Annotated in this window: 34 protein-coding genes and 3 pseudogenes; 26 read left to right on the plus strand and 11 right to left on the minus strand. The window is 69.5% G+C overall.

What is annotated here, in order from left to right; genetic code table 11:
* Window positions 1-86: 86 nt before the first annotated feature.
* Together Manayef4_RS26085 and Manayef4_RS15930 are read right to left on the minus strand one after the other, a co-directional pair.
* Window positions 87-254 (minus strand): annotated as a pseudogene (locus Manayef4_RS26085) (MFS transporter); the annotation flags it as partial.
* A 68-nt stretch (window positions 255-322) separates the two neighbouring features.
* The gene (locus Manayef4_RS15930; protein ID WP_070132108.1) at window positions 323-2,329 is read right to left on the minus strand and encodes a hypothetical protein; all 2,007 of its coding nucleotides are present in this window, start codon (window positions 2,327-2,329) and stop codon (window positions 323-325) included.
* Window positions 2,330-2,742: 413 nt separating this feature from the next.
* On the opposite strand from Manayef4_RS15930, the gene Manayef4_RS25410 reads away from it, so the two are divergent.
* From Manayef4_RS25410 to Manayef4_RS15945, 3 genes and pseudogenes are all read left to right on the plus strand, one after another.
* The gene (locus Manayef4_RS25410; RefSeq protein WP_217494126.1) at window positions 2,743-3,729 is read left to right on the plus strand and encodes a radical SAM protein; all 987 of its coding nucleotides are present in this window, start codon (window positions 2,743-2,745) and stop codon (window positions 3,727-3,729) included.
* Complete coding sequence (locus Manayef4_RS15940) at window positions 3,723-4,874, plus strand: epoxide hydrolase family protein (RefSeq protein WP_070132110.1); 1,152 nt, start codon at window positions 3,723-3,725, stop codon at window positions 4,872-4,874. Before Manayef4_RS25410 ends, Manayef4_RS15940 begins: the two co-directional genes overlap by 7 nt.
* A 568-nt stretch (window positions 4,875-5,442) precedes the next feature.
* Window positions 5,443-6,605 (plus strand): annotated as a pseudogene (locus Manayef4_RS15945) (benzoate/H(+) symporter BenE family transporter).
* Between the two features lie 117 nt (window positions 6,606-6,722).
* Here Manayef4_RS15945 and Manayef4_RS26725 read toward each other — a convergent pair.
* From Manayef4_RS26725 to Manayef4_RS15980, 6 genes and pseudogenes are all read right to left on the minus strand, one after another.
* A pseudogene (locus Manayef4_RS26725) lies at window positions 6,723-7,401 on the minus strand (uracil-DNA glycosylase).
* A 39-nt stretch (window positions 7,402-7,440) separates the two neighbouring features.
* Window positions 7,441-8,514: a zinc-binding dehydrogenase gene (locus Manayef4_RS15955; RefSeq protein ID WP_070132111.1), complete on the minus strand. Its 1,074-nt coding sequence runs from the start codon at window positions 8,512-8,514 to the stop codon at window positions 7,441-7,443.
* Between the two features lie 79 nt (window positions 8,515-8,593).
* Window positions 8,594-9,214, minus strand: a complete 621-nt coding sequence (locus Manayef4_RS15960; RefSeq protein WP_254665686.1) for a Uma2 family endonuclease — start codon at window positions 9,212-9,214, stop codon at window positions 8,594-8,596.
* 992 nt (window positions 9,215-10,206) lie between these two features.
* Window positions 10,207-11,643: an ATP-binding protein gene (locus Manayef4_RS15965; protein WP_070132113.1), complete on the minus strand. Its 1,437-nt coding sequence runs from the start codon at window positions 11,641-11,643 to the stop codon at window positions 10,207-10,209.
* 507 nt (window positions 11,644-12,150) lie between these two features.
* A complete protein-coding gene (locus Manayef4_RS15975; RefSeq protein ID WP_070132115.1) occupies window positions 12,151-13,059 on the minus strand; it encodes an NAD(P)-binding domain-containing protein in 909 nt (302 codons plus the stop codon).
* Complete coding sequence (locus Manayef4_RS15980; protein ID WP_011437678.1) at window positions 13,056-13,451, minus strand: NAD(P)-binding domain-containing protein; 396 nt, start codon at window positions 13,449-13,451, stop codon at window positions 13,056-13,058. The genes Manayef4_RS15975 and Manayef4_RS15980 overlap by 4 nt, the downstream gene beginning before the upstream one ends.
* 143 nt (window positions 13,452-13,594) lie before the next feature.
* Here Manayef4_RS15980 and Manayef4_RS15985 point away from each other — a divergent pair, with 143 nt between their 5' ends.
* The gene (locus Manayef4_RS15985) at window positions 13,595-13,954 is read left to right on the plus strand and encodes a helix-turn-helix domain-containing protein (protein WP_011437677.1); all 360 of its coding nucleotides are present in this window, start codon (window positions 13,595-13,597) and stop codon (window positions 13,952-13,954) included.
* Window positions 13,955-14,351: 397 nt separating this feature from the next.
* Here the strand turns inward: Manayef4_RS15985 and Manayef4_RS15990 are convergent, their stop codons facing one another.
* Entirely contained in the window at window positions 14,352-14,759 is a 408-nt protein-coding gene (locus Manayef4_RS15990) for a type II toxin-antitoxin system VapC family toxin (RefSeq protein WP_011437676.1), read from the minus strand.
* Window positions 14,756-14,992 carry an AbrB/MazE/SpoVT family DNA-binding domain-containing protein gene (locus Manayef4_RS15995; protein WP_035733247.1) on the minus strand — a complete coding sequence of 79 codons (237 nt, stop codon included), beginning with the start codon at window positions 14,990-14,992 and terminating at the stop codon, window positions 14,756-14,758. Before Manayef4_RS15995 ends, Manayef4_RS15990 begins: the two co-directional genes overlap by 4 nt.
* Before the next feature lie 1,038 nt (window positions 14,993-16,030).
* Here Manayef4_RS15995 and Manayef4_RS16005 point away from each other — a divergent pair.
* The 7 genes from Manayef4_RS16005 (at window position 16,031) to Manayef4_RS16035 (ending at window position 23,938) form a co-directional block, all read left to right on the plus strand.
* Window positions 16,031-16,882, plus strand: a complete 852-nt coding sequence (locus tag Manayef4_RS16005; RefSeq protein WP_011437673.1) for a DUF72 domain-containing protein — start codon at window positions 16,031-16,033, stop codon at window positions 16,880-16,882.
* A gap of 96 nt (window positions 16,883-16,978) precedes the next feature.
* Entirely contained in the window at window positions 16,979-17,731 is a 753-nt protein-coding gene (locus Manayef4_RS16010) for a response regulator transcription factor (protein WP_035958678.1), read from the plus strand.
* A gap of 486 nt (window positions 17,732-18,217) precedes the next feature.
* Window positions 18,218-18,307 (plus strand): K(+)-transporting ATPase subunit F, encoded by a 90-nt coding sequence (gene kdpF / locus Manayef4_RS16015; RefSeq protein ID WP_023840421.1) that lies wholly within the window; start codon window positions 18,218-18,220, stop codon window positions 18,305-18,307.
* Window positions 18,308-19,969 carry a potassium-transporting ATPase subunit KdpA gene (gene kdpA / locus Manayef4_RS16020; protein WP_070132116.1) on the plus strand — a complete coding sequence of 554 codons (1,662 nt, stop codon included), beginning with the start codon at window positions 18,308-18,310 and terminating at the stop codon, window positions 19,967-19,969. It begins immediately after the preceding gene.
* Window positions 19,970-22,132, plus strand: a complete 2,163-nt coding sequence (gene kdpB / locus Manayef4_RS16025) for a potassium-transporting ATPase subunit KdpB (RefSeq protein WP_070132117.1) — start codon at window positions 19,970-19,972, stop codon at window positions 22,130-22,132. It begins immediately after the preceding gene.
* 2 nt (window positions 22,133-22,134) lie between these two features.
* Entirely contained in the window at window positions 22,135-23,031 is an 897-nt protein-coding gene (locus Manayef4_RS16030) for a potassium-transporting ATPase subunit C (RefSeq protein ID WP_011437669.1), read from the plus strand.
* Window positions 23,032-23,239: 208 nt separating this feature from the next.
* Window positions 23,240-23,938 (plus strand): response regulator, encoded by a 699-nt coding sequence (locus tag Manayef4_RS16035; RefSeq protein WP_011437668.1) that lies wholly within the window; start codon window positions 23,240-23,242, stop codon window positions 23,936-23,938.
* 86 nt (window positions 23,939-24,024) lie between these two features.
* Here Manayef4_RS16035 and Manayef4_RS16040 read toward each other — a convergent pair whose 3' ends face one another.
* The gene (locus tag Manayef4_RS16040) at window positions 24,025-26,589 is read right to left on the minus strand and encodes an ATP-binding protein (protein ID WP_070132118.1); all 2,565 of its coding nucleotides are present in this window, start codon (window positions 26,587-26,589) and stop codon (window positions 24,025-24,027) included.
* A gap of 563 nt (window positions 26,590-27,152) precedes the next feature.
* Here Manayef4_RS16040 and Manayef4_RS16045 point away from each other — a divergent pair.
* From Manayef4_RS16045 to Manayef4_RS23235, 15 genes are all read left to right on the plus strand, one after another.
* A complete protein-coding gene (locus Manayef4_RS16045; RefSeq protein WP_070132119.1) occupies window positions 27,153-28,757 on the plus strand; it encodes an AMP-binding protein in 1,605 nt (534 codons plus the stop codon).
* The gene (locus tag Manayef4_RS16050; protein WP_070132120.1) at window positions 28,754-28,993 is read left to right on the plus strand and encodes a hypothetical protein; all 240 of its coding nucleotides are present in this window, start codon (window positions 28,754-28,756) and stop codon (window positions 28,991-28,993) included. The genes Manayef4_RS16045 and Manayef4_RS16050 overlap by 4 nt, the downstream gene beginning before the upstream one ends.
* Entirely contained in the window at window positions 28,990-29,931 is a 942-nt protein-coding gene (locus tag Manayef4_RS16055) for a transglutaminase (protein WP_070132121.1), read from the plus strand. The genes Manayef4_RS16050 and Manayef4_RS16055 overlap by 4 nt, the downstream gene beginning before the upstream one ends.
* 31 nt (window positions 29,932-29,962) lie before the next feature.
* Complete coding sequence (locus Manayef4_RS16060) at window positions 29,963-31,081, plus strand: ferritin-like domain-containing protein (protein ID WP_070132122.1); 1,119 nt, start codon at window positions 29,963-29,965, stop codon at window positions 31,079-31,081.
* Window positions 31,078-31,767, plus strand: coding sequence for an SGNH/GDSL hydrolase family protein (locus tag Manayef4_RS16065; RefSeq protein ID WP_011437662.1), 690 nt, complete (start codon window positions 31,078-31,080; stop codon window positions 31,765-31,767). Before Manayef4_RS16060 ends, Manayef4_RS16065 begins: the two co-directional genes overlap by 4 nt.
* Complete coding sequence (locus Manayef4_RS16070) at window positions 31,764-33,956, plus strand: iron-containing redox enzyme family protein (RefSeq protein ID WP_070132123.1); 2,193 nt, start codon at window positions 31,764-31,766, stop codon at window positions 33,954-33,956. Before Manayef4_RS16065 ends, Manayef4_RS16070 begins: the two co-directional genes overlap by 4 nt.
* Window positions 33,953-35,101, plus strand: a complete 1,149-nt coding sequence (locus Manayef4_RS16075) for an acyl-CoA dehydrogenase family protein (protein ID WP_011437660.1) — start codon at window positions 33,953-33,955, stop codon at window positions 35,099-35,101. The genes Manayef4_RS16070 and Manayef4_RS16075 overlap by 4 nt, the downstream gene beginning before the upstream one ends.
* Before the next feature lie 36 nt (window positions 35,102-35,137).
* A complete protein-coding gene (locus Manayef4_RS16080) occupies window positions 35,138-36,430 on the plus strand; it encodes a SidA/IucD/PvdA family monooxygenase (RefSeq protein ID WP_011437659.1) in 1,293 nt (430 codons plus the stop codon).
* 221 nt (window positions 36,431-36,651) lie between these two features.
* Complete coding sequence (locus Manayef4_RS16085; protein ID WP_035909436.1) at window positions 36,652-37,647, plus strand: FAD-dependent oxidoreductase; 996 nt, start codon at window positions 36,652-36,654, stop codon at window positions 37,645-37,647.
* A complete protein-coding gene (locus Manayef4_RS16090; RefSeq protein ID WP_070132124.1) occupies window positions 37,644-39,632 on the plus strand; it encodes a class I tRNA ligase family protein in 1,989 nt (662 codons plus the stop codon). Before Manayef4_RS16085 ends, Manayef4_RS16090 begins: the two co-directional genes overlap by 4 nt.
* Window positions 39,629-41,143 carry an AMP-binding protein gene (locus Manayef4_RS16095; RefSeq protein ID WP_070132125.1) on the plus strand — a complete coding sequence of 505 codons (1,515 nt, stop codon included), beginning with the start codon at window positions 39,629-39,631 and terminating at the stop codon, window positions 41,141-41,143. The genes Manayef4_RS16090 and Manayef4_RS16095 overlap by 4 nt, the downstream gene beginning before the upstream one ends.
* A complete protein-coding gene (locus tag Manayef4_RS16100) occupies window positions 41,133-41,426 on the plus strand; it encodes a hypothetical protein (protein WP_083282501.1) in 294 nt (97 codons plus the stop codon). The genes Manayef4_RS16095 and Manayef4_RS16100 overlap by 11 nt, the downstream gene beginning before the upstream one ends.
* Before the next feature lie 3 nt (window positions 41,427-41,429).
* On the plus strand, window positions 41,430-42,029 hold the full coding sequence (locus Manayef4_RS16105; RefSeq protein ID WP_070132126.1) for a GNAT family protein: 600 nt from the start codon (window positions 41,430-41,432) through the stop codon (window positions 42,027-42,029).
* Window positions 42,026-43,042, plus strand: coding sequence for a C45 family peptidase (locus tag Manayef4_RS16110; protein WP_023840425.1), 1,017 nt, complete (start codon window positions 42,026-42,028; stop codon window positions 43,040-43,042). The genes Manayef4_RS16105 and Manayef4_RS16110 overlap by 4 nt, the downstream gene beginning before the upstream one ends.
* Window positions 43,043-43,130: 88 nt before the next feature.
* The coding region (locus Manayef4_RS23235) for a helix-turn-helix domain-containing protein (RefSeq protein WP_175443407.1) at window positions 43,131-43,281 on the plus strand (151 nt) is incomplete at its 3' end.

Genomic DNA, 43,281 nt, shown 5'->3' on the forward strand with positions numbered 1-43,281 from the left:
CTCGCCCCAGGCTGACGCGGAAGCCTGCTTGCAGGTGCAAGCGGGATGAACGTGCAGATCAGGCGTTGCTACGACGTACTACTTGCGTAGGCGTTCACCACCCACGAGAGCCCGGCGGCGGAGAACCCCAGGTCCTGGCCGATGGAGGGCAGGGCCACGTTCACGATGGAGGTGTCGATCACGATGGCGAGGGCGCCGGTGCAGAGCACCAGCAGGGCCCACTGCYGTTCACGCAGGCTGCRGTAGCGGCTCACGATCAGGCGCCGCGACTGGACGGTCTCGTTCAGGCTCCCGAACGAGTCGCCCTTCGGCTGGAAGATGCTCACTGAGCTGCCACCTCGGCCATCGCACCGTCCATCCCGCCCATGGCACCGCCCGGCTGGACCATGCAACCGCCCATCCCGGCCCCCATCCCGGCCGTAGCACCGTCCTGCTGGGCGTCGGCAGGATCAGGCAGCCCACCACCGCCGCGCACGACCGGGTGGGTCATCGGGATCGGGGGCAGGGCCAGGGCGTGCATCCGCCCGCTGCGCACCAGCAACCGGCGCCAGTCCGACGGGTCGAGCGGCACCAGGGTGTGCCGGTGACGGCGGGTGGCGTCGATCGTGGTCGCCCGGGCGGACGACCGGTGTCCGCCGGCCGCCTCGATCGTGGCGATCCGTTCGGAGCCGAAGTTGATCGGCAGGGCGGTGCTGAACTCCTGCGCGCTCACCGCGAACCAGTCGTCGGTGTCCTGCTTGATGYCGTCGGCCAGGCCGCGTATGGCCTGCTCGTGGGGCACTCCGGCGTCCCGGGCCTCCCAGTACAGCTTGACGCGGTGCCCGTGACCGATCATGCCCGTGATGGCGCCGCCGCTGGTGAGGAAATGGCCGTTGCCGAAGGTGTCCCCGGCGACGACCCCGTTGGCCGCGACCTGGGCGTCCACCCCGGCCCGCTCGACCAGGCTGAACAGCTTCGGACCRTACGGCATCTGGATCCTCTCCAGTTCCGACACYGGCATCTCGCAGATCTGCGAGACCTGGTCCAGGTAGAACTCCCGCATCAGGTGCTGGACGCCGGCCCGGTACTGCTTGGACTTGCGGTAGGTACCGGGCGGCACCAGGCCGGACAGGATCGGGTCGAACGTCTTGTAGTCGGGAACCTGCACCAGGATCCAGCCGACCTCGGCGTCGTCCTCATGCCCCACCGCGATCTGCCGCACCCAGTACTCGTTGCCCTCCTTGTCGAAGTCGGAGGCGATCCTGCGCCGCAGCCGGCCGTCGACCAGCACCTCCAGCAGGCCGGCGAGGTAGTCGGCCTGCGCCACGACCGGCCCGCGGCCGTCGTGGTGGTCCACCAGCACGTCCTCCTGCCTGAAGCCTAGGCGGTCGGCGTCGGTGCTGTTGAAACCCTGCGCGATCATGAACAGCTCGGGAATCCCGATGTCGATCACCTTGCTGCCCGGCACCCGCACGCGGTGGAACCTGCCGTTGTAGTCCAGCTCCCTTACCTGCTCGATGCGGATGGACTTGCGACCGCCGGAGGCGTCCCCGAATCCCTCCTCGCGGCGCAGCCACTTCAGATAGCCCGCGTCGCTCCCGGTCCCGGTGGTGACCACCCGGTGGGACAGGAACAACCGCACCCGCGGCGTGACGCCCCGGGCCAGGTCCATCCGCTCGACCCCTTCGAGGTAGCGGCGCATCAGCACCATCACCTCGGAGGCCGCGCTCTGGAACGTGGAGGGCCCCTCCAGCGCCTCGAGGGTGCTGCGCCCCACCCGGGTGGGGTCGGGCCGGCGCGGGGGCTCCGGCGGCGTCAGCACGGTCACCGTGCGGTGYGGCTTCCCGTCCTTCCAACGGTCGTCGATGAACTCGGTGTGGAAGATCCGGCCGCCGATCCGCGCGGGCTCGCCGACCAGYGCGTCCAGGAATCCGCTGACCACCTCGTCGGCCGTGACGGCGCCGGCGGGCGTGTCCGGCCGGTAGAAGCACTCGGCCAGGATGAACAGGCTCCCGTCGCCCCGGCGGGGGATACCCGCCTCGCCGTAGCGCTCGAGCATCATCTGGTCGATCAGGCCGAGGTGGTGGTAAAGGTCCTCGCGAATGTTCCAGTGCACGCCCAGCGAGGGGTCACCCCGCAGCTCGACGCCCACCACCCGCCGGCCCAGGGCCAGCGACCAGAGCATTCCCATCATGTTGGTGGCGCCCAGGCCGAGGGCCAGGAAGTCGGGATTGAGGACTCCGGTGGTGTCATCGGCCAGGCCCGTGTCCTGGACGGTCTCGTCCAGCCGGGCCCAGGCCTGCCGCCGGGGAACAAAAGAGTTCAGGACACGACGAACGTCCACGCCCATAATTCCTCCATGACAATCTGCCAGATCGAGGTTCAAGAGCGCGGAGCGCGCCTCCACGGACGGCCGACAGCCAGAAGGTCCGTGGAGCGTTTACCGCCAACCGGTCCGCCCCAGCCAACTTGGTCCCGACGGTACCTACGCCTCGAATCGAACGTCAAGGGCGCCGTCTTCTACGCGACACCGGGACCCTACCGATCCCGCCCGCCCACCAGGCTCTTTCAGCCGACGTTCGGGCCGGTGCCACCATGATGCCCGAGCGCATCAGTCCCGACCCGAGATGGTTGCAGGAGAAAAAATGGTGGACGTTTCGCTCCCCGCTGGCTACCGTGCCAAAGGAGAAGGACGTGCTTCGGGTGGACCGACGTGGGGGGGCAATGACACGGAGCGCCAATGACACGGGGGCCAAGAATGACGTGGGGGCCGATGTGGCCGGCGGCATCGCGATCTGGGACCGTTTCCCCCCGACCCAGAGAATGGTCATCAACTACACTCTGACCTGCAATCTTGCGTGCGATCACTGCATTGTGGAGTCGAATCCGACCCGCCGGGAGCGGCTGACCCTCGACGAGGTCCGGTCCGTACTCGAGCAGGGGCAGCGCACCGGGAAGCGACACGTCACCTTCAGCGGGGGCGAGGTCTTCCTCTACCCACAGGTCATGTGCCAGGYCATCGCCCACGGCGTCCGGCTCGGCTATGTCGTCGACGTGGAGTCCAACGCCTTCTGGGCCCGCAACCCCGCCCAGGCCGAGGCCAGACTGCGGCCCTTCGTCGAGGCCGGCATCCACGGCCTGTCCCTCAGCGCGGACGTCCACCACATGCGGTACTTCCCCGTGGAGCGACCGATCAACGCCGCCCGGGCGGCCCGGGCCAGCGGCCTGGCCACCGAGATCCAGTTCTGCACCTCGGCCGACGAACAGGCCGACGAGCAGATCAGGGCGGCCCTGATCGCGGCCGGCGAGCCGTTCGTGGTGCTCGAGCTGCTCGATCGGGGCCGCGCCCGGGAGATGCACCGGATCTGGCGGGGACGTCCGGTCACCGAGCTGCCCGACTGCGACGATCTGACCACCACCGTGCACGCCACCGGTGACGCCTATGCATGCTGCCAGCTCGACATCGGCGTCGACGACATGAAGCGGACGCCGGTGTTCCTGGGGCCCGTGCGCGGCCCGGGATCGGACCCGGCGGAGCAGGCCCGGCGGGAACGGCTCGTGCACGCCTTCCACGACCCGCAGTCCCCAGCCTACTTCCGGACCATGGTCGCCGAGGATCCGCAGTTCCAGGACCTCGCCGACGCGCGGTTCACCAACATCTGCGATTTCTGCCTGCGGGCCCTGAGCGACCCGGCCCGGGTGGCGGCCCTGGAACGGGTGCTCGCCCGGGCCGGACGGACCGCGTGCTGATCACACCGTCCCGGATCCGGGTGCCCGAGGACGTCCTGACCGGACTGCGGCAGCGGATCGCGCGGGTGCGCTGGCCGCAACCGGCCCCCGGCCCGGCCTGGTCCCAGGGCACCGACCTGGCGTTCCTCCAGGGAATGCTCGCCGACTGGGCCACCTTCGACTGGCGTGCGGCCGAGGAGAGAATCAACGGCGGGTACGACCAGTTCGTCGCCGAGGTGTCCGGGCTGCGGGTGCACTACGTCCATCATCGGGTGCCGGGGGCCGACGGTCCGCCGGTCATCCTGACCCACGGCTGGCCGAGCAGCTTCGTGGAGATGCTCCCGCTCGTCGACCGCCTGCGCGACCCCGCGGCGTACGGCATCGACGCTCCCGCGCGGGATGTCGTCGCCGTGTCCCTGCCCGGGTATCCCTTCTCCGAGCGTCCGGCCGGGGAACACACGCTGCGGGACACCGCGCGTGTCTGGCACGACCTGATGACCGGGCTCGGCTATCCCCGGTACCTGGCCGCGGGCAGCGACTTCGGTTCCGGGGTCAGCACCTTCCTGGCACTCGACCATCCCGACACGGTGGCCGGGCTGTACCTGACCGATCTCGAACTCGACCCCGTCCTGGACCCGGCCGTCGACCCGACACCGCTGYCCCCGGCCGAGCGTGCGTATCTGGACGCCGGCGAACGGTGGTCGCTGACCGAAGGCGGCTATCACGCGATCGCGTCCACCCGGCCCCAGACCCTCGCGTACGGGCTGACCGACTCGCCCGCCGGGCTGGCCGCATGGCTGCTGGAGAAGTGGCGTGCCTGGTCGGACTGCRCCGAAGGCCGGGTGCCCCGAGTGTCCCGGGAGTTCCTGCTGACCACGCTCACGCTCTACTGGGCCACCGGTTGCGTCGGGAGCACGCTGCGCGACTTCCACGACAACCGCCAGGTCCAGGAGGGCATGACGGTCGGTGACCGGGTCCTCGCCCCCACCGCGTTCGGGCGTTTCGGGAACGGCCTGGATGACCTTCGCCCGCCCCCGCCCGAGTTCGTCGGACGGCTGTGCCGCGTGGTGCGCTCCACGGTGCACGACGAGGGCGGGCACTTCCCCGCGGTGGAGGTTCCCGACCGGCTCGCCGCCGACATGCTCGCCTTCTTCGCCGAATGCTGACCCTCGGATCCCGCGCGGGGATGACCGGATGGCCCGGCCCGGCGGCCCGGCGCACCACCTTCCCGCGTCCGGACCGCGGCATCCTCCCACTACAGGCCGTGCAGTGACAGGACGTGCAGTGACAGGACGTGCAGCGCCTCCCGGCGGGCCTGGGCATCGGAGGGGTGGGGACGCCCGGTCGTGACGCTGTCCGGCGAACGTCCGTCGGGCAGCACCTTCCAGGGCGCCAGGTTGTGGAGACGGGAACTTCGTGTGAGCGGACGATCCCGCCGCCCCACACCCCCACCGCTCGCGCCCCGGGAGAGCCCGGGGCCGGGYTGGTCACCCGCGGCCGGGTGCCKGTGGCGGCCGTGGCCTCGTGACGGGTGCCGTATCCGCGGTCCGTTTTCATGGTCCGCCGCCGAACGGCCGACAGTAGTGTTCCGGGGATGGAACAGCGCGATCGTGACCTTCCGGACCTACCGTCGGCGCCGATCCCGCTGTCACCGTGAGCGACGGCGGTTCAGGCCGGTCGGATCCGCCGGATCCCGCGGACGGCGAGGCGGCTTCGGGGGTTCGGGGCACCCATCTGGTCAGCGCAGGCGCCGTCACGGCGCTGGTCGGGTTCGCGAGCACGGCCGTCGTGGTGCTGGCCGGGCTGCGGGCGGTCGGGGCGGACCCCGCGCAGGCAGCCTCGGGCCTGCTTGCCGTCACCGTCACCCAGGCGCTCGGGACGCTGTGGCTCAGCCGCCGGCACCGGATGCCGATCCTGCTCGCCTGGTCGACGCCGGGCGCGGCGCTACTCGCCTCGACCGGCGCGGTCGACGGTGGCTGGGCGGCGGCGGTCGGGGCCTTCGCGGTCTCGGCGGCCTGATCCTGCTGACCGCGCTGTGGCCCCGCCTCGGGACGCTCATCGCCGCGATCCCAGCGCCGATCGCGCAGGCGATGCTCGCCGGTGTCCTGCTCTCGCTGTGCCTCGTGCCCGTCCACGGGCTGGTGGACCATCCGGCGCTCGTCGCGCCGGAGGTCGTGGTGTGGCTGGTGCTGCTGCGGGTCGCGCCGCGCTGGGCGGTGCCGGCGGCGTTCGCCGCCGCGGTGGTGGCGGTCGGGATCTGGTTCGGCCGGCACGGCGGGCCCGACAGGCCGCTGCTGCCCCGGGTCGCGCTGACGGCACCGACGCTGAACTGGGCGTCGATGCTCTCGCTCGCGGTTCCGCTCTACGTCGTCACGATGGCCTCGCAGAACGTGCCGGGTGTCGCGGTGCTGTCCTCCTACGGGTATGCGGTCCCCTGGCGGGAGGCGATGACGGTGACCGGGGTCGGCACCGTTCTCGGCGCGTTCGCCGGCGGCCACGCGATCAACCTGGCCGCGATCACCGCGGCGCTCGCCGCGAGCCCCGACGCGCACCCCGACCCGCGACGACGCTGGGTCGTCGCCCACCTCGCCGCCTGGACCTTCCTCGCCCTCGCCCTGCTGTCCACGCTCCTGGTGACGGTCGCGGCCGCCGCCCCCACCGGCGTCACCACGGCCCTCGCGGGCCTCGCCCTCGTCGGCACACTCGCCTCGGCGCTGACGTCGGCCCTGGCCGACCCGGCCGAGCGGCAGGCCGCGGTCGTCACCTTCGTCGTCGCGGCCAGCGGCGTCACCCTCGCCCGCGTCGGCGCCGCCTTCTGGGCCCTCGCCGCCGGCCTCCTCGTCCGCGCCGCCCTGCGCCGCGGCCCCACCCCCGCCGGTGCCCCCGCGCAACGCTGACCGGCACCCTCCCGGACCGCAGCCCGCGGGGCAGGGCATCTCACGTCTGCCGGGGCGCCGGTGTCGGCCACGGTCAGGCGCCGTGTCCCGGAGCTTCCGGGCCGAGCGGCGGGCGGGTCAYGGGAGGCTCCAGTCGACCGGCTCGGCACCCTGGCGGCGCGGGAGGTCGTTGGCCCGGCTGAACGGCCGGGACCCGAAGAAGCCCCGGTCGGCCGACCGCGGTGACGGGTGGGCGGACTCGATGGTYGCGGCACCGTCCAGGAACGGCCGCAGGCTGCGGGCCTCGGCACCCCACAGGATCGCGACCAGCGGCCTGCCCCGCCCGGCCAGCGCCCGGATGGCCTGTTCGGTGACCGGCTCCCAGCCTTTGCCCCGGTGCGAGCCCGGGCTGGCGCGGCGCCGTCGTCAGCGCCCGGTTCAGCAGCAGCACCCCCTGGCGCGTCCAGCCGGTCAGGTCGCCGGTCGAGGGCCTCGGCACGCCGACGTCCGCGCACAGCTCCTGGAAGATGTTCAGCAGACTGCCCGRCAGCCGGCGCACCTCGGGTGCCACCGCAAAGCTGTAGCCGATGGCCATTCCCGGGGTCGGGTAGGGATCCTGTCCGACGATCAGCACCCGCACGTCGTCGAACGGCTGCTGGAAGGCCCGCAGGACATGCGGGCCGGCCGGCAGGTAGCCGCGCCCGGCGGCGATCTCCGCCCGCAGGAAGTCGCCCATGGCGCTGATCTGCCCCGCCACCGGTTCGAGGGCATGCGCCCAGCCTGGCTCGACAAGGTCCCGCAGTGGTTGCGCCGGCATGGCCGGCCATGCCTACTGCGCACCACCGACCGCCCCTGCCTACGCCCCACCGCGGCCGAACTTCCAGCCGGGAATGTCGCCGATGGCCGATGGCCGATGGCGTGGTGGCGTGGTGGCCGGTGGCGTGGTGGCCGATGAGGCGGCGGGTGTCCCGTGCTGTCCCGGGGCCCGGGGAGGCCCGCTGCGCCGTCGGCCGGGTGGCGCCGTCGGGCGTGGTGGCGCTCGGCGGTGCCGGCTGTCCCCGCGGGGGCCGGGTCGCAGAGGCCGGGTCGCAGAGGCCGGGTCGCAGAGGCCGGGTCGCAGAGGCCGGGTCCGCGGGGGCCGGGTCGCAAAGGCCGGGTCCTCGACGTGGGCGCGTTTCCCGCCGCCGGCCGTCAGGCCGGTTTCGACGCGACACCCTCGTAGGCGAAGCCGACCAGGGCAGTTCCGGCCATCGGGTATGTCCTGGCCGACTCCAGGGTCAGCCCGGACCGCCCAGCGCACCTTCGCCACCCAGCCGGGCGTCGTGTAGTCGACGACGGCATCGGCCCCGAACTCGACCGCGACGTCCRCCTTCGCGGGACTGCCCACGGCAGCAATCACGGTCGCGGCCCCGGCAGCCTTGGCCCGCTGCACCAGAAGCGAGCCGATCCTGCCCGCCGCCGCAGTGATCAGAGCGGACTCGTCGGGCCGGACCTGGATGGCCGACACCAGGCCGACGGCGATGGCGCCGGCCTGGAACACCGCCACAGCGGACCCGAGGGTGAGCCCCTCGGGCACCTCGTAGACGCTGTCGGCCTCGGCCAGGGCCAGCTCCGCGTACCCGCCGGTCATCCCAGCCGTGCTCGCCACCACCCGCTTGCCGGTCAGCGACGAATCGACGTCCGGTCCGACGGCGGCGACCYGGCCGCCAACCTCCAGGCCCGGGATGTACGGCTTCGGAAACGGATACCGGCCGGACCGCACGATGACGTCGCCGTAGCCGACCCCGGCCACCTCGACAGCGACCAGCACCTCGCCGACCGACGGCTTGGGATCCTCGATTTCCTCGACCCGCGGGACCCCCGGCGGGCCGAACTCCCGCACCCCCGGGACGAGTGAAGCGATGGCGCCACGCTGATCCGCGACATCCAACCGTGCCAAGATCGTCTCGCACGGCTTGTAACAAATGACTGGGAGGGCCAAAATTGGTCCTGTCGACCTGTCGGGACGCTCAGAAAGCCAGGTCATCCCAGGTGATGGTGATCGGGATGGGGTTGGTGATTTCCGGTGGTCCGCCGGCCTCGTCTTTCATGAGGGTGCCGAGGTGTTTGTAGAGCATGCTGGCGCGGTCGAGGGCGTAGCGTTCGATGCTGGTGACGCCGTCGTTGTCGAGTCGGATGATCCAGTAGTGCTGGATGCCGGCGCGGGCGTATTCGCCGAGCTTGTCGGTGGTGTCCTGGGTCTCTGAGCCGGGCGAGACGATCTCGATGACGAGCAGGGCGTGTTCGGCGCGGAGCCGTTCGCCGCGGTCACGATCGAGGCAGCGGTAAAGGATGACGTCGGGCCGGCGGTTGAGCAGGGGGATGTCGCGGAGCCGCAGGTCGACGTCGTTGTTGACCGTCAGGCAGCCGTACCGGCCTGACTTCAYGGCGTTCCGGGCGTGCCGCTCCAGCAGGTTGGCGAGCCGCCGTCCCGCGGTCTGGTGGTCCGGGGCGGGAGCCTCACAGAAGATGATGTAACCGTCGACGATCTCGATCGACCGGGCGATCTCCTCCGACAGCGCCTCGTACTCGGCTGCCGTCACGCGCGCGGGCTGCGGGCGCAGGTCGCGCAGCCAGCTGTCCTCTGGCAAGGCCGTCGTCACCATCGCCTCCCGRGCGGATGAGTCGTCACGCGTCCAAGACGTCGGTGGGACGCGACCATCCGATCCCAGCGTAGATCCTGGGCTCGCGTGGACGCGCATCGCAAGGCAACGCGACCGCGTCGAAGCCGCAGCCGCCGTCGGGGCGCCCCTCCGCGGCAGGGCCGTGCCCCGGACCGGCCACGGCCGCGCCGGTCTGTGACCACCGCTGGGTGGTGTGATCTCCTCGACAGGATTGCAACCAGACGGATCTCTGTACAGAGGAGTATTCGACGTTCACGGTCGCGCGTGACGTGCGTCGATGCAGCTCAGCACACCGCATAGCCGGATAGTCCTCATAATCCTCCGGTCGTGGGTTCGAGCCCCACCAATTTTTTGATCATTCCTCCGACCTGGGTGGATGCGGTTTACGATCTATCCCTTTGAGATCCAGGGCTGTGGAACGATCCTGGTCAGGACCTCGACAGGTGGTCCGAGYCCCGCCTGGACGACCAAACCCGCAGGTAGATGCCCAGATCTAGGGCCGCCGGGGCTTCTGTCGAGCAAGGTCATCCCGCGCCGCCGCGCCCGCACTCGAGACCGGGAAGTGGATCCCTCCGTCAAGGTCACCCGCCGTCCAAGGTCGGCGCGGGGATCACGGAGCGTGCCCGTGCAGGGTCGTCAGATGCCTGCGGCAGGCCATGAACCCACTCATCCTCTGATGACTCTGCGTGTACATCGGCGTCCACGAGTTCCGTCGCTGTGGCTCGACTGATCGCGCGGCCACACCACGCGGAGTGCAGGCCGTTTCGCCCCATGCGTGGCTTTCGGGGCACATCAAAGGACCACGCATGGGGCGCCGATGCTTCTCACCGTGACCAGCGGCGGTGACGTGATTCATCTGGCTCGCGCGGTGGACTCGGCGTCATCTGGCCGGGTGGAACATGGGGATGGGCCAGGCATGGTCCAGGGCGTGTAGTGGTTGGCGGGTAAGGATCGATCGGCTATGAGTCCGTCCGCTGGTAGGTGGTGGCCCTGCCTCTGCCGCCGAGTTGAAGGATCAGCCCGCGGCCGCGCAGGTTTCGCAGGGCCTTGCGGATGTTCGGAGCGGACAGCCCGAGCTCTTCGGCGAGGTCGCTGACTGTTCGTCCCTGACGGGTCAGGGCCTGGTAGACGCGACGCTCCGTGGCGCCCAGCGGGGGCTCGGCGGTTGCCACGGGCGTGGCGGTCGCGAACTGGTGGAGGATGACGGTGAACCGGATGCCGCTGTCCACGTAGTGGGCTGACGGCAGGCCACAGTCGGCGAGAGCCTCGGTGACGGTGGGAATCCCGCTGGCGAGGGCTTCGATAACCCGAGCTCCGGTCTGCGCAGAGCGGACGTGCTGGCAGATCGCGACCAGGCTGGCGTTGCGGGCGGAGGTCACCGCGTCGCGTCCGAGCCGGTCGACGGTGATGCCGTACAGGCCGCCGGGATTGGTCACTACCAGGCGGTCCCGCAGAAGCCGCACTTCGACGGCCAGCCCGGCGGACCAGTGATCGAGGTCGCGGTGGATCAGCGCGTTGGCGACCAGCTCACGGAAGGCGACGAGTGGGTAGATCGGACGGTCACGAACGCTGCCGTCCATCTCGGCGACGATGGCGGTGTCGAAGGTATGTCGGGCCCAGAGCAGCGCCGCGTCGAGCATCCGCGGGACCGGTCCGCTGATGGTGACCTGGTTGCGGGCCCGCGTTGCGGCGGAGCCGGTGGGCAAGGGCTGCGCGGCGGCTTGGATGACGTAGCGAGGGAACCACTGTTGGGGATGGACCCCGAGAGCGAGCAGTCCCGCGACAGTTGGCTGCCCGCCATCCATCGTGACCCCAGCCCRGCGTAGGAGCTCGGTGTCGTCGGGAAAACGGCCGAGCCCGGCCGGGTCGCGTTCGCGGACAGCGAGTAGARAAGCATCGACGAGTTCGGTGTCCAGCTCGTCGATGGTGGCGTCCTCGACAGGTGAACGGTCGAACAGCGGTGGCTGGCGAGCGGCCAGGAACCCCTGTTCCTCCACGTCAGACAGGGCGTAGTCGCCGTCGTAGCCACGTAGGTACGCCCTGCCGGTCGCGGTGACGCGACAGGGCTTGGTCGACCGGTCGCACTCCTGGACCTGCGCAACCACGACCGCGGCCCCGTCAACCTCCCCGTCTTCGATCGTGAGACGGACCGGCGGTGTGAATGCCCGGGCCCTGGCAGCCAGGCCCTGCTTGAGTACCTGCGGGTCGCTGAGCTCGACGGGGCGGAACCCGGCCCGCTCGTCGAGTCCCAGGATGATGGTCCCGCCCCCGGGCTGATTCGCCAGCGCGCTCAGCGTAGAGGTCAACGAGGCGGGTAACCCGCCGGCGGCAGACTTGACCTCCACCTCGGTGGTGTCGCCTCCCGCCGCGCGCAGGAAGGCGATCGTCTGGCTCACGTCACGTGGCACACCCAAATGTAACCACGACGGAGTTACATTTGGCGTGTGGCGGTTACATTTGGCGGTTGTGRCTCGCGCCCCAAGATCGGAGAACATGGAAGATCGACGGCGGGACGGTCGACACTGRCTGCGAGGGGTACCGACCGGCCGCCCTCCCCTCGATCGCAGGAAGGTCGACGCGACCACGACGCCCAGCGGTCACGATCATCGGGCGGTCTGGAAACGGGCGGAACCGCCCGGCGTAGACGAGGAAGAGCTTGTCCGGGATCCGGGCCGGTGGGAGCCGCACGCCCCTTGCCGGATTGCGGATGATCCGGGTACGTCGGGCGGCCGGTTGACTCCACGACTCGTGACGCTATCCGATCATCACCCACCGGCCCGCGAACGCCACACGATCACCAAACAAGATCTACAAGGCCGCCGCGCAACCGACGTGAACAGCTACCCTGTGCCAGGTACGCAGCTTGCGTGGCCCGGTGGTAGGACCGTGGTTCTGGTCGTTCCTCAGTCGCAGCCTTTGAGCATCTCGTAGAGAACGGTCCAGTTCTCGGTGCCGCGGCCCGCGGTGACGGCCTGGTCGTAGTGCGCCTTGACGGCTTTGGGCAGCTRTGTGTCGATGCCGGCCTTCTCACTCGTCCACACGATGTGGTTCGCTGTGGCGCCCATCATCCGTGCCGTGCTGAGGTCGCCGGGGTGTTCGCCGGCCTCCAGGCGCCGGGCCAGGTCCCATCCGTCTCCGATCATCGTCGGGATGTCGGTGAGGGTGTTCAGCGCGCCGGGTAGGAAGTCGGCGGCYGGGACACCGGCGGCGGTGACGAGCGCGGTGGCGTGGAGCAGGCTTGACAGGGCGGTGAGGAAGACGTCGAGGTGCGCCTGGTAAAAGAGCTGGGCCAGGCCTGGGTCCTCCCCGAGGTACCGGGGCTCGCCGATCAGTCTGAGCGTCGGTTCGTGTATGTCGAATACCGCGCGGGGCCCRCTGTAGAACACATGTGCCCCTGGACCGCCGACGGCGGGAGCGGGCACCATGACGCCTCCTGTCACGAAGCTCGCTCCGTGTCTGGCCGCCCATCCCGCCGCATCCCGGGAGGCATCGGGGGTGTCCGAACTGAGGTTGACCAGGACCTTGCCGGCAAGGACAGCGGAGGGTCGCGAACTTTCGGCGACCGGGTCGAGGATGTCGTACATCGCCTGGTAGTCGGTGAGGCTGAGGATGGTCAGCTCGCTGGCGGCGACCGCGGCTGTCGCTGTGGGTGCCAGCGTGGCGCCCCTGACGATGAGGTCGTCGGCGCGCCCCTCGGTGCGGTTCCACACTGTCACCGGATGGCCGGACCGCAACAGGGACGCGGCCATTGCCCGACCCATCGGGCCAAGGCCGACGACCGTCACAGGAGACAGACCGCCCTCGCCGCTCATCGGGAGCTCCTGAGCTCTTCGAAGATGCGGGCGGTGCCCTGCTGGCCGTATCCGGCGGTAATCTGCCGGCGCACGATGTCGTGGACGGGCCGCAGCACCTCGACATTGACGCCCTGGTCCAGGCTGGCCGTCACCAGCGATTCCAGCGCGGCTTCGGTGAACTCGACCACAGAGTGCACCGACCGATGGTCAAGCAGGCAGGCGACGACCACCCCGCCGCCGATGATCGCCTCCTCGACGGTCTCGGCGACGGTGGCGCCACGATCGCCGAGAGCCCGTGCTCTGCCTGGAGTGTGGTTCCACACCACGGTTGGTCGGCCGGCGTCGAGAGTCGCGGCGGCGAGCGCGCTGCCCATCGCGCCCAAGCCCAGGAAGGTCGTACAGGTCGTCATGGATTGCCCTCGCTCCGCTCGGTGGTCTGACTGGCGTGCCGTCCCGACTCTCCGCCCGAACCTTCCCCACCGGCAAGTACCTACAATTTTGTTCAATACTTACCAGGAAGTAAGTGGCCAGCTGAGGCGAGGTTGAGGGTCTGATGGCGACGAGCGCGAGGCGCGGTCCCTACGTCTGCGGCATAGACGCCGGTATGGACGTGGTGTCAGGGAAGTGGAAGTCGCTGATCCTCTGGGAGCTGAACAACCACGGAACCCGGCGGTTCGGAGAGCTGCGGCGCGGCCTTCCCGGCGTCAGCGAGAAGATGCTCATCCAGCACCTGCGCGAGATGGAGGAGGACGCCCTGGTCCATCGCGAGGTGTATCGCCAGGTCCCGCCCCGGGTCGAGTACTCCCTCACCGAGCATGGCATCTCACTCAACGAGGCCCTCCGCCCGCTAGGCGAATGGGGGAAACGACGTTGCGAGCGCCTCGCCGTCGAGGACGCGCTCGAATCCGCGTAACCGGCCGCGCCTCGATCACCACGATCCCCACGATCATGGTGACGAGGCGGACCGGAGCCGCCGGAACCACCAGGTTTGCGGAACGCACGTTCGACTCGGATACGGATGGTGCCGGCTGGGCGGTCATCGGGCACCGCCGCTGGTCGGCGCCCGGGTCCCGACGGGCGAATGATGATTTCAGGACCCATCTGGGCGGCGTCCCTGCTGACCCCGCGGACCGCTCCGGTCGTGTCGCTGTCGCCATGGGCGTAGAGGGTGTATGGACGGCCGATCGTAGCTTCCAAGATCGAATAGTAGAMGACGTCGCGGAACTACCGGAAAGTCGGATCCATCAATTGATTACGCGGCGCGTCCGCGAGGATCGGGAAGTGAAACGTACTCGGAGTCGCGAGCCACCTCAAGCGACAACAATGACCTTGACTCCAAGCGCGTCATAGGTCCCGCGTGCGCGAGCATCCCTCGTCGCGAGGGCCAGGCCGTGCTCCTTGGCAGCCAAAGCCACCAGCCCATCGTAGACGGCGCCCCCAACAATACCGACGCGACTCAACGTCGCGTGAACCTTCCGCGCATGCGGTCCGCTCAACGTTAACGGTGCAGTGAAGCGCACGTCGAGCAGACGCGCGGCGTCCGGCCCGGACAGTCTCGCGTCGCCGGGCATTCTGGTGAGTACCGAATAGGTCTCCACCAGCGCATACCCACTCAGCGCAAGCTCCCGCCCGCCCCACCATTGCACCACATCCGCGTGGTGCGTGTGCGAACGTACCAGGAGCGGAACCGCGACACTCGTGTCGACCGCAATGGTCACCTGCGGCCTGCGTCAATGAGGCCGAACAGGATGTCGTCGTCGACGGGCGTATCGCCGGCTGACACGAGCACACCATCCTCCTCGACGAGGCGCGCGGTCCTGCCGGCAGGCACGATCTGGACACCGGCGCCATAGGGCGAGATGTCCACCTTCGTTCCCGGGAACAGGCCCAGCGCCTCGCGGAGGAGCTTGGGCAACACGATCCGGCCCGCCTGATCGACAACGGCTTCCATGGGAAAACGATACCATTGTGATCCCATCGCCGGAGGCCTCGCCAGCCAGGGCGCGATGTTCCTCCGGGTCTGGAACCTCGCCCCCCACAAGGCCGGGCGAGATGATCGCGACTCCGGCGTCCGCATCCCCGCGTCGGTGGATGCGGCGGATCATTGTCGTGCGGTCGGCAAGAAGCGTGACATGAGCGGCGCGGTGTCCGGCGATGCGGTGTCCGGCGGCGCGGTGTCCGGCGGCGCGGGTCGAGGCCGTCAGCTCGGCGAGCAGGTCGGAATCGAGGATGGTCATCGGCGCGATCACCGGGTCCTCGGGACCCTGGAGAGCAAGACGGAGCATCTCGCTGACCGCCTGGCGCCACAGGGGGACGTCGCGGAAGTCCCGCCGAAGAATAGTCAGGTTCAGCCAGACCAGCATCGCCCAGCACCCACACACCACGATCGAGGCCCGCGGTTGACGAACGGCCCCCGGGGTCCGACCAGTCTGTGTGGCCCTCATGCGGTGGCGGTCTCCACGCACCGCCGCACGAACAGGCCGCCGTTCCCCAAGGCCGCCGATCCCCAAGACGTCGTCGAGCAGTCGCCGCATACGCTCGGTCTCTCGTCGGCGGTGCAACCGCGGATGTCAGCGGATGTCATCCGAAGCCGCCGTTGCCCAGTACCTCGGCGAACCGTCTCCGGTCAGGGCGTTTGAGGCGGGTCGGTGATGGTGCCGACGCCTGGACCCGGTCACAGGAACGCTGTCGCGCTCGGAGAAGCCCAGCAGCCCGGCGGTATCAGTTCTCTCGTCCAAGTTGCCGGATCCGTGGCTGCGGGCCCTCCAGCTCCGGAGCTTGAAGGGCTCCAGATCCGTAGGTCAACTAGACTTCGCCAGTACGGAAAGGATAGTGGATCGCTGGAGCGCGGGCTGTCGGCCCGCGGCGCACCGGACGCCGGGGGCGGACTCGACGCCCGGACTACAGTACCTGTGGCACGGTCGCGACTTGGCGGGCGAACTCGGTTCCGGCTGCCTCGGGAGCAGTTTGTTCATGGAGGGCTTGGGTCATGCGTCTTCATGTGGGGTGCGCGATGTGGGCTCACAAGTCATGGCAAGGGCGCTTTCTGGCGCATCCGCTCCCGCCTCACGAACGCCTGCGAAACTACGCCAGCTGGTGCAACGCGGTCGAAGGGAATGCAACGTTCTATGCGACTCCGGCCAGGAGCGCCGTGGCCTCGTGGGCGCAGCAGACCGACGCCGACTTCCGATTCGTGATCAAGCTGCCAAAAACCATCACGCACGAACGCCGCCTGACGGGCGTCGACGAAGCGTTACACGCCTTCCTGGAAGCGATCGAGCCACTCGGCCCACGGGCCCATGCCCTCTGGATACAGCTACCAGGATCGTTCACCCCGGCCGACGTCCCCGTGCTTGCCCGCTTTCTGCGCCGGCTCACCAGGTCCCACCGGTACGCTGTGGAGGTCCGCCACCCCGCATTCTTCAACGACCCTCGCGCAGCGCGACTTCTCGAAGGAGTCCTTGCCGCCGCGACCGCCGAATGGATTCCATTCGACACCACCACATTCTTTCAAAGCCCGCCAGGCAGCGATGCCGAACGAGAAGCCTGGACCAGGAAACCGCGCGTRCCGCTCCGATCGCTCGCGTTGACCGACCGGCCGATCGTCCGCTACCTCGGCCGCGACGCCTCCACGCAGACGATCAAAGGCTGGCAGCGTTGGATTGACACTGCCATCGAGTGGCTGCGCGAGGGTCGATCACCCACCGTGTTTATTCACACCCCGGACAACGCCGACGCGCTACTACTCGCCCGCTGCTTCCACGATGACGTACGGGTACGGGTGCCTGAGCTCGATGCACTGCCTCAGCCGATACCGACCGAGCCCCTGACCCTCTTCTGATCCGGACGGGCGAAGGCGCAGGGGGCGAGGATGAGGGATGATGCCAGGTTAGGAGGCGCCGCCGGTCCGGAGGTGGCTGGAGGGGACGGGGCGGATATGACCCGTCTTCTGTTCGTGGAGGACGAACCRCAGCTGCTGCGGGCCATGCGAATCACCCTGCGCGCTCGGGGGTTCGAGGTACGCACAGCGCTGGACGGCCGGCACGCGCTGTCGGAGGCGGCGTCGTGCCCACCCGACCTGGTCATTCTGGATCTTGGCTTGCCCGACATGGACGGCGTTGAGGTCATCCAGGGGCTACGGGCTTGGACCGGGGTTCCCATCATCGTGTTGTCCGGTCGCGCCTCGGGCCACGACAAGGTGGCCGCGCTCGACGCCGGCGCCGACGACTACGTCACGAAGCCGTTCTCGATCGACGAGTTGCTGGCCCGGGTCCGGGCCGTGACCCGCCGCGCCACCAGCGCGGAATCGGTGACCGTTGTCGACCTCGGCCGGTACCGGATCGACCTCGGCGAAAAGCGAATCAGCTCACGAGACAGCGCCGACGCCGACGCCGACGCCGACGCGGGCAGCGGTCATGAGGATCCATCCGCGACCGGTGGAGAGGACAAGCCGGACGGTCCACGCCTCACCCCGACGGAATGGCGGCTGCTGGAAGCACTGGTACGCCACCCCGGCAAGCTCGTCAGCCATCAGCAGCTGATCAGCCAGGTCTGGGGTCCCGGCGTGGCGGACGACAGCTCCTCGCTCCGCCTCTACATCAACAAACTGCGTCGCAAACTCGAACCCGACCCGACCCGACCCCGCTACCTGACCACCGAACCGGGCCTGGGCTACCGCTACCAGCCGTAACCACCACGCCTCATTGGCACTCACGGTGGCGTCCGGACACCCCGGCGTCCGGACACCCCGGCGTCCGGACACCCTTCGCGGGGATCACCTGGACAGGGCAGGGCGGACCGGCCTGGTCCCCGCCCGGGCGGCTGTCCGTGGACCACCGAGAGGTGTTCTGCGTCTCATCCGGGTTGTGCACACCGAGTTTTACGCGGGTGCGGATCTCGTCCGGGTCGGATGCCGTGTGAGCGCCGTGTTGAATTTTCGGGATTGGGCGTCATTGGACCGTTAGCTTCGCTGGTCCGCTGGCGGCAAGGGCTCGATACTGGCACCTGCCATCAGGCCAGGACACCGGCCAAGGCGGCGACATTTGTTCCGATCTCATCCAGATCCGATCTCATCCAAAGTAGAAGGCAGGAGTTCCGTGCGTGACGTTGTCTTCGTACTGCTGACCCTTGCGGTGTTCGCGGTACTCGGGCTAACCCTCAAGGCGGTGGAGAAGCTGTGAGYGTGGAGAACATCGCCGGCCTGATCCTTGCCGTAGCTCTCACGATCTTCCTCGTGGCGGCTCTGCTGTCCCCGGAGCGGTTCTAGATGGGCACGAACGCCGCAGGCGTCATCTTCATCGTCTCGATGGTGCTGGCTCTTGCCCTGACTTACCGGCCATTTGGCGACTATATGGCCCGGGTGTATATGAGCGGGAAGCACCTGCGGGTGGAACGCGGTATCTACCGGCTGGTCGGGGTGGATCCGGACGCCGAGCAGCGCTGGTCGGTGTATGCACGCAGCGTGCTGGCGTTCTCGCTCGTATCGGTGCTGTTCCTGTACCTGTTCCAGCGGGTGCAGAACCACCTGTGGCTGGCRCTGGGCCTGCCGGCGGTCAAGCCGGACCTGGCGTGGAACACGGCGGTCAGTTTCACCACGAACACGAACTGGCAGGCCTATTCGGGTGAGTCGACGATGGGCCATCTGGTCCAGATGTCCGGTCTGGCGGTGCAGAACTTCGTGTCCGCCGCGGTAGGCATCGCGGTGGCGATCGCGGTGGTGCGCGGCTTCGCCCGGAAGAAGACCGACCAGCTGGGAAACTTCTGGGTGGACCTGGTCCGCACCGTCGTGCGGATCCTGCTGCCGGTCTGCGCGCTCGCGGCGATCGTGCTGATCGTCGGCGGCGCGATCCAGAACTTCCACGGGAACACCACGGTCCCCACCCTGGCCGGGGGGGAGCAGGCGGTCACCGGGGGTCCGGTCGCCAGCCAGGAGGCCATCAAGGACTTCGGCACCAACGGCGGCGGCTTCTACAACGCCAACTCCTCGCATCCCTTCGAGAACCCGACCTCCTGGACGAACTGGTTCGAGATCTACCTGCTGCTGTCGATCGGGTTCGCGTTGCCGCGGACGTTCGGCAAGATGGTCGGCAGCACCCGGCAGGGGCTGGCGATCGTCGCGGTGATGGCGGTGCTGGCGCTGGGCAGTCTGGGAGCCAACGAGGTGTTCCAGGCGATCCACCACGGCACGGTGCCGACAGCGGTCGGGGCGGCCCGCGAGGCTACGGAGACCCGGTTCGGTGTGCCRGATTCGGCGCTGTTCGCCACGGGGACGACGCTGACGTCAACCGGGTCCGTCGACTCGTTCCATGACTCGTACACCAGCCTGGGTGGCGCGACGCTGCTGTTCAACATGATGCTCGGCGAGGTCGCGCCCGGCGGCACCGGATYGGGACTCTACGGCATCCTGGTCCTTGCAGTGATCACGGTGTTCGTCGCGGGTTTGATGATCGGACGAACGCCGGAGTACCTGGGCAAGAAGATCGGTAGTCGAGAGATCAAGTTCGCCTCGCTGTATTTCCTCACGATGCCGGTCATCGTGCTGGTCGGCACCGGCCTGGCGATGGCGCTGCCGGGGGAACGGGCGGGGATGCTCAACAGCGGGCCGCACGGCCTGTCCGAGGTGCTCTACGCCTTCACCTCGGYGGCGAACAACAACGGCTCGGCGTTCGCCGGCATCACGGTGAACACCGACTGGTACAACACCGCGCTCGGCCTCGCGATGGCGTTCGGGCGGTTCCTGCCGATGGTCTTCGTGTTGGGGCTGGCCGGATCGTTGGCGAAACAGCAGCCGGTGCCGGAAACCGCGGGAACACTACCGACGCATCGCCCGCAGTTCGTCGGCATGCTAACCGGCGTCACCGTGATCATCGTCGCTCTGACCTTCTTCCCGGCGCTCGCGCTCGGGCCGCTTGCGGAGGGTTTGCACTAGATGTCCACCTCGACCATTGCGGGTACGCCGGTTCCGGCGCCCGCGCCGACCCCGCCGCCGGCTCCCCGGCGAGTGCAGGGGGGGCTGCTCGACCCGACGATGCTCCTGCGGTCGACGCCGGGCGCGCTGCGCAAGCTCGACCCGCGCACGCTGTGGCGCAACCCGGTGATGTTCATCGTGGAGATCGGCGCGGTGTTCACCACCGTCCTGGCGATTCGGGACGAGACCGCGTTCAGCTGGCTGATCACGGTCTGGCTCTGGCTGACCGTGCTGTTCGCCAACCTCGCCGAAGCGGTTGCGGAGGGCCGCGGCAGGGCCCAGGCGGACGCGCTACGCCGCACCAAGACTGACACGATCGCCCACCGGCTGCGCGACGACGGCCGGCTTGAGGAGGTGCCCGCGCCGCGGCTGCGGCAGGGCGACACCGTCGTCGTCGAGGCCGGTCAGTTCATCCCCGGGGACGGCGACGTCATCGAGGGGATTGCCAGCGTTGACGAGTCGGCCATCACCGGTGAGTCCGCGCCGGTGATCCGGGAGTCCGGCGGTGATCGCAGTTCGGTGACCGGCGGCACCCGGGTGCTGTCGGACCGGRTCGTCGTGCGGATCACTCAGAAACCGGGCGAGAGCTTCATCGACCGGATGATTGCGCTGGTGGAGGGGGCGAATCGGCAGAAGACCCCGAACGAGATCGCGCTGAACATCCTGCTGGCCGCCCTGACGCTCACCTTTCTGCTCGCTGTCGCGACCCTGCAGCCGTTGGCGATCTTCTCGAAGGCGCAGCTGCCGGGCGTGCCGGACACCGGTGCGCTGAACGGCGACGGCCTGTCCGGGATCGTGATGGTGTCACTGCTGGTCTRCCTGATTCCGACGACAATCGGCGCGTTGCTGTCCGCGATCGGCATCGCCGGCATGGACCGGCTGGTCCAACGCAACGTGCTGGCCATGTCCGGCCGGGCCGTCGAGGCCGCCGGCGATGTCAATACCCTCCTGCTCGACAAGACCGGGACGATCACCATTGGCAACCGGGAGGCACGGGCCTTCGTCCCGGTCGGCGGCACATCGGAGAATGACCTGGCCAGCGCGGCCCAGCTGTCCTCGCTCGCGGACGAGACCCCCGAGGGCCGCTCCATCGTCGTGCACGCGAAGAACACCTACGGCCTGCGGGAGCGCGGTCCCGGCGAGCTCAGCCACGCCCGGTTCGTGGCGTTCACCGCCCAGACCCGGATGTCCGGGGTCGACCTCGATGCGATCGACGGGGGGGCGAACCGGCAGGTGCGCAAGGGAGCGGCCAGCGCGGTGATCACCTGGGTGCGCGATCTTGGTGGCGCCGTGCCCGCGGAGACCGGGGAGATCGTGGACGGCATCTCCGCTTCCGGTGGCACCCCGCTGGTCGTCGCCGAGGCCACCGATGGCGGCCTGGCCCGCGTCCTGGGCGTGATCCAGCTCAAGGACGTCGTCAAGCAGGGCATGCGTGAGCGGTTCGACGAGATGCGCCGGATGGGCATCCGCACCATTATGATCACCGGTGACAATCCGCTGACCGCCCGGTCGATCGCCGAGGAGGCGGGCGTCGACGACTTCCTCGCCGAGGCCACGCCCGAAGACAAGATGGCCCTGATCAAACGAGAGCAGGCCGGCGGCAAGCTCGTCGCAATGACCGGCGACGGCACCAACGACGCCCCTGCGCTCGCCCAGGCCGATGTCGGCGTGGCGATGAACACCGGCACGTCGGCCGCCAAGGAGGCCGGCAACATGGTCGACCTCGACTCCAACCCGACGAAGCTGATCGAGATCGTCGAGATCGGGAAGCAGCTGCTCATCACCCGCGGGGCGCTGACCACCTTCTCGATCGCCAACGACATCGCCAAGTACTTCGCGATCATCCCGGCGATGTTCGCGGCGATCTACCCCGGGCTGGACGCGCTCAACCTCATGCGGCTGCACAGCCCGCAGTCGGCGATCCTCTCCGCCGTCATCTTCAACGCGCTCGTCATCGTCGCCCTGATCCCGCTGGCGCTGCGCGGCGTCCGTTACACCCCGTCCAGCGCGTCGGCGATGCTGCGTCGCAACCTCTACATCTACGGCGTCGGCGGTCTGATCATCCCGTTCGTCGGGATCAAACTCATCGACCTTGTCATCCAGTTCATCCCGGGAGCCCGGTAACCATGCCTGCGACCCGACTTCCCTCCTTCGTGCGGCAGCACCTCGCCGCCTTCCGCGCACTGCTCGTGCTGACCGTGCTGACCGGCATCGCCTATCCGCTGGTCATCACGGCCATCGCGCAGCTTCCCGGGCTGAAGGATAAGGCGAACGGCTCGTTCGTCACGAACGCCAGCGGCCAGATCGTCGGCTCAGCCGAGATCGGCCAACTGTTCACCGACGACAAGGGCAACCCGATTCCCAAATACTTCCAGTCCCGCCCCTCGGCGGCCGGCGACGGGTACGACCCGACGTCGACGTCCGCGTCCAACCTCGGCCCGGAAAACATCGTCGACAGTTTCGACGACCCGGCCACCAAGGACGAGGACGAAAGCAGCCAGAGCCTGCTCACCCAGGTCTGCGCCCGCAGCAAGGCCATCGGTGACCTGGAAGGGGTTGACGGCCGGCGTCCCTTCTGCACCGCGAACGGCGTCGGCGCGGTCCTGTCGGTGTTCCGGACCGGCGGCACCACCGGACCGGTCACCCGGGTCGTCAGCATCAACGAGGAGTGCCCGGCCGCGCCCTTCGTCGCCACGTACCAAGGCGTCAAGGTCGAGTGCGCCAGGTTCGGCGAGGACTACTCGGCCGGCGTCACTGCGCCGGTCAAGGGGCCGGGTAAGGGCACGGACAACCCGGTCCCGCCGGACGCGGTCACCGCTTCCGGCAGCGGCCTCGACCCCGACATCTCCCCGGCCTACGCCTACCTGCAGGTGAACCGGGTCGCGAAGGAACGCGGTCTCGACCCGGCCACGGTCCACGCGCTGGTCCACGACCACGAAGACGGTCGGGCGCTGGGCTTCATGGGCGAACCCACGGTCAACGTCCTCACCCTGAACCTGGCCCTCGACAGGACGACCAGGTAGCTGGACTGGCCCGGGTGACGCTGGCCCGGGGGCGGTGCGCAGGACCCGTCCCGCGCACCGCCCACTGCGGCCGGGGCACTTTCCCAGACAAACTCCCGGGTCGAAGCTATGGACGGAACGCTCAGCCCCGAGGACACCCCGGCGGAGGCCTCACGATGGTTCGCACCCTGCCCGCCGTACCGCTCGGTTCACTGCCGGGAGACGACGCGTGACCAGCGTACTCGTGGTGGACGACGACCCACGGCTGCTCCGCGCGCTACACATCACCCTGCGCGCCCGCGGCTACCAGGTCACCGTCGCCGCGGACGGAAGCCGCGCGCTCGCCGCCGCCGCCGAACACGAACCCGATATCATCCTGCTCGACCTCGGGCTTCCCGACCTCGACGGCGTTGACGTCATCCACGCCCTGCGCGGCTGGACCGCCGCCCCGGTCATCGTGCTCTCCGGACGCGCCGGCAGCAGCGATAAGATCGCAGCGTTGGACGCCGGTGCCGACGACTACGTCACCAAGCCCTTCCGGGTCGACGAACTGCTCGCCCGGCTGCGCGCCGTCGTCCGGCGCACCCCGCCGCCCACCGAACCGCTCACCGTCGCCCTGGGCGACTATCTGATCGACCTCGACGCACGGCGCGTCACCCGCAAACCCGACAGCGCCCGCCCGGACGGCCCCGCCGAGGTCCGGCTCACCCCCACGGAATGGCACCTGCTCGACGTCCTGGTCCGCCACCCCGAAAAGCTACTGACCTACCGGGATCTGCTGCCCCGGGCCGGYGGGCCCGCACCCAAGGAGCAGAGCCACTACCTGCGCCAGTACATCGGCCGGCTGCGCCACAAACTTGAACTCAACCCGGCACAGCCCCGCCACCTCATCACCGAGCCAGGCATGGGCTACCGGTTCCAACCATGACCTTGTTATCCAGTCATGACCTTGTTGTCCAGTTATGACCTTGTTGTCAAACTATGACCTCGTTGTCTGTTGACCGTCCCGCGATCTCAGGCCGCACYGTCCGCCGGCTGGGTAGAATCGCCGACCGTCGCGACCGGCAGCGCTACCACCATGGTCAGGCCCCCGCCGGGGGTGTCCTCCGGTGTCAGGGTGCCGCCCATCGCCTCCGTCAGGCCTCGGGAGAGCGCGAGGCCCAGCCCGATGCCGCTGGCGTTGTCGGTGTCGCCCAGCCGCTGGAACGGCGTGAACGCCTGGTCACGGTCCTCCGCGGGCAGTCCAGGCCCGCGGTCGATGACCCGCAGCTGGATCCGGTCGTGCAACGCACTGGCGGTGATCAGCGGGGGCTGGCCCGGGGGTGAGTAGCGGGCCGCGTTGGACAGCAGGTTGGCGATCACCCGTTCCAGCAGCGCCGGGTCGGCGTAGGCCAGCGGAAGGTCGTCCGGGACCGTCACAGCCACGTCGCGAGCCGCCGGGCCCAGGTCGCGCAGCACGCCGGGAATCACGTCGTCGAGCCCGACCGGGGCGGGGAACACGCTCAGGCGTCCAGCCTGCAACCGGCTCATGTCGAGCAGGTTCTCCACCAGCCGGGCCAGGTGGTCCAACGCTTCCTCAGCGGTGGCGAGCAGTTCCGCCTGCTCCTCGGCGCTCCACTCGACCTCGTTGCCGCGCAGGTTCGCGACTGCCGCCGAGGCCGTGGCGAGCGGGCTGCGCAGGTCGTGGCTGACGGCAGTGAGCAGGGCGCGGCGGGTGCGGTCCGCTTCGGCGAGTGGCCCGGCTTCCGCTGCCACCTGGGCCAGCCGTCGCTGTTCGAGGGCGACCGCGGCCTGCGCGGCGAAGGCGGTGAGTACCCGGCGGTCCGCCGCGGGCAGYGGCCGGCCCCGCAGGACCAACGTCAGGTTCTCGCTGACCGGTACCTCCGTGTCGGCCTCGTCCGGCCGCAGGCATGGGTCGGGCCCGGCGCTGTCGACCACCCGCCAGCCGTGGCGGTCTGCCTTGCGGGCGCCGTTCTGACCGCCCTCGGCCGCGCGTTCGAGCAGGGCGACCGAGGTCAGCCCGAACGTCTCCCGCACCTGCGTGAGCAGCGCCGGCAGTGCCTGCTCGCCGCGCAGCACGCTCCCGGCCAGGGTCGAGAGCATCTCCGCCTCCGCGGTGGCGCGTACCGCCTGGCTGGTCCGCCGGGCGGCCAGGTCGACCACGCTGCTCACCATCACCGCAACCGCCAGGAACGCCAGGAGCGCGAGAACGTTGTTACTCTCAGCGACGATGAAGCGGTGTACTGGTTGGATGAAGTAGTAGTTCAGCAGCAGCAAGCCGCCGACCGCGGCCAGCAGTGCCGGCAGCAGGCCGCCCACCAGCGCCACAGCGACCACCACGATCAGGAACCCCAGCACGTTGCTGGTCAGGTTGAGACCGGTCCGCTGGTGCGTCAACGCAAGGGTCAGCAGCGGCAGCAGCACGACCGCGGCCAGGACACCGGCAAGCCGCCGCCGGAGGGTCAGCCCACGGGCCCGGCGGGGCAGCAGCCGCCCCTTGCCCACCTCCTCATGGGTGACCAGGTGCACGTCGATCGGCCCGGACAGTTTCGTTGTCGTGACGCCGATACCAGGGTCGATCATGTGGGCCAGCCGGCCGCGCCGGCTCGCGCCTAGCACGAGCTGGGTCGCGTTCTCCGCTCGGGCGAATTCAAGCAGCGCGATGGGAATGTYGTCCCCGACCACCTGGTGGTAGCTGCCGCCCAGGCTCTCCACCAACACCCGCTGYCGGGCCAGGTGCGCGGGCGACGCACCGGCCAGGCCATCGGATCGGGTGACGTGGACCGCGAGCAGGTCCGCACCCTTGGCGCGATCCGCGATCCGCGCYGCCCGGCGGATCAGCGTGTCGCCCTCAGGGCCGCCGGTCAGTGCGACAACCACCCGCTCCCGCGTCTCCCAGATGCCGGAGATCTGGTGCTCGGTGCGGTAGTGATCGAGCTGTTCGTCCACCTTGTCGGCCAGCCACAGCAGCGCCAACTCCCGCAGCGCGGTCAGATTGCCGACTCGGAAGTAGTTGCCCAGCGCGGCGTCGACCTTGTCTGGGCCGTAGATGTTGCCGTGGACCATCCGCCGCCGCAGCGCCTCCGGTGTCATATCGACCAGTTCGACCTGTTCGGCGGCGCGTACCACTGCGTCCGGCACGGTCTCCCRCTGCGGGACTCCGGTGATCCTTTCCACGACGTCGTTGAGTGACTCCAGATGTTGGATGTTCAATGTCGACAGCACGTCGATGCCCGCGTTCAACAGCTCGTGGACGTCCTGCCAGCGCTTGGCGTTCCGGCACCCCGGGACGGTCGTGTGCGCCAGCTCGTCGACGAGCACCACCGCTGGCGCGCGGGCCAGGATCGCATCCACGTCCATCTCGGTAAAGGTGGCACCGCGGTAGGAGACCGTGCGGCGGGGCATGATTTCCAATCCGTCCAGCAACGCGGCGGTCCGCGGTCGCCCATGGGTCTCCACCAGCCCGACCACGACGTCCGTTCCGCGTGCCTTGCGCCGCTGAGCCTCACAGAGCATGTCGTAGGTCTTGCCCACCCCGGGCGCCGCGCCGAGGTAGATCCGCAGTCTGCCGCTCGCCATACGTCCCAGTTTCCGCGTACGAGCCGCCGCTCACGAGCCTGCGGGGCGATACGTGACCAGCTGATCGAGGCAGTCGGAGCGGGCTGCGCGATCCACACCGGCGGCAACCTCACGCTACGTGGGCCAGCCGACGCCCTCGTTCTCCGCGCGCTGGTCACGGCCACCGCCGCTGCCTGAAGATCACGTACGGCATAATGGACACCAAGGCCATCAGGCCGAGCGCGAACGGGTACCCGAACTCCCAGGGCCGCGCAGAGATCGCGCTACGTTGTGATCGGTGACGGCTTGTAGCCGTGCTGTGAGGTGGCTCGCGGCGCCCTGGGTGACGCGGCGCGAGCGAAGCGCCGCTTTCCCCACGCGTACCCGACACGGGTCGCGCGCACCAGCTCCGCACACCCAGATACCGGTTCAAGGAACACGGCAAAGATCGTCGAAATCGAACGATTGATTGAAGATTAGTAACCTTCTTGCGCTCTGACGTAACTTGTGTTTCGCTTCCATTGATTCCGTCAATCTCCCGATTTGGGGCGTTATTTCGTTTATTCGGGCAAGGGGGAGACCTGGTGAGCGCGCTCTGGGATGCGGTAGGCACCAACGCCCGCCCGAAGACGGCACTGCACCTGCCGTTCGAGGGACGATCCGTACCCGTCACGCAACTGCTGGCCGACGCCGAGCGGACGGCAACAGTGATCGCCGGCCGGCGTCGCGTCGGCATCCTGATGGCCAACGGCGAACCCTGGCTGCGCGGGCTGCTCGCGTGCTTCCGGATCGGGGCTGCCGCGGTGCCCATCGCCCTCCCCGTGGCGTTCGGGAGCAGCGAGGGCTACCAGAAGCACCTGCGCCGCGTCATCGAGGATGCCGAGCTGGAGACCCTGCTGGTGGACGGCCAGAGCGCGCACCTGCTCAGCCGGCTCGGAACGTTGCCGAACGTCCGGCTGGACGACATCACGGAGGTACCCGAGCCGGCCGGGCCGGTCGGTGAGAACCCGGCCGACGAGTTCGCGGTGATCCAGTACACCTCCGGTAGCACCTCGGCGCCCAAGGGTGTCGCGCTGACCGCCGACACCATCCTGGCCGGCCTGGCGGCCATAGCCGACGGCCTGGGCCTGACCGAGACCGACGAGATCGGCATCTGGCTGCCGCTGTTCCACGACATGGGCCTGTTCGGCATGCTCGCGCACCTGGCCAGGGGCTGCTCAGTCAACCTCTGGCGCACCACCGACTTCCTCCGGGACACCCGCGGGTGGCTGGCTGGCGCGGCGACGTCCGGCGCCAGCGTGCTGCCCATGCCCAACTTCGCCTATCAGCGCATGGTCGACGCGGTCGAAGCCGGCGGTGCTCCCGACGGACTCGATCTGTCCGGGTGGCGGGCCGCYTGCAACGGCGCCGAGCCCGTGCGGTGGTCGACGCTGGAGGCATTCAACCGGGTGTTCGGCCCGTACGGGTTCCGGCCCGAGGCGATGCTTCCGTGCTACGGCATGGCCGAAGCCACGCTCGTCGTCAGCTGGGCGACGCCGAAGGACCTGCCGTGGCACCTCACCGTCGACCGGTTCGCCCTCGCGCCGGGCGACGAGGTCGCCCGCGTCGCCCCGGAGGCCGACAACGCCCGTGAGGTCGTCGCCTGCGGTTCGGCGGCGCCGGGCATCGCCTTCCGGATCGACGCCCCGGGTGCCGGTCAGGTCGGTGAGGTCCAGATCCGTGGCGCGGCCGTGATGGGCGGCTACCTCGGGCTGCCCGCCGACCAACAGCCCTTCACCTCCGACGGCTGGTTGCGCACCGGCGACCTCGGGTTCGAGGCCGAGGGCGAGTTGTTCCTGGTCGGCCGCCTCAAGGACATGGCAATCATCCGCGGTCAGAACTACTACGCCGAAGACGTTGAGCAGATCGCGCGCCGCGTCCAGGGTTTCGACGTCCGGGCCTGCGCCGCCCTCCAGGCCAGGGACGGCGGCTTCGAGCACCTCGCGGTCCTCGTCGAGACGCCGCTCGAGGGTGCGGAGGCCGCCGCTCTGACGAGTGCCGTCGAGGCGGCCATCTCCGCTGAGCTCGGCCCCGGGGTGGCGTTCGTGCACCCCGTGCCCGTCCGCTCCATCCCGCACACCAGCTCCGGCAAGGTTCGCCGCCAAGCCGCCAGGGACCTCTACCAGAAGACCGTGAAGGACGCCTCATGAGTATGCAGACCGTCGAGGACGCGGTGGCCACCGCCCTGGCCAACCGGCTGCAGATGGACAAGGCCGACATCGACCTGGATCTCCCCATGCACCTGCTACCGAAGATCGAGTCGGTGGTGRTCCTCAGCGTGGTGGTGGATCTCGAGGACGCACTGAGTGTGGCGATTYCCGACGACGTCCCGTTCGCGGCAGTTACCGCGCGTGACCTTGCCGAGCTCATCAAGGAACTCATGTGAGACTCCGCTTCGAGCCGACCCCGCCGGACCTGRCCGTCTTCGACACCACCCTCGCCGACGCGGCCACCGTGCTGTGCACCGACGAAGCCGGGGTCGCCGCGCTCGGCCTGCGGCAGGTCGACGGCCTGCTCGACTACACCGACGTCGCCAACGCGGCGCTGCACTCGGGCACCGGCACCACGGTGCCCGAACTAGCCAGGCGGCTGCTCATGCGGTTCGTGGCGGCCGAGCCGGACAGTTGGTTCGTGCCCCTGGACTGGACGGTTGCGGTACACCGGGCACCCACCGGTGAGACCTTCCAGGTGGCGGTCCCGGAGCTCGACGCCGAGGGCGTCGAGCTCCTGGACGACCCGGCTGCCGACCTGCCGCGGCCGGTCGTCGCCGAGGGTTATCAGGTCGATCCGTACCAGGTGCGCGTCCGGCTCACCGGCGAGCGTTTCGACATCGCCGACCGCCGGATCCGCGCGGCGTTCGATGACGTCCTCGGTGCCTTCGACAGCGGCGCGGTGCGCTATCAGGCGATCGCCGAGCCGCTGCGCACCGACCACCGACGGTCCTGGGATCTGGGTGTCGCCGACTGCGTCGTGGCGGGGAGGGTCCTCGCCGACCGGCTGCGGGCCGAAGGATTCCAGGCGCGGGCCCGCCGCGGCTTCCTGCTGGGCCTCGTCGGCAACGACCACGGCTGGTGCGAGGTCCACCTCGACGGTCAGTGGCGCGCCCTGGACCCGGCGTTCGCCTACCTCGCGGCCGAGCATGGCCGGGACGGCGGGGCGGAGTTCCGGGCGGCCTGCCGTGGCAGCCGGTTCAACCGCCTGCTGCCGTGCGCCGTGGCCGAGCCGGCCGCGCTGTTCCTGCGGCCGGACGGCACGCCGCCGGCGGCGTGGGCCTTCGGGGCCGTGTCCTCACGTCTTCGGCGCGCTGTCGTCAGCCGAGCCTGAAGAGATCTGAAGAGACCTGAAGAGAGTGGTCATGAAGTCAGACACGATGGCGAAGCTGGCTGGTGGCTGGGCCGTTCCGCTCGGCGGGGACGCGCTGTTCACCTGGGACTACGACGCCGGCACCGAACAGATGCTGAACCTGTACTCCCGCGGCAAGCAGCGCCAGTGGGACGCCGAGACGCAGCTGGACTGGAGCCACGACGTCGACCCGGACAACCCGCTCGGCCTGCCCGACGAGTTCATCTGGATCGCGGGGACGCGGGTATGGGAGCGCCTGCCGGAGGCGGAGCGGACCACCGTCCGCCAGCACATAGCCGGGTGGCTCTATTCCCAGTTTCTACACGGTGAGCAGGGCGGCCTGGTGTGCTCGGCTAAGGTCGTCCAGGCCGTGCCGGACATCGCCTCGAAGTTCTACGCCGCCACGCAGRTGATGGACGAGGCCAGGCACGTCGAGGCGTACCAGCGCATGCTGCAGGCAAAGATCAAAGTGCACTACCCGATCTCCACCGGTCTGCGCGGCCTGCTTGAGGCGATCATCGGTGACAGCCGCTGGGACATCACCTACCTCGGCATGCAGGTGATGATCGAGGGCCTGGCGCTGGCGGCGTTCAGCATCCAGCGCGACCGGATGCGCGATCCGCTGGCGCAGGCGCTCAACGCCTACGTGCTGCAGGACGAGGCGCGTCATGTCGCGTTCGGACGGTTGGCACTGCGCGACTACTACAGTCAGCTCAGCACCGCCGAACTGCGTGAGCGGGAGGATTTCGCGGTCGAGGCGTGCTGGGTGCTCAAGGACCGGTTCGTCGGCGAGGAGATGTGGCGCAAACTCGACTACGGCGCCGAAGAATGCATCGCGCTGGCCAACCGCTCGCCCGCCCAGCGCGAATTCCGGCGCCGGGTGTTCACCCGGATTGTCCCAACGCTGAAGGACATCAACCTGTTCGGCCCCAGGATGCAGGAGAGCCTGCGTGAGCTGGGCGTCCTCGGGTTCAGCCGGGTCGACGGGGCCGAGATAAGCGCCGAGGACGAGCGGATCGCCGACGAAATCGCCAGGCTGGAGTTTGCCACTCGGCAGCGGGAAGTGTCCGCGGTCATAGCCGTCGGCGCCGGGTCCGACGACGGCGACGACGACTGCGAGGACGAGGGATGACCGAACTGACCGAAGCCACCGACCCATACGTCATCTCCACCGAAGCCGGTGTGGAGCTGCTGGCGGGCGCGCCGTGGAAGCGGATCGCGGTGATCGGTGACAGCATCTCGACCGGAATACGCGAAGCTGTGCCCGGCTACCAGGATCTGTCCTGGGTGGACCGGATCAGTGCCGTGCTGCACCGCATTCACCCTGACCTCGACGAGATTCGACTGGCCAAACGCGATCTGACGCTGACCGAAATCCGCCAGACGCAGTTGCGGCCGGCCCTGGATTTCAGGCCCGACCTGGTGTTCCTCTCCGGCGGCGGCAACGACTTCATCAGGCCGGGCTTCGATCCGGTCACCGTGCGCGCCGAGCTGACCGAGATCGTTTCCAGGGTCAGGGTGACCGGTGCCGACATCCTCACCATCGGGATGCTCGATATCAGCCAGGCGGGCATCGTCTCCGAGAAGTACGGGGAGATGTTCAGCAAGGCGACCAGGATCGTCACCCGGATCACGCGGGAGGTGTCCCAGGAGTACGGCGCGATCTTCGTCTCGTTCACCGACCATCCGCTCTGYGCCGACGCGGGCATCTACTGCAGCGACAGGCTGCACCTCAACTGCCGCGGTCAGGCGTTCGAGGCCACCGGGAAGATGCACGGACTCGCCGCTCACCTGGCCGCGAGGAGCAAAGCCGCATGACCGACCTGACGACCTCGCTGCCGCTKGGACCGTTCGAGTGCGGCCCGGCCGCGGCCGCCGAGGCAGCCGCGGCCGTGGCCGGGCCGCCGGCCGCCCTGTACCGCCAGCTGCTGGTCGAGCAGGAGTCCGAGGCGACGCTGGTGGCCGCCCGCCGGGTGCTCGCCGCGTTCCTGCCGGACAGTGCTTCCCTGGCCAGGGAAGCCGGTCTGGCCAGGGAAGCCGGTCCGGACCGGGAGCACGTGCTCGCCGAGCTGGCCGGCTCCCGCGTGGCGATTGCGGGGGTCGCCGCTCGGCTTCGCACCGCTTCGGCCGAGACTGTGGCCGCGGTGCTGCGGCAGCGTGCCCCGCTCGCGCTGATCGAAGGCTGCTGGCTGGACACCGTGTCGCAGCCAGCTACCCAACCCGCCGTGATTGTCAACCGGCTGGGCGTCGAGCAGCTGGAGTTGCTGGGTCGTGGCGTGGCCGAGCGCACCCTGGCCCATCAGCGCCGCCGGCTGCTGGCGGAGCACGGCGTGGTGCTCCCTGACCTGGCAGCCACCGACTTCCTGACCGCGGCGCAGGCCCGGCCGCTCACCGTGGTGACGGCCGCCTTCTACCTGTCGCTGTCCCGGCTGCCGGCCAGTTTCCTGCCCGAGGTGGTCGGCGTGCACTGCGCCTTCCGGGCACTGGGCACCGACGCCGCACTATCCGGTGTGGACGGCCCACCCGGTGTGGACGGCCCTGGGTACGATCMGGCGCCGCTGCTGGCGGAGTATCTGGCGCTTACCGAGCAGTCGCCTACCGGCCCGGCCGACCGGGCGCGGCTGCTCGCGGCGATCCAGCTCGTCGTGCGTCTGGAGAGCGCGCACGTGGCGATGCTCGACGATCTCGCGAGCTGGCACCAGGGCCTGTCACTCGACGCCAGAGTGGCGCTGATCGTCGCCAGGCACGCACCGTACGCGGGCCGCCAGCACCACAAGGTGCAGATCTCCGGTACCCCGCTGCGCGACCTGTTCGCCGACCCGGCGTTCGACGCCGCGGCGTTCATCCGTCAGTTCCGCTCCTCCAGCCAGCTGAAGCCGCTGCGGGCCGGCGGTTGCCGCTTCACCAGGGCGATCACGTTCGGTGGGCCGATGTTCGGGATCTTCGACGAGGCCGAAGCGCGCACGATCGGGCGGTGGGCGGCCGCTGTTGCCGCGGGTGAGGAACCCGGCGCCGACCTGGCTGCCTGCACCGCCGGCGACGAGGGTGCCGCTGCCTGGCAGCATGCGCTCGTGGCTGCCAACCCCGGCGACGTCCTCGCGGCCGAGCCGCCGGCTCTCGACGAGCGTCAGTTCCTGTACCGCCTGGTCAACGTCGAGCGGTTCCCCAGCGTGCTGGCTGCCGCCCGCAGCCGCGTCGAGCGGGTGCTCGCCCAGGCCGAGGGGATGTTCGAGCTGGGAGCCGCCGGACGCTACACCGACGCCAGCTGGTTCGACTACAGCCCCGAGGCGCTGTGGGAGCKGGTGGACACCCTCTACTGGACGAAGCTCGTCGAGCCCTTCCGGCCGCTGACCGACATCCCGTCCAGGAAGAACGTGATCAACAACCAGAAGCGGTTCGCGCTGGGCAACCTCGTCGACGGCGCCTGCATGCACCGGATCGGCAACACCGGCCGCTTCCACCGCCCCAGCGACGGGCCGCTGTTCGCCATCTACGCCGACGAGATGGGCCGCGGCGACATCGCCAAGAACCACATCACGCTGATCCAGCAGGCCCTGGCCAGCATGGACATCCACCTGCCGCACCCGCGCTCGGAGGAGTTCCTCACCCAGGCCGAGCTGCCCGACCTGACCTACCCGTACGCCACCTACCAGCTCAGCCTGGCGCTGTTCCCGGACTCCCGCTACGAGGAGATCCTCGGCTACAGCCTGGGGGTAGAGATGTTCGGCCTCGGCGAGCTGCGGCTGCATGAGATGGAGAAGATGCGCCACCACCGTTTCGACATCGCCTACGAGGCGGCGCATCTGTCCATCGACAACGTCTCGGCCGGCCACGCCCGCCAGGCGACCGACCTGATCGTCGGCTACCTCGACCACGTCGGCCGCACTGCCGGCCCGGTTGCCGTCGAGCGAGCCTGGCAGCGGGTGTGGCGCGGCTACGCCTCGTTCGCGTTCTTCGTCGAGCCGCAGTTGGCCAGGCGCCTGATGGCAGGGCGGGCCGCCGCATGAGCCTGGACCCGGAGCTGGTGGCGCTGCCGTTCTACGAGCAGTCACACCGCGAGCTGGCCGAGGCGCTCGGCAGGTTCTGGGACACCCGCGCCGATCTGGCGGCGGCAGCCCGGACCGGCGCGCCGGCGAAGTACGGCGCCCGCGTGCTGCGCGAGCTGGGGGCCGCGGGGTTGCTGGAGCCCGCCGACCTGCGCAGCCTGTGTCTGACGAGGGAAGCCCTGGCCTACACCGAGGACCTGGCCGACTTCGCGTTCTCGATCCAGGTCCTGGCCGCCTGGCCGATCCAGCGCCACGGCACCGACGAGCAGAAGCGGCGCTGGCTGCCCGGCATGGCCTGCGGCGAGCTGGCAGGTGCGTTCGCGCTGTCGGAGGAGCAGGCCGGCTCGGACGTCGCCGCGCTCGCCCTGCGCGCCGTGCCGGACGGCGCGCAGTACGTCCTGGACGGGAACAAGATGTGGATCGCCGGCGCCGCGGGCGCCGACGTCTTCTGCGTGGTGGCCCGCACCGGTGACGGCCCGGCCGCGCTGGGCCTGACCGCGCTGCTCGTCCCGGCCGGCACCCCGGGCCTGCGGATCGAGCCGATCGACATGGTGGCCGAACGCGACATCGCCCGACTGGAGTTCGACGGCTGCCGGGTCCCGGCCGACGCCGTCCTGGGCCCCCGCGGCGGCGGGTTTGTCGTGGCCATGGAGCTGCTCGAACGGTTCCGCCTCACCGTCGGCGCCGCGGCGCTTGGCTTCGCCCGCCGGGCCGCCGACGCCGCTTTGGCCAGGGCCAGAGAACGGGCCGCGTACGGCAGGCGGCTGTTCGACCTGCCGACGGTGAAGGCCAGCTTCGCCGATGTCGAGGTACGGCTGAACGCCGCCGCCCTCCTGGTGGCCAGGGCCGCCTGGGAGGCCGACCGGGGCGCCCCGCTGGCCAGGCACTCCAGCATCGCGAAGCTGTACGCCACCGAGGCCGCCCAGCAGGTCGTGGACGCGGCCGTGCAGGTCTACGGCGCGGCCGGGCTGGTGCACGACAGCCTGCCGGAGCGGCTGTACCGGCAGATCCGGTCGCTGCGGATCTACGAGGGCGCCTCCGAGGTGCTGCGCCTCGCCATCGCTGACGCCCTGGGCCCGCGCGGCCGGTTTCACGAGCGAATGTAAGTTCGTCTGTCCGAACGCTGAAAGCGAGCTCTTCTCATGGGGAGTAAGTCTCCGCGGTACCGCTGTGTCGGAATCGGGGCCGGACCGGCCAACCTGAGCCTGGCAGCCCTGTTGCACGGTGACCCAGGGATGCCGAACCTGGTCATCGACAGGAAGGCCGAATTCACCTGGCACGACGATCAGCTCATCCCTGGAGCGACCCTCCAAGTGTCCTTGTTCAAGGACCTTGTGAGCCTGTCCGACCCGACCAGTCCATTCTCGTTCATAGCCTATCTCCACGACCGCGGGCGAATCTACCACTACCTCAACGCACAGTTCGAAAAAGTGCCCCGCGAGGAGTTCCGTAACTACCTCGGCTGGGCCTGCAGTCGCAACGAGAACGTTGTGTTCGGCGAGGAGGCGCAGGCCGTCGACTTCACCGGCGACGCGTTTGTCGTGCAGACCGACAAGCGCGCTCTCCTCGCCGACAACGTGGTGGTCGGCGTCGGCACCGTGCCGTGGGTGCCGATGTTCGCCCGCCCGCACCTGGGCAGCACTCAGTTCCACGTCAGCGAGTTCAGGTCGAAAGCCGTCCGCCTGCGCGACAAGCGGGTGGCGGTGATCGGCGGCGGCCAGTCCGGCGCCGAGGCGTTCCTCGACCTGATCTCCCGGCCCGACAGCGAACTGCCGCACCGGGTGTCGTGGCTGTCCCGCCGGCGCAACTACTTCCCGATCGACGACTCGCCGTTCACCAACGAGTTCTACATGCCCTGCCACTCCGACTACTTTGCCGAGCTCGACCTGGCTGTACGGGCCGACTTCAACAGCCAGCAGGTGCTGACCAGCGACGGCATCTCCGAGTCCACCGCCCGGGAAATCTATCAGCAGATCTACGTCCACCGGTTCATCACGGGCGCCCCGCAGCTCACCGGGCTCTACCCCAACCGCGAGGTGGTCAGCGTCGAGGCGTGCTCGCCGGACGGCTGGAGCATCTCCGTCCAGCACAACGACCTGGCCGGCGGCCTGGAGATCTTCGAGGCCGAAGTGATCATCTGGGCCACCGGGTTCCAGCCGGCCCGGATGGACTTCCTGGCACCCCTGGAGCAACGCCTGGCGCGGGAGGACGACGAGTATCAGGTGGACGCCGACTTCGCCGCCAACTGGGACGGCCCGGCCGACCGGAACCTGTTCCTGCAAAATGCCGTCCGCACGCAGCGCGGCCTCGCCGACCCGAACCTCAGCCTCACCGCCTGGCGCAGCCAGCGGATCGTCGACCGGATCCGCGGCGTCCGGAGCAGGGGACAGGACCCGGCGTTCGTCGAGTGGTCACCCAAGACAGGGGCCCGCTAATGGGCCAAAGGGCGTGCGATTATGGCGAAGCTGCACGCCCGGAGGCCTTTCTTTCCGGGACGATCCTGGGCCAAAGGGCGTGCGATTATGGCGAAGCTGCACGCCCGGAGGCCTTTCTTTCCGGGACGATCCTGGGCCAAAGGGCGTGCGATTATGGCGAAGCTGCACGCCCGGAGGCCTTTCTTTCCGGGAAAATCCTGGGCCAAAGGGCGTGCGATCATGTGGACGCCGACGTCGTGGTGGTCGGTGCCGGAGTGGTCGGCTGCCTGGTGGCCACCGAGGCACTGGCCCGCGCGCCCCACCGGCGGGTGACGGTGATCGACAGGGGAGTGGTTGGCGGCGGAGTGTCCCGGTTCTCCGCCGGCCTGCACTTCCCGCGCGGTGCCACCCCACGGGTGCGGGCGCTGGCCGCCTACAGCCATCGCTGGTACGAGGACCTGCGCCGGCGAGACCCACAGGTGCCGATCCACCCGGTGGGCCTGACCGTGGTCAGCACCGACGAAGCCGCCGTCCGGGAGCACTACCTCCCCGAAGCGCGGCTGCGTCCGGCCGACCAGGGCTGGGAGGGCGACGGCGCCCACTACGCCGACGTTGGAGCGCTCACCCAACTCCTGGCCGCTCGGCTCCGCGACCGCGCGGCGTTTCGGGAGGGCACCGCGGTCACCGCCGTGGGGTCCGCACCGGACGGCGTCGTCCTCACGCTGAGCACCGGTGCCCGGCTCACCGCCGGCCGCGTCGTGCTGGCACCGGGTCCCTGGCTGGCCTGGCCGGAGCTGCTTGCCCCGCTCGGCGTCCGGATCAAGAAAGTGGTCGCCCTGCACATCGAACGACCCGCCACCCCTCGCGACCGCACGACCGTCTTCCACGACGAGGACGCGTTCCTGCTACCGCTGGCCCACCGCGGCCACTGGCTGTTCAGCTACACCTCACCCGACTGGGACGTCACCCCGGACGCGCTGACCGGGGAGCTGTCCGCCGACGACCTCGACCGCGGCCGGGCGATCCTGGATCGTTACGCCCCGAAGCTCAGCCCGTACTGTGTCTCCGGCCGCGTGTTCTGCGATGCCTACAGCCCCGACCGTACGCCGATCGTGCGCCCGGTCACCGCCGACGGCCGGGTGCTGTTCGCCGGCGCGGCGGGCGGTTCCGGCTACCGGCTGGCCCCCGCGATCGCCGCGGCGGCCGCCGACCTGCTCGACGAGAAGGACACCGCATGATCATCGACCGCTTTGGCGTCGCCGCGCTCTCCGAAGCATTCGGGATCGACATGGTCTCGGTCGACGGGCTGGGCACCGGCGCCGCCTGGGGCCGGGTCGCACCGGGCGTCGCCTCGGCGCACCACCGGCACGACGAAACCGAGCTGATCGTCATCGTCGCCGGCCGCGGCGAGTTCGTCGTGGGCTCCGAACGCCACCCGGTCGCGCCGGGCACCGTCGTCCTGTTCGAGCCGTTCGAGGCTCACGTCGTGGAGAACACCGGGGATCAGGATCTGGTCTTCCTCACCCAGTACTGGCGCGACGGCGCCCGCGCGGTGTCCTCGGCCACCCCGGTGACCAGCGAGCACGGCGACCGCCCGGTGTTCGTCTTCTCGACGCCGCCCACCCCCAACGGCGACCTCCACCTCGGCCACCTCTCCGGCCCGTATCTGGGTGCCGACGCCTACGTCCGGTTCCAACGGATGAACGGCGCCAACATCTGGCACCTGACCGGCAGCGACGACTTCCAGTCCTACGTGGTCGACTGCGCTCGCCGGGAAGGCAGGTCGAACGCCGAAACGGCCGCGCACTACAGCGCCGAGATCGCGGAAACCCTGCGACTGATGGACATCCCGCTCGACCAGTACACCGTCACAAACGCCGACCCCAGCTATGTCCCCGCGCTGAAGGACTTCTTCACCAGGCTGGTCGACTCCGGCGCGATCGCCCCGAGCGACGGCCCCGCGCTGTTCGACCCGAAAACCGGCCAATACCTCTACGAGGTCGACGTCCGCGGCGGCTGCCCCGGCTGCGGTGAGATCACCGGCGGCAACATCTGCGAGGAGTGCGGCGAGCCGAACACCGTGGTCGACCTGGCCGATCCGGTCGCCAAGCCCTCCGGCGAGGCACCCGCTGCCGGCACGGTCCGCCGCTACGTGCTGCCGCTGCATGAGCACGCGGGCACGGTGCTCGACCATCACCGCCGGGGCCGCGTCCCGGCCCGGCTACGGGAGCTCGCCGCACGACTGTTCCGCCGGGAGCGGGTCGACATCCCGGTCAGCCACCCCAGCGACTGGGGCATCACCCCGCACGAGGCGAACGGCGCCGGCCAGGTGATCTGGGTATGGCCGGAGATGGCCTTCGGCTTCCTGCACGGCATCCAGAAGCTCGGCGAGCGCATCGGCCGCGACTGGACGGCCGCCGAGCCGACCGACGACTGGAAGATCGTCCACTTCTTCGGCTACGACAACAGCTTCTACCACGCGAYTCTCTACCCGGTGCTCTACCAGCTCGCCCTGCCCGGCTGGACGCCGGACATCGACTACCACGTCAACGAGTTCTTCCTCTACGACGGCCTGAAGTTCTCCACCGGCCGCCGGCACRCCATCTGGGGCAAGCAGATCCTCGACGCCGGCAGCGTGGACGCCGTGCGCTACTTCCTCGCCCGTAGCCGTCCCGAGGCGCAGCGAACGAACTTCGAGCTCGACGCCTACGAGCACACGCTCGCGACCACCCTGATCGGCACCTGGCAGGCCTGGCTGAACGACCTCGGCCAGCACGTGGCCGACCACTACGACGGGGTGGCTCCCGACGCCGGCAACTGGACCCCCGAGCACGCCGGGTTCCTCAGCCAGCTCGCTGCCCGGCTTGGGGCGCTCACCGCCAGCCTGCGGCCCGGCGGGTTCTCGCTCAACCAGGCCGCCGCCGAACTGGACGCCCTGGTGGCCGACGCGCTCCGGTTCAGCCGCCGGGAACGCGTGCTGGCGCGGGCCGGCGGCATGCCGAACGAGGTGCGCACGGCCACCGCACTGGAGCTGGCCGCCGCCGCACTGCTCGCGCACGGCGCCGCGCCGGTCATGCCGCGCTTCGCCGTCCGGCTGGCCGAAGCCCTTGGCCAGCCGGCGCCCGACCAGTGGCCCAGCACGGTCGAGCTGATCCCGCCGGGCAGCAAGGTCACCCTCGCCCACACCACGTTCTTCCGCCCGACCAGCAGGAGCCTGTCATGATCAACAAACTCCTGGCGTCCACCCCGGACCGCGGGACGCTGTACATCACCAGGCTGGCCGGCACCCGCGAGGTCCCGCTCGCCGAGGTCTGGCGACTGTCCGGCCTGGTCGCGGCCAGGCTGCGCGCCCGCGGCCTCGGCGCGGGCGACCGGATCGGCATCCTCGCCGCCAACAGCCTCGAGTGGGTGGTGCTCGACCTGGCTGCCCTGCGGCTCAAGGTCGAGACCGCCGGCCTGGAACCGGGCAAGTTCGCGCCTACCCGCGAACTCATGGACCGCTACGGCCTCTCCCTCCTGTTCACCGACCGGCCGTCCGACGAATCCGGTGTCGAGCAACTCGCGGCCCTGCTCGACGACCTGCTCGACGACCTGCCCGACGACCTGCCCGACGTGCCCCCGCCGCCGGTCAGGTACGCCCCCGACGAGGTCACCACGATCAAGTTCACCTCGGGAAGCACCGGCACGCCCAAGGGCCTGGGCGCCACCGTCGGCAGCATCGACAGCTCGCTGGACGCCGTCCAGGGCATGTTCGGCCACGGCCCCGGCGACAATCTGCTGGTGTTTCTGCCGCTGTCGTTGCTTCAGCAGCGCTACTGGGTGTATTCGGCGCTGCTGCACGGCCACGACGTCACGGTCTGCACCTACGAGGCGGCGTTTGTCGCACTCACCCAGGTACGGCCGACCGTCGTCATGGGCGTGCCCGGCTTCTTCGAAGGTGCCCGCAGCCRGATCGAGCGCCRCACCCAGCGCACCGGCCKGGACCTCGCCGATGTGGCCCGCGACCTGTTCGGCGACCGCATCCGCTACCTCTGGACGGGCTCGGCGCCCGCCGATCCCGCCACCCTTGCCTTCTTCAACCGGCTCGGTCTGCCGATCTACGAGGGCTACGGCCTCAACGAGACGTGCATCGTGGCCAAGAACCACCCGGGCGCGCACCGGGAGGGCAGCGTAGGCCGGGTGCTGCCGGGCAAGCAGGTACTCATCGACGATGACGGGGTGATCAGCGTCCGTGCCCAGCACCCGGTGAACGGGCGGTACGCCTACTGCGAGCCCGGCGACTCCGAGCGGGTCTTCGGCCCCGACGGCACCGTGCGCACCGGTGACCTCGGATACCTTGACGCCGACGGCTTCCTGTTCGTTCTCGGTCGTGCCGACGACACGATCGTGTTGGACAACGGTAAGAAGATCATCGTCAGGCAGATCGAGGAGCATCTGAAGGCCAGCCCGGCCATCGCGGAGTGCGTGCTCTACTGCCCGGCCCAGACCGAGCTGGTGGCGGTCGTCTCGCCGGCGTCGGTGCCGGCGGACACCGCTGCCATCTCCGCACAGCTCGCGGCCACCAACAAGGCGCTCGGCGGTGACCAGTACATCCACCGGGCCGTGGTGRCCGACGAGCCGTTCAGCATCGACAACGGCCTGCTCACATCTCAGTACAAACCCAAGCGGAAGCAGATCCGAGCGGTGTACCTGCGCCAGCTCGGCGACCCGAGGAAGGGACTCCATGCTGCCTGACTCTGTGCTGCCCGACTCTGTGCTGCCTGACATCRAGACCGTCGTCCGGGAGAACCTGGCCGCGGTGCTGACCATCGACATCGCCCCCGAGGACCTGGAGCCCGCTGCCGCCCTCACCGGTACCTACGGGCTGACCTCGCTGAACAAGGTCCTGTTCCTGACCTCGCTGTGCAGGGACACGGGCATCGACATGGCCCATTTCACCGAGGACGATCTGGYCGGGATGCACACCCTGCGTGACTGCGTGGAAATCCTGTCCCGGCACGCTCCAGCGGGGGCCTGACCGGTGGCCTGGCGCACGGACGGCCCGGCCGTCCTGGACAACGACCACGYCCGCCTCGCACCCGTCACCGAGGCCGACCGGGAAGCGTTGCGGGCGATCGCTTTCGACCCGGACATCTGGCGGTACTTCGTCTTCCGGGTGGAATCCGATGCCGACTTCGAGGCGTTCTTCGACGCATCTCTCGCCGACCATCGGGCCGGCCGGCGATGTGTCTTCGTCATCACCGACAAGCGCACCGGCCGGGTCGCGGGCAGCATGAGCTATAGCAACCTGTCCGAGCCGGACGCTCGGCTGGAGATCGGCTGGTCGTGGCTCGGCCGAGACTTCCGCGGCACGGGGATCAACCGGTGGGCCAAGGTGCTGCTGCTGGAGCACGCCTTCGAGCGCCTGGGCGCGCTGCGGGTGGAGTTCAAGACCGACGTGTTGAACACCCAGGCCCGCGGCGGCCTGCGCAACATCGGCGCCGTCGAGGAGGGGGTGCTGCGCAGCTACAACCCCATGCCGGACGGGCGCCGTCGCGACGCGATCTACTACAGCGTGCTGGTCGAGGAATGGCCGATCGTGAAGAAGACGCTCGCCGAGCGCCCTAAGGCGTGCCCGTGACCGTCCTGGTCAGGGCGGACGGGGAGCCGTCGGAGCTGGGCAAGGCCCACGGGGCGGCGTTGGCGGGGCGGCTGCGGTCGTTTGTGGACGACCACGTCTGCCGGCTCGGCCGGCTGCTGCCCGACCCGGTGACGCTGGACGGACTGCGCCCGACGATCGCCCGGTACCGTACGGAGATCGAGCACGCCACGCCGCGGCTCGCGGCCGAGGTCGCCGGGCTCGCGTCCGGCGCGGGCCTGGACGAGGACGAGGCCTGGCTGCTCCAGCTTCGGCGCGAGATCCTCGGCTACACCAAGATCCCCACCGCGGGTGACTGCACCACCTACGCGCGGGTCGCCGGCCCGCTGCTCGCCCAGACCGTCGACCTCAACGGCGACCTCGAAGACCAGATCGCCGTCCTCGACCTGGCCTCGCCGATCGGCCGCTCGCTCGTGCTGAGCTTCGGCGGCCTGCTCGGATACCTCGGCCTCAACAGCCGCGGCCTCGCGATCGGGCTCAACCTCGTCCTGGGTGGCGACTGGCGGGCAGGTCTGCCCCCGTACCTGGCGATCCGGCACCTGCTCGACACAGCGGAGGACGTCGAGGAAGCCCTCGACGTCCTCCGCGGCCTGCGGCTGGCCAGCTCCCGGTCGCTGACGCTCTGCGATGCCACCCGGGCGGTCTGGGTGGAGATCCTCGGTGACGAGCTACGGACCGTGCAAGCGCCACAGACCGTCCACACCAACCACTTCCTCCATCCCGACTTCGTTCCCCACGACGAGATCAACGTGTTCGCCCGCAACTCCTCCGTCCGCCGGCTTGAGGCTGCCACGGCGGTGCTCGCGACCCTTGGGAAGGAGCCCGAGGAGCACCTYGCGTTGCTGTCCGCCCCACCCATCCGGGTGCCCGACAACGGCGACATCCGGCGGGAGCGCACGGTCGCGGCAGCAGTCCTGTTACCGGAGCTCGGGGAGCTGCGGCTTCGGCCCGGCGACCCGGCCTTGTCCACTACTCGGACATTCCGGTTGAAGTAACAATCGTGGCGATGCTCCACCACGACGGACCACTCTTCCGCCGCTGTACCTACCTGCTGGAACAAGCGGTTCGTTAGCCGACCCTTCCATGATTTGGCGTCGCGGGAGGTGGAGAGGGTTCGCTCTCGATCCAAACACCGTCCGGCTTGCCGCTCTGCGCCGGCATGCCGGGGCAGAGCGGTTCGCCTACAACTGGGGTCTGGTCCGGGTGAAAGCCGCGTTCGCGCAGCGCGAGGCCG

The organism is Frankia sp. CgMI4 (assembly GCF_001756285.1).
Taxonomy (GTDB): Bacteria; Actinomycetota; Actinomycetes; order Frankiales; family Frankiaceae; genus Frankia; species Frankia casuarinae.

Coding starts and splice junctions, on each gene's coding strand:
- Manayef4_RS15980 (WP_011437678.1), bottom strand. CDS start 13,451: ATGACGACCTGTACGACCTTCCTGGGCTTGGGCGCGATGGGCAGCGCG.
- Manayef4_RS15985 (WP_011437677.1), top strand. CDS start 13,595: ATGGCGACGAGCGCGAGGCGCGGTCCCTACGTCTGCGGCATAGACGCC.
- Manayef4_RS15995 (WP_035733247.1), bottom strand. CDS start 14,992: ATGGAAGCCGTTGTCGATCAGGCGGGCCGGATCGTGTTGCCCAAGCTC.
- Manayef4_RS16030 (WP_011437669.1), top strand. CDS start 22,135: ATGCCTGCGACCCGACTTCCCTCCTTCGTGCGGCAGCACCTCGCCGCC.
- Manayef4_RS16075 (WP_011437660.1), top strand. CDS start 33,953: ATGAGCCTGGACCCGGAGCTGGTGGCGCTGCCGTTCTACGAGCAGTCA.
- Manayef4_RS16080 (WP_011437659.1), top strand. CDS start 35,138: ATGGGGAGTAAGTCTCCGCGGTACCGCTGTGTCGGAATCGGGGCCGGA.